The sequence below is a fragment of the Streptomyces sp. genome, assembly GCF_036524955.1.
Lineage (GTDB): Bacteria > Actinomycetota > Actinomycetes > Streptomycetales > Streptomycetaceae > Actinacidiphila.
Window position 1 is genome coordinate 1 of sequence record NZ_DATDBG010000071.1, and the last position, 57671, is coordinate 57671.

The following is a 57671-nucleotide window of genomic DNA, read 5'->3' on the forward strand; positions in this document are numbered from 1 at the left end:
AGACCTGGTGCTGCTGGGGGTACGGCACCACGGCCCCGGTTCGGCCCGCGCCGTGCGGGCGGCGCTGGACGCGTACCGGCCGCAGGCCGTGCTCATCGAGGGGCCGCCGGAGGCCGACGCGCTCACCGCGCTGGCCGCCGACCCCGCCATGCGCCCGCCGGTCGCGCTGCTCGCGCACGTCGTGGACGATCCGGCACGGGCCGGGTTCTGGCCGTTCGCCGAGTTCTCCCCGGAGTGGGTGGCGATGCGGTGGGCGGCGAAGGCCGGGGCGGAGATCCGGTTCATCGACCTGCCGGCCGCCCACACGCTGGCCCTGCGGGCGGCCGGGGAGGAGCAGGCCGTCCTCGCGGGGCCGCCCGGCCCCGACGGGGTGACGGTCCCGGAGGGGGTGCCTGGCACTGGGGGAGTGCCTGAGCCCGGAGGGTCGCCCGGTGGCGGTGGCGGTGGCGGTGGCGGTGGCGGTGGTGTGCCCGGTCCAGGCGGGTGGGCGGTTCCCGGAGAAGGGCCCGGCCCGGCCTCGGAGCCCGGCACCGACCGGATCGATGTCGCGGCCGTACGGATCGACCCGCTCGCGGTCCTCGCCGAGACCGCGGGGTTCGACGACCCGGAACGGTGGTGGGAGGACGCCGTGGAACACCTCGGCGGGGCGGAGGGCGAGGACGCGCTCACCCCGTTCGAGGCGCTCGCCGAGGCGATGGCCGTGCTCCGGGAGACGTACGGCGACGGCGGTTACGACCAGGACCCCCTGCGGGAAGCCCATATGAGGCTGCGGGTCCGTGAGGCGCGGCGCGTGCACGAACGGACGGCCGTGGTGTGCGGGGCCTGGCACGTCCCCGCGCTGACGGTACGGACGACGGCCGCCGCCGACCGGGCGCTGCTGAAGGGCCTGCCCAAGGCCAAGGTGGAGACCACGTGGGTGCCGTGGACGCACCGCCGGCTGGCCCGGGAGAGCGGATACGGCGCCGGCATCGACTCGCCCGGCTGGTACCGGCACCTCTTCACCTCGCCCGACCGTCCGGTCACGCGGTGGATGACCAAGGTCGCCGGCCTGCTCCGGGACGAGGACCTGCCGGTGTCGTCGGCCCACGTCATCGAGGCGGTACGGCTCGCCGACACGCTCGCCGCGATGCGCGGACGCCCGCTCCCGGGGCTCGGCGAGAGCACCGACGCGATCAGGGCGGTGATGTGCGACGGCTCCGACGTGCCGCTGGCGCTCATCAGGGACCGGCTGGTGGTCGGGGACGTGCTCGGCGAGGTACCGCCGGACGCGCCCGCGGTGCCGCTCGCCCGCGACCTGGTCCGCGAGCAGCGCAGGCTGCGCCTCAAGCCGGAGGCGCTGGAACGGGAGCTGGAGCTGGACCTGCGCAAGGACATGGACGCGGCCCGCAGCCAACTCCTGCACCGGCTGCGGCTGCTCGGCATCGACTGGGGCGAACCGGCCCCGGTCCGCAACGGAAGGGGGACGTTCCGGGAGACCTGGCGGCTGCGGTGGGAGCCGGAAGCAGCCATACGGGTCGCCGAGGCCGGCATCTGGGGTACGACCGTGCAAGCGGCGGCGACGGCCCGCGCGGAGGACGCGGCGGTGCACGCCTCGGCCCTGGCGGAGGTCACGTCGGTGGCCGAGCGGTGCCTGCTGGCCGGGCTTGCCGACGCCCTGCCCACGGTGATGCGGGTGCTCGCCGACCGCGCCGCCCTGGACGCGGACGTCGCGCACCTCGCCGCGGCGCTGCCCGCCCTGGTCCGCGCGGTCCGTTACGGCGACGTCCGCGGCACCGACTCCGCCGCCCTCGCCCGGGTCGCGGAGGGCCTCGCCCAGCGGATATGCGTCGGCTTCCCCCCGGCCTGCGTCGGCCTGGACGCGGACGGCGCCGCCGCACTGCGCACCCACCTGGACGAGGTCCACCGCGCGATCGGCCTGATCCCGGAACCCCGCCGGCCGCACCCACCCGCCGCGGAGCCGGCTCCGCCGCCGGTCGTGGGACCCGACCCGGATTCCGGGTTCCGGTCCACACACGACGCCGCCGCTCCGGGTGCCCCGGCTGCGGTGGGTGGCAGCGACCTCCGGAACCGGTGGGCCGGGATGCTGCGGGCGCTCGCCGAGCGGGACGGAGCGATACCCGGGTTGCTGAGGGGGGCCGCCGCGCGGTTGCTGATGGACGACGGGCGGTTGGGCGCGGAGGAGGCCGCGCGGTTGATGGGGCTCGCGCTGTCGCCCGGGACCGGGCCGGCCGAGGCGGCGGCGTGGGTGGAGGGGTTCCTGGCGGGAGGCGGGATGCTGCTCGTTCACGACGAGCGGCTGCTCGGGCTGGTGGACGGGTGGCTGGCGGGGGTGAGCGAGGAGGCGTTCACGGACGTACTGCCGTTGCTGCGGCGGACGTTCGCGGAGTTCGAACCCGGAGTGCGGCGGACCGTGGGCGAGTTGGTGCGCCGCGGCCCGACCGGCCCACGGCCTCGGGCCACCTCCACGGAGTCCGGGCTCCCCGGTTTCGGCCCCGGCCTGGACCGGACCCGCGCGGACGCCGCCATCCAGACCGTACGACTGCTGCTCGGCACGATCACCACGACAGACCTCGCCATGGCGACCGACCCGTCCGCGCCGAGCGACCCGCTGTGACCGGCGAACCTCGCGAACCGACCTCGCCCCACCGTCGACCCCCCGACCCGCCCCCAACCCGCCCCCCGACCCACCCCCCGACCCACACGGAGGACCCCGAACATGACTGACACGGATGAGCGGCTGCGGCGCTGGCGGCTGGTGCTCGGCGGTGGTGCGGCCGAGGGGACCGGGCATGAGCTGTCGGGGCGGGACGCGGCGATGGACCGGACGCTGACGGCGCTGTACGGGGCGGGGCGGAGCGGGACGGGCTCCAACGGCCGCAGCGGGGAGCGGACGGCCGGGCTCGGGGGATCCGCGCCCCAGGTGGCGCGGTGGCTCGGGGACATCCGGACGTACTTCCCGAGTTCCGTCGTCCAGGTGATGCAGCGGGACGCCATCGACCGGCTGGGGCTGTCCGCCCTGCTGCTGGAACCGGAGATGCTCGAAGCGGTGGAGGCGGACGTGCACCTGGTGGGCACCCTGCTCTCGCTGAACAAGGCGATGCCCGAGACGACCAAGGAGACGGCTCGGGCCGTGGTGCGGAAGGTCGTGGACGACCTGGAGAAGCGGCTCGCCACCAGGACGCGGGCCACCTTGACGGGCGCACTCGACCGTTCCGCGCGGGTCAGCCGGCCCCGGCACCGGGACATCGACTGGGACCGTACGATCCGGGCCAACCTCAAGCACTACCTGCCCGAGCACGGCACGATCGTGCCCGAGCGCCTGATCGGGTACGGCCGCGCCGACCAGGCCGTGCGGAAGGACGTCATCCTGTGCATCGACCAGTCGGGGTCGATGGCCGCGTCCGTCGTCTACGCCTCCGTCTTCGGCGCCGTACTCGCCTCGATGCGGACCATCGACACCAAGCTCGTCGTCTTCGACACCGCCGTGGTCGACCTCACCGAGCAGCTCGACGATCCGGTGGACGTCCTGTTCGGCACCCAGCTCGGCGGCGGCACCGACATCAACCGCGCGCTGGCGTACTGCCAGTCCCTGGTCACCCGTCCGGCGGAAACCGTGGTCGTACTGATCAGCGATCTGTACGAGGGCGGGATTCGTGACGAGATGCTGAAGCGGGTGGCGGCGATGAAGGCGTCCGGAGTGCAGTTCGTGGCGCTGCTGGCGCTGTCGGACGAGGGCGCGCCCGCGTACGACCGGGAGCACGCGGCGGCGCTCGCCGCGCTCGGGGCGCCCGCGTTCGCCTGTACGCCCGACCTGTTTCCCGAGGTCATGGCCGCCGCCATCGAGAAGCGACCGTTGCCGATACCCGAGGCGTGAGCGGGTACCGGACGGCGATCTGTGACCGTTCTCACCGCTCACATGCGATCCGCGATTTAGGCCCCCACGGCATGCGGCGATAACCTGCAAGACGGACATGCCGCGTACTCGGTCACCGTGTGCGCTTCCCTTGTGACAGTGCAGTCGCCCTGCCCGTAGCGGCACGCCCAGGCAGATCAGGCAGATACGCCAGAGACGGCGGACCAGGCAGCGTTGCACTTCGGGCGACAGCCGCCCTGCGAACGCCGAATCCACGAAAACCAGGGAAAAGGGAGACGGACGCGCGTGGACCTGTTCGAGTACCAGGCGAGGGACCTCTTCGCCAAGCACGGGGTACCGGTGCTGGCCGGTGAAGTCATCGACACGCCTGCGGCGGCGCGCGAGGTGGCGGAGCGACTCGGCGGCCGGGCGGTCGTCAAGGCGCAGGTCAAGGTGGGTGGCCGGGGCAAGGCCGGCGGCGTGAAGCTGGCCGCCGACCCGGCCGACGCGGTCGCCAAGGCCGAGGCGATCCTGGGCATGGACATCAAGGGCCACACGGTCCACAAGGTGATGCTCGCCCAGACCGCGGACATCAAGGAGGAGTACTACGTCTCCTTCCTGCTGGACCGCACCAACCGCACCTTCCTCGCCATGGCCTCCGTCGAGGGCGGCGTGGAGATCGAGGTCGTCGCCGAGGAGAACCCCGACGCCCTGGCCAGGATCCCGGTGGACGCGCTGGAGGGCGTGACCGCGGCGAAGGCCGCGGAGATCGTCGCCGCCGCGAAGTTCCCGTCCGACGTCGCCGACCAGGTCGCCGATGTGCTGCAGCAGCTGTGGACCGTCTTCATCAACGAAGACGCCCTGCTCGTCGAGGTCAACCCGCTGGTCAAGACGGGTGACGGGCTGATCGTCGCGCTGGACGGCAAGGTCTCGCTGGACGAGAACGCCGCCTTCCGGCAGCCCGACCACGCGGCGCTCGAGGACAAGGCCGCCGCCAACCCGCTGGAGGCGCAGGCCAAGGCCAAGGGCCTCAACTACGTCAAGCTCGACGGCCAGGTCGGCATCATCGGCAACGGCGCGGGCCTGGTCATGAGCACCCTGGACGTCGTCGCCTACGCCGGCGAGGCGCACGGCGGCGTCAAGCCCGCCAACTTCCTGGACATCGGCGGCGGCGCCTCCGCCGAGGTGATGGCCAACGGCCTGGAGATCATCCTCGGCGACCCGGATGTGAAGTCGGTCTTCGTCAACGTGTTCGGCGGCATCACCGCCTGCGACGAGGTCGCCAACGGCATCGTCCAGGCGCTGGAACTGCTCAAGTCCAAGGGCGAGGACGTCACCAAGCCGCTGGTGGTCCGCCTGGACGGCAACAACGCGGAGCTGGGTCGCAAGATCCTCTCCGACGCCAACCACCCGCTCGTGCAGCGCGTGGACACCATGGACGGCGCGGCCGACAAGGCCGCCGAGCTGGCCGCGACTGCGAAGTAAAGGACGAGGACACCGACAACCATGGCTATCTTCCTGACCAAGGACAGCAAGGTCATCGTCCAGGGCATGACCGGCGCCACCGGCATGAAGCACACCACGCTGATGCTCGCCGACGGCACCGACATCGTCGGCGGCGTCAACCCGCGCAAGGCAGGCACCACCGTCTCCTTCGACCAGGGCGATGTCCCGGTCTTCGGCACCGTCAAGGAGGCCATGGAGGCCACCGGCGCGGACGTCACCGTGATCTTCGTCCCGGAGAAGTTCACCAAGGACGCGGTGGTCGAGGCCATCGAGGCCGAGATCCCGCTCGCGGTCGTCATCACCGAGGGCGTCGCGGTGCACGACACCGCCGCGTTCTGGGCACTCGCCCAGGCCAAGGGCGGCAAGACCCGCATCATCGGCCCCAACTGCCCCGGCCTGATCACCCCCGGCCAGTCCAACGCGGGCATCATCCCCGGCGACATCACCAAGCCCGGCCGCATCGGCCTGGTGTCGAAGTCCGGCACGCTGACCTACCAGATGATGTACGAGCTGCGCGACATCGGCTTCTCGTCCGCGGTCGGCATCGGCGGTGACCCGATCATCGGCACCACGCACATCGACGCGCTCGCCGCCTTCGAGGCCGACCCCGACACCGACCTGATCGTGATGATCGGCGAGATCGGCGGCGACGCGGAGGAGCGGGCCGCGGCCTACATCGACAAGAACGTGACGAAGCCGGTCGTCGGCTACGTGGCGGGCTTCACCGCGCCCGAGGGCAAGACCATGGGCCACGCCGGCGCCATCGTCTCCGGCTCCTCCGGCACCGCCCAGGCCAAGAAGGAGGCCCTGGAGGCGGCGGGTGTCAAGGTCGGCAAGACGCCGTCCGAGACGGCGCGGCTCGCGCGGGCGCTCCTCGCGGGCTGACCTGCCACGACCGGGCCGGGCTTCGGCATACGGCTCCGGACCACGGCGGCGGATCACGGCGTGACGGCGTGGGTCCGTTCCCCGGCCGGGGGCGGGCCCACGCCGTCGTGCTGCCCGGAACCGGAGGGAGCCGAGCCGGAACCGGAGGGAGCCGAGACCGCGCCGGGACCCGGGCCGGGAGCCGGAGAGGGCGCGGGGGCGGGAGCCGGCGAGGGCGCGGGGGCGGGGGCGGGTCCGACGAGTACGGTCACCATCGTCGCCACTGCGATCAGCGCGGTCAGCGCGAACACACCGACCGTACGGCGCCGCACCCCACGCTCGCTCGCGTCGCGTACGTCCGCCGCGCCCAGCGGCGGTTCGCGGTCCAGGCCGCGGCCCAGCAGTGCGACGAGTTCGATGGGCAGCCTCGCGTCGTCCATGTCCGGTACGGCCGCGGTCAGCGCCTCCCGGGCCCGCGCGATCCGTTCCGCCGTCGCCGCCGTGCTCGCCTCGGCCTCCGCTGCCGCCGCCCGCAGGCCCAGCCCGAGCCCGTCGTGGAGCAGGACGGCCCGGCGGTGGGCGGGCTGCAGGTCCAGCAGCGCAGCCCCCAGTTCGCCGTCGGGGGTACGGGGGTGCGGCCGGTGGCCCGGCACCCAGCGCCGCCAGGGCGCGAGCGCGTACTCGTACGCCGCCGCCCGTACCCAGCCCACCGGGTCGGCGTCCCGCGCCACCTCCGGCCACCGCTGCCACGCCAGGTCGAACCCGCGGGCCATCGCCTGACCGGCGAAGACGGGGTCTCCGGTGAGGAGTTCCAACTGACGCAACAGGGCGGTGGCCGTCCGCGCGTAGAGGGCGTCGAACGCGGCTTCCGGGGTGCGCGGGGGAGTGGGGCGAGGGGCGGTCGTGGCGACGGGGTGGTAGGTACGGGGCGGGGTGTGGCCGGTACGGGGCTTCGTGGCGTGCTTCGTACGGGGCCGGTGGGCGGTGGCGGTTCCGGCCGCGGCGGTCGCCGTCGGGGCCGCGTCGGTTGCCCCGGAGGCCGGTGCGGAGGTGCTGGTCGGCGCGGTGTCGTGCGGGGCGGACTCGCGCTGCGTGGTGGAGGGGCGGGGCCGGCGGGGTTTGCGCGGACGGTTGGACTTGCGGCGGGCCGAGGAGGAGGACTTCTTGCGGGGCGCGGTCACCGTGCCGCCTGCCTTCTGCCGTCGACGCGGGCCGGGCCGGGCCGGCCGGACAGTCCCGGCCCGTCGGCACGCACCGCACCCTTCCACGCGTGTGATGGTCCGAAAAAAAGACACATAACGCTCATCATGTGCGACACGACGATCTTTCGCCTGGTACCGGGGCAAATGGAGTGGTGTTGGCACGATGGGACACTGTGACCGATACGACCGACGGCACCGTCCCGGCCTTCCGCACCGAGGGCGCTTCCTTCCAGGACCAGGCCGCTCCCTTCCAGGGCGAGGGGGCCGGGCACGCCCGGTGGGGCGCGGCCCGCGTGTCCGGCCTCGCCGCGGGCGCGGTCGCCGCCGGGCTCGGGCTCGGGATGCCGGTGGCCGTGGTCCTGCTGCTGTGGATCGCTTCGCCCTTTCCCGACGGCGGGCTCGACGGGGCGTTGCACCTCGGGGCCGGGTTGTGGCTGCTCGCGCACGGCGCGGAACTCGTCCGTACCGGGACGCTCTCCGGCGACTCCGCGCCGATCGCGGTGACGCCGCTGCTGCTCAGCGCGCTGCCTGCGTGGCTGCTCCACCGGGGTACGGCGTCCGCGGTCGCCGCCGAGGAGGCGGCGGACGCGCGGGAGGCGGCGGTCGTGGCCGGACGGGTGCTCGCGGGGTATCTCGGGGTCGCCGCGATCGCGGTCGCCTACGCGATGACCGGACCCGCCCACGTACGGCCGCTGACCGCCCTGTACGTCCCGTTCTTCGCCGCGGCCGTCGTGGGGTGCGGGGCGTGGTCGGGGCGCGGACGTCCGCTCGTGGAGTCGTCCGGACACCGGGAGGAGGCCGCCGCGGCGCTCCGGTTCGCGGGCATCGGCACGGGGCTGCTCCTCGGGGGCGGGGCACTCCTCGGAGCGGTGTCGCTGGGGTGGCACGCGGGGGCCTCGGGGAGTACGTACGCGCAGCTCGGCGGCGGTGTGTCCGGGCGCCTCGCCGTCCTCCTGCTGGCCGTCGCCCTCGTGCCGAACCTCGCGGTGTGGGGTGCTTCCTACTCCCTCGGCGCGGGCTTCTCCGTCGGCGTCGGCACGTCGGTGGCCCCCGCGGGTGCCTCGGGTCATCCCCCGCTGCCCGACTTCCCGCTGCTCGCTGCCGTACCGGGGCCCGGCGGCGGAGTGGGGTGGGCGGCCCTCGCGGTGCCCGCGGTCGCGGGCGGAGCCCTCGCGTGGTGTGCGGGGCGAGCGGGGTGGGACGTCCGGCGCACCCTGCGGGTGACCTGTGCGTCGGCGCTCTGCTCCGGAGCGGGGTTCGCGGTTCTCGCCTCCTGGTCGGGCGGTCCGCTGGGTACGGGGCTCCTCGCGGAGTTCGGTCCCACGTGGTGGCGGGCGGGAGGGCTGGCGGCCGGCTGGGTCCTGGCCGTCGGCCTCCCGGGCGCCCTGATCCTCCGCCGTACCGCGCCGCCGCCTTCCGTCCCGTCCCCCTCGTGGCGCACCCTCGCCCGATCCCTCCGCCCGGCCCCGCCCCCGGAACCGTAGGGATTGCGGCGTGTTCGGCACCGCCGGTCCGCGTCGTCGGGGTCCTCGTCGTGGCTGCGGGAAGGCGGTTCGTACGCCGGAGAAGGGCTGGTACGGGCACACCCCCCGGCACCCTCCCCGGGTACTCCCTGTCCCGGGGCGAAGGGGCCGACCCTTGCGGCCGCCGCAGCGGCGGCCGCAAGGGTCGCGCGGTCCGGTGGTGCCGACCGGCACCACGACCCTTCCGCGGGCGGAGAAGGGTTGGTGCGGCAAGCCCTCTTGCGGCTGTAGCCCGGAGGCTTGCCGGCTGTCGCCCGGGGCTTACTCCTGGAACGCGGGGAGGTCGCGGAAGGGCTCGGGGAGGAGGCGTTCGCAGGCCTGGGACGCGGGAGTGGTGAGGGCGTCGGCCTTGCAGCTGTAGTAGTCGCGGTAGGCGAACTGGAAGGAGTAGGTGGCGGCGACCAGGGCGAGGGTGATCGCGGAGGTGATGATGCCGGTCCAGGCCGCGGTGAGGAAGGAGCGCTGCGCGTCGGGACCGGGGGCGGGCGGGGCCGGGCGGGGGGTCTGGGTGGCGTCCGCCAGGGCGGAGGCCGCCGAGGCGCGGGCCGAGGCACGGGCCTCCGGGGACATCCGGAGCGCGCTGATCCCCCAGTAGAGGGCGAGCGCGCCCAGCAGGAGGCCGACGCCGGTCCACCCGAGGAGGGCGAAGATCAGGCCCCAGCCGCCGCACACCAGGGCGTAGCGGGACCGCCGCTGCGCCGGATCGGTGGGATCGAACCGCGGCCCCGTACCCTGCGGGCCGGTGGGTCCGCCGTCCGGGCGGCGGGCGAACGGGTCCGACCGTCCCGACTGCGGCTGCCGGCTGCTCCACTGGCTGCCCCACGCCGGGGGCGGCGGCGGAGTGCCCCCGCTGCCCTCGCCGCCGTTCTCCGTGTCGGTCCCGGAGGAGCCGGAGGAGCCGGAAGCCCCGGACGACCCCGGAGCCCCCGACGGCCCGGAGGACCCCGAGGACCCGGAACCTCCCGATGCCTCCGGCGTCACCGGAACCCCCGTGACCTCCGGCTCCCGCGGCTGCCATGGGCGGTCCGGCGCCCCCGCCGGCGGCGGCGCGAACGGGTCGTCCCGCTGATCGCCCTCGGGCGCGCGCAGCGCGAGATGAATACGGCCGCTGCTCATGATGTGTTGCGCCATCCCCTTGGGCTCGACTCCTCGTGGCGGGTGCGTACTGGCAAGCGAGGGCGTCGTCGCCTCGCCCGGACCCACGCGCCGGGGCGCGCGCGTCGTACCGCTCTCCGGCAGACGCTACCGCTCGCGCGCTCCCCCGTCCCGTGGGGGCCGCCCGGAGTGCCGGTATCGTTGCTGACGGTCGGTGGTCTCGTAGGGTTCCCCGGAATCCGAGCGGCCTCCACCTCGTACGATCATCCGAAGAGTTCGTGCGACCAAGATCCACCCGAACCATAGATCACAGCACCGCACCCCGAGAATCCGAGAGAGACCCAGCCCGTGGCACCCCGCACTCCCGCCCGCCTTGTCGTCCTCGTCTCCGGTTCCGGCACGAACCTCCAGGCGTTGCTCGACGCCATCGCGACCGACCCCTCCTACGGCGCCCGGATCGTCGCCGTCGGCGCTGACCGCGACGGCATCCAGGGCCTCGAACGGGCCGAGCGCGCCGGCCTGCCCGTCTTCGTGGTGAAGGTCAAGGACTACGACAGCCGCGCCGCCTGGGACCTGGCCCTCGCCGAGGCGACCGCGGCGCACGATCCCGACCTGGTGATCTCCGCGGGTTTCATGAAGATCGTCGGCAAGGAGTTCCTGGCCAGGTTCGGCGGACGCCTCATCAACACGCACCCCGCGCTGCTGCCGAGCTTCCCCGGTACGCACGGCGTACGCGACGCCCTCGCGTACGGCGCCAAGGTGACCGGCTGCACCGTCCACTTCGTCGACGACGGCGTCGACACCGGCCCGGTCATCGCGCAGGGGGTGGTCGAAGTCCGGCCGGACGACACGGAGGAAGCGCTCCACGAGCGCATCAAGGACGTCGAGCGGCGACTGCTCGTCGACGTCGTAGGGCGGCTGTCACGCGACGGCTACCGCATCGAGGGACGAAAGGTTTGGATTCCGGCATGAGCGCCGACGTTACGAACGCGACGGGCACCCAGGAAACGCACGCACAGACCGGTACCGCCGCCGGCTCGCGCAAGGCCATCCGCCGCGCCCTGATCAGCGTCTACGACAAGACCGGTCTGGAGGAACTGGCCCGCGGCCTGCACGAGGCGGGCGTCGAGCTGGTGTCCACCGGCTCGACCGCCGCGCGCATCGCGTCGTCCGGCGTGCCGGTCACCAAGGTGGAGGAGCTGACCGGCTTCCCGGAGTGCCTGGACGGCCGGGTCAAGACGCTGCACCCGCGCGTGCACGCCGGGATCCTCGCCGACCTCCGCCTGCCCGACCACCAGCGGCAGCTCGCCGAGCTGGGCGTCGAGCCCTTCGAGCTGGTCGTGGTGAACCTCTACCCGTTCCGCGAGACCGTCGCGTCCGGCGCGAGCGACGACGAGTGCGTGGAGCAGATCGACATCGGCGGCCCCTCGATGGTGCGCGCCGCCGCCAAGAACCACCCCTCGGTCGCGGTCGTCACCAGCCCGCGCCGGTACGCGGACGTGCTCGCCGCGGTACGGGCGGACGGCGGCTTCGACCTGGCCGCGCGCAAGCGGCTGGCCGCGGAGGCGTTCCAGCACACCGCCGCGTACGACGTGGCCGTCGCCTCCTGGTTCGCCGAGAGCTACGCGGCCGACAGCGCCGCGGAGAACAGCGGCTCCGCCGCGGGCGCCTTCCCCGACTTCGCCGGCGCCACGTACACCCGGCTGAACACCCTGCGCTACGGCGAGAACCCGCACCAGGGCGCCGCGCTCTACGGCGACGGTTCGGGGGCCGGGCTGGCCGGCGCGGAGCAGTTGCACGGCAAGGAGATGTCGTACAACAACTATGTGGACACCGAGGCCGCGCGCCGGGCCGCGTACGACCACGACGAGACCTGCGTGGCGATCATCAAGCACGCCAACCCCTGCGGGATCGCGCTCGGTGCCGACGTCGCCGAGGCGCACCGCAAGGCGCACGCCTGCGACCCGCTCTCCGCGTTCGGCGGTGTGATCGCGGTGAACCGGCCGGTGTCGGTGGCGATGGCCGAGCAGGTCGCGGAGATCTTCACCGAGGTGATCGTCGCGCCGGCGTACGAGGACGGCGCGGTCGAGGTGCTCGCCCGCAAGAAGAACATCCGGGTGCTGCGGTGCGCGCAGGCGCCCGAGCAGACCACGGAGTACCGGCCGATCGAGGGCGGCGTCCTGGTCCAGGTCAGGGACCGGCTCCAGGCCGAGGGCGACGACCCGGCCACCTGGGCGCTGGCCACCGGCGACCCGCTGGGCGCCGACGAACTGGCCGAACTCGCCTTCGCCTGGCGCGCCTGCCGCGCCGTGAAGTCCAACGCGATCCTGCTCGCCAAGGACGGCGCCACGGTCGGCGTCGGCATGGGCCAGGTCAACCGGGTCGACTCCGCCAAGCTCGCCGTCCAGCGGGCCGGCGCCGACCGCGCGTCGGGTTCGTACGCGGCCTCGGACGCCTTCTTCCCGTTCCCCGACGGCTTCGAGGTGCTCGCCGCCGCGGGCGTCAAGGCGGTGGCCCAGCCCGGCGGTTCGGTCCGCGACGAGCAGGTGGTCGAGGCGGCGCGGAAGGCGGGCGTGACGATGTACCTCACCGGGACGCGCCACTTCTTCCACTGACATCCCCGGTATGCCGAAGGCCGGTCCCGTAACCGTGCGGGACCGGCCTTCGCGCGTCCGCGCTCTCGTCAGCTCTGGTCCTTGATCACGACCGTGCGCACCAGTTTGTCGGCGAACGTCTGCTTCTTGCCGTCCCACAGCGGCCACAGGTAACCCAGGCCGCAGGGGAGGGAGTCCAGGGCGTGCAGCAGGCGGCGGCCGAAGGCGCGGCCGAAGCCGAGGGTGGAGCCGTCGTGCTCGCGCAGCAGCCGGATACCGGCGATCCGCTTGCCGGGGGTCTGGCCGGTGGCGCCCTCCCGGTAGCACAGGAACAGGCCGATCACGAAGGAGAGCAGCAAGCCGATGGCTATCAGGGTGAACGCGCTGCCGGGGTAGTCGGGGGTCGGGCAGTCCGCGATGTCGATGCCGAGCCGGTCGCACTCGTCCTGCCGGTCCACCAGTTTCTTGGCCATCTGCGCGTATCCCGCGATGGTCAGGCCCGTCGGCACCAGCATGAAGATCAGCCAGTCGAGCAGGGTGGCGCCCACCCGGGCACCCCAGCTCGCCAGCGGCGGCATCCCCGGCGGCAGACCGCCCTGCGGGTAGCCGTACGGGTTCGGGTAGCCGGGCTGCTGCGGGTAGCCGGGGTACATCCCGGGCTGGGCGTACGGATTCTGGCCGTACGCGGGCGGCTGCTGCGGATATCCGTACGGAGCCTGCGGCGGTTGCGGTTGGTGCGGCGGTTGGTGCGGCTGCGGCGGACCATCGTAGGGACCGGGGCCGGGAGGCTGGCTCACGTGCGGATTCCTTAGCGGCGGACGGTTTTTCAGCGGACCCGGCACATCGTGGGGCCGCGCGTGGCCGGTGCGCAAGGGACAAAGTCGCGCGGCCCACTGTCCGCCGGATTCTCCGGTGTGCGGGCGGATTGGTCGGCCGCGGGCCCGATCCGCGAGTATGGGGACATGACCGCCCAGATTCTCGATGGCAAGGCCACCTCCGCAGCGATCAAGTCCGAACTGACCGAGCGCGTCCAGGCGCTCAGGGCCCGCGGGGTCGCCCCGGGCCTGGGCACCCTGCTGGTCGGCGACGACCCGGGCAGCCGGTGGTACGTGGCCGGCAAGCACCGCGACTGCGCGCAGGTGGGCATCGGCTCCATCCAGCGCGAACTGCCGGACACCGCGACGCAGGAGGAGATCGAGGCGGTGGTCCGCGAGCTCAACGAGAACCCGGAGTGCACCGGCTACATCGTGCAGCTGCCGCTGCCCAAGGGCATCGACACCAACCGGGTGCTGGAGCTGATGGACCCGGCCAAGGACGCGGACGGGCTGCACCCGACGAACCTCGGCCGCCTGGTGCTCAACGAGACCGGCCCGCTGCCCTGCACGCCCAACGGCATCGTGGAACTGCTGCGGCGGCACGGTGTGGAGATCAACGGCGCCCATGTGGTGGTGGTCGGGCGCGGCATCACGGTCGGCCGGTCGATCGGGCTGCTGCTGACCCGTAAGTCGGAGAACGCCACGGTGACCCTGTGCCACACCGGCACCCGGGACCTGTCGGCCCAGTTGCGGCGTGCGGACATCGTCGTGGCGGCGGCGGGCGTGCCGCACATCGTCAAGCCGGAGGACGTGAAGCCGGGCGCGGCCGTGCTGGACGTCGGCGTCAGCCGGGACGAGCACGGGAAGATCGTCGGCGACGTGCACCCCGGTGTGGCCGAGGTCGCCGGGTGGCTGTCGCCGAATCCGGGCGGCGTGGGGCCGATGACCCGCGCGCTGCTGCTGCAGAACGTGGTGGAGGCGGCCGAGCGGGCGGCGGGCCATGCCGGCTGACACGGCGGGGGGGCGTGAGCACGGCGGGCGGCCCGCCGTCACCCGGAGCACCGCGCGGCCCGAGGGCGGCGGCCGGGCGGCCGGCCCCGCCGCGCCCGCACCCGCCCGCCAGTGGCCGATCCTGCTGGTCGTCGCGGGTACGGCGATCGGTCTGATCGTCACCGCGGCCGGCGCGTTCCGGGCCGGGACGATCGTGGTGGGCGTCTCACTGCTGGGCGGCGCGGTGCTGCGCTGGGCGGTGCCGGCGGTCGGCATGCTCGCGGTCCGCAGCAGGTTCACCGACGTGATCACGTACGGCGTCCTCGGCCTCGCCATCGTGCTGCTTGCGCTGATGGCACAACCCGACCCGCTGATACGGATCCCCTTCCTGGAAGACGTGATCCACTTCGGGGTCCGCTGAGCTGCACTGCGCCGGCTGATCCGGTTGTGCCTCGTCGGGGGCGCCGGAGGTTGTGCGGTGCGGGTTGAGCCGGGTGTGCCCCGGCAGGGGCGCGGGGAACTGCGCGACCAACCCCCACCGGGCCGCGGCCGGGAACGACCGGAACCCCACTCGGCGGGGCTCGGCGCGCTGCCGGGCGCCGCATGCGTGGTGGCCGAGCACGCCTCATATCCCTGCGGGGCACCCCGCACCGGAACCGCCCGCGCAGCGCATAGCACCTCGAATGCGTCTTTACCCGCTCTGTCCGGAAAATCGTCCGCGCCGGACGCGGACGCTCTAGCGTGGCCTCGGCGCCGCAACCGACCAGGCGGCGCGGGTGGGAGGGGCAGCACGATGGGGCAGTGGGAGCCGCTGGCGGAAGGCATACCGGTGGATGTGCGCCGGCTCGCCACGCAGTTGCGCCGGATGAAGGACCGCAGCGGGCTGACCGTACCGGCCCTGGCCGCGCGCACCGCCGAGCCGGCGGAGACGTGGTCCCGCGCGCTGGCCGGCCGGCACCTGCCGCCGCTGGCCGCGGTGGAGGTACTGGCGCAGGCCAGCGGCGCGGACTACGACCGGGTCGCCGCGCTGTGGCACCTGGCGGAGGTGGCCGGGAAGGGCGCCACCGGGAGGGCGGAGCGCCGCGGCCGCAAGCCCCTGCCGTCTCCCGATCCGCTCGATCCGCTCGGGCCCGAGGAGGGCGTGCCGGCCGGGCGGCGGGGATTCCTGCTGCTGGCCGCGGTGGGGGTGGTGGCCGCGGCGGCGCTGGCCGGGGTGATGCTCACAGCGGGGGCGAGTACGGGGCGGGCACCGGTCCCGCCGGGTGCCGCGCCGACGTTCTCGGTGGCGGACACGCCGTCCGCGCCGGGGGGCGCCTCGCCGTCCTCCCCGGACGCCGGCACGTCCCGGGCGGCGGCGCCCGGCGGTCCCGCAGCCGGGCGGGCGACGCCGGACCGGGCGCCGTCGCGAGCTCGCCCGGTGCCGTCCTCCTCGCTGTCCCCGACCGCCTCCGTGGCGCCGGACGAGCGTGCCACCGTCACGCCGACCGGCACGGCGTCCGCGCCGCCGTCGTCGTCCCCGTCGCCCCGGCCTTCCCCGTCGTCGCCTTCGTCCCTCCCGCTGTCGCCGTCGTCGCCCGCGAGCCCGACGGCGGGACCCATCCGTCCCGGCCCGTGCGTGGACGTGATCATCATCGGCGTGTGCCTCGGGTGACCCGGCCCACACGACCGGGCCGCTATCGTGCGGCGCGCCGCGCGATAGCCTGACGGGTGGTTCTCTGCGGCGCCGATGAGAACCATGTGAAGGGCCGCTCGGGCCACTGCCGGGGCGACCAGCTACCCGCAGGAAAAGGCCAGGAGAAGGCAATGACTCGCACCCCCGTCACCGTCACCGTCACCGGAGCGGCCGGCCAGATCGGCTACGCCCTCCTCTTCCGTATCGCGGCGGGCCACCTGCTCGGCGCGGACGTGCCGCTCACGCTCCGGCTGCTGGAGATCCCGCAGGGGCTCAAGGCCGCCGAGGGCACCGCCATGGAGCTGGACGACGCCGCCTTCCCGCTGCTGCGCGGCATCGACATCACGGACGACCCGAACGTGGCGTTCGACGGCACGAACGTCGCGCTGCTGGTCGGCGCCCGGCCGCGCACGGCGGGCATGGAGCGCGGCGACCTGCTCTCCGCGAACGGCGGCATCTTCAAGCCGCAGGGCAAGGCGATCAACGACCACGCGGCGGACGACATCAAGGTGCTGGTGGTCGGCAACCCCGCGAACACCAATGCGCTCATCGCGCAGTCCGCGGCGCCCGACGTACCGGCCGAGCGGTTCACCGCGATGACCCGCCTGGACCACAACCGGGCCGTCGCGCAGCTGGCGAAGAGGACCGGCGCGCAGGTCTCGGAGATCCAGAAGGTCACCATCTGGGGCAACCACTCGGCGACCCAGTACCCGGACATCTTCCACGCGGAGGTCGCGGGCAAGAACGCGGCGGAGCTCGTCGACGACGAGACCTGGCTCGCCGAGACCTTCATTCCGACCGTCGCCAAGCGCGGCGCGGCGATCATCGAGGCCCGCGGCGCCTCCTCGGCCGCGTCCGCCGCCTCCGCCGCCCTGGACCACGTCCACACCTGGGTGAACGGCACCGCCGACGGCGACTGGACCTCCATGGGCATCGTCTCCGACGGCTCCTACGGCGTCCCGGCCGGGCTGATCTCCTCCTTCCCGGTGACCACGAAGGACGGCGCGTACGAGATCGTGCAGGGCCTGGACATCAACGAGTTCTCGCGGCCCCGGATCGACGCCTCGGCGCGGGAGCTGGAGGAGGAGCGCGCGGCGGTGCGGGAGCTGGGCCTGATCTGAGCCCTCGTACGGCCGTGGGCCGCGCTGTCCGGTAAGGGGCTCCGCCAATGAGAACGCGGCGCCCCTTACACGAGACGGGCCTCCTCCGTGAGCGGGACTACACGCCCAGCACCGTACGGAGCTGGTCCAGGCCCCAGTCGAGGTCTTCCTTGGAGATGACCAGCGGCGGGGCGAGGCGGATGGTCGAGCCGTGGGTGTCCTTGGCGAGGACACCGCGGGCCATCAGGCGTTCGGAGACCGCCCGACCGGTACCGAGGGCAGGGGCGATGTCCACGCCGGCCCACAGGCCGCGACCGCGGACCGCGGTGACCGTGCCCGTACCGGTCAGGGAGCCCAGCTCGTGGTGGAGGTGGTCACCGAGTTCCGCCGCCCGCCGCTGGTACTCGCCGGTGGCGAGCATCGCGATCACTTCGAGGCCGACCGCGCAGGCCAGCGGGTTGCCGCCGAAGGTGGAGCCGTGCTCGCCGGGACGGAAGACGCCGAGGACGTCGCGGGAGGAGACCACCGCGGAGACCGGGACGACACCGCCGCCGAGCGCCTTGCCGAGGACGTACACGTCCGGCACGACCCCCTCGTGCTCGCAGGCGAACGTGCGCCCGGTGCGGCCGAGCCCGGACTGGATCTCGTCGGCGATGAAGAGCACCCCGCGCTCGGCGGTGATGCGGCGGACCCCCGCGAGGTAACCGGGCGGCGGGACCAGCACGCCCGCCTCGCCCTGGATGGGCTCCAGGAGCACCGCCACCGTGTCGTCGTCGACCGCCGCCTCGATCGCGGCCAGGTCGCCGTAGGGGACCACGGTGAAGCCGGGGGTGTACGGGCCGTAGTCCGCCCGGGCCTCCGGGTCGGTGGAGAAGCTGATGATCGTCGTCGTGCGGCCGTGGAAGTTGTCCGCGGCGACCACGATGTTCGCCCGCCCGTCGGGCACGCCCTTGACCCGGTATCCCCACTTCCGCGCGGTCTTGATCGCCGTCTCGATCGCCTCCGCCCCGGTGTTCATCGGAAGCACCATCTCCATGCCGCACAGCTCCGCCAGCGCCGTGCAGAAGTCGGCGAACCGGTCGTGGTGGAACGCGCGGGAGGTGAGCGTGACCCGTTCCAGCTGGGCCTTGGCCGCCGCGATCAGCCGCGGGTGGCCATGGCCGAAGTTGAGCGCCGAGTACCCGGCGAGCATGTCGAGGTAGCGGTGCCCCTCGACGTCCGTCATCCACGCGCCCTCCGCGGCGGCGACGACGACCGGCAGCGGATGGTAGTTGTGCGCGCTGTGTGCCTCCGTCGCCGCGATCTGGCGTTCGGTCACACCGGCGGCAGCCGCGCCGGCGGTGGTGGTGGCGTCGGCGCTGTCCGCGGCGGTGCCGGGAATCGTGGTCACGTGCGTAACTCCGTTCGTCGTGCGTCGGGAGGTCCGGGCCTGGAGCGGGCCGGGGTACGGCCCTTTTCTATCGTCGTTTCTATCGTCGCTCGCCCACGTGGGCGCGAAACCCCCCGTGCGAGCGGCTGTACGGACCTGGCGCCGGCCTCGCCGAAGCGGCCGTACGGACCCCGGTGCCGACCTGAGAGAATGGTGGGCATGGCCTCGCTACGTCCTCGTGCGCTCTCCGGCATCCAGCCCACCGCCGGCTCCTTCCACCTCGGCAACTACCTCGGCGCGGTCCGCCAGTACGTGGCGCTGCAAGAGACGCACGACGCGTTCTACATGGTCGTCGACCTGCACGCGATCACCGTGCCGCAGGACCCCGCGGGGCTGCGGGCGAACACCCGGCTGGCCGCCGCGCAGTTGCTCGCCGCGGGCCTGGACCCGGACCGCTGCACGCTCTTCGTGCAGAGCCATGTGCCCGAGCACGCGCAGCTCGCCTGGGTGATGAACTGCCTGACCGGCTTCGGCGAGGCGTCCCGGATGACGCAGTTCAAGGACAAGTCCGCCAAGCAGGGCGCGGACCGGGCCACCGTGGGCCTGTTCACGTACCCGATCCTCCAGGTCGCGGACATCCTGCTGTACCAGGCGGACGCGGTGCCGGTCGGCGAGGACCAGCGGCAGCATGTCGAGCTGACCCGGGACCTCGCCGAGCGCTTCAACACGCGGTTCGGCCGGACCTTCACCGTCCCGGCGCCGCACATCGTGCGGGAAGTGGCCAAGATCTACGACCTCCAGGACCCGAGCGCGAAGATGAGCAAGTCCGCGCCGTCACCGAAGGGCCTGGTCAACCTGCTGGACGAGCCGACCGTCTCGGCGAAGAAGTTCCGCAGCGCGGTGACCGACACCGACACGGTCATCCGGTTCGACGAAGTCAGCAAGCCGGGAGTCAGCAACCTGCTCACCATTCACTCCGCTCTCACGGGTACCGGGATCCCGGAACTGGAGGAGCGGTACGCGGGCAAGGGCTACGGTGCGCTCAAGACCGATCTCGCGGAGATCTTCGTGACGTGGGTCACGCCGTTCCGCGAGCGGACGCAGGAGTATCTGGGAGACCCGGAGACGTTGGACTCTGTTCTGGCCAAGGGAGCCGAGAAGGCGCGGGCCGTCGCCGCGGAGACGCTGGCCGCCGCGTACGACCGGATCGGCTTCCTGGCCGCCAAGCACTGAGGTCCGGGCACGGAGGTGCCGCAACGGCGACCCGGGGTCGTGGGCCCCGGGCGACTGTGACGTACGCCGCTGTCCGGTTCGCCCGGATGCGCGCGACACTGATAAGGGCCCCGCGACCGGGGCCGCCTTCGTGTGACCGACCTGGGGAAAGGGGTGAACGCAGTGGGTGTCACGACGATCGGCGTGTCCCTCGCGGTCCCGGAGCCGTACGGACGGCTGCTCCAGGAGTGGAGAGCGGAGTTCGGGGACCCCGCGGCGCACGCCATTGCCACGCACGTCACCCTGCTGCCGCCGACCGAGGTCGGCCGCGGTGAACTGCCCGCCTTCCGGCGGCACCTCGCCCGGGTGGCCTCGCGTGGGCGGCCGTTCCTCATGCGGTTGCAGGGCACGGACACCTTCCGGCCGCTGTCGCCCGTGGTGTACGTGCGGGTCGCGGAAGGCGCTCCCGCGTGCGCGGAGTTGCAGGAGCGGGTGCGGTCGGGGCCGGTCGAGCGGGAGCTCCAGTTCCCGTACCACCCGCATGTGACGGTCGCCCACGGGATCGGCGAGGCCGCGATGGACCGGGCGCAGGCCGAGCTCACGGGGTTCGCTGCGCAGTGGACGGCCGCGGGGTTCGCGCTCTACGAACAGGGCGGGGACGGAGTGTGGCGGAAGCTGCGGGAGTATCCGTTCGGAGCGGAGGAGCATCCGCTGGTGCCGCAGCAGCCAGGGATACGGGCCGCCTCCCGTCTGTGAACCCGGGGGACCTGTCCCCCGGAGTGCCGCGTTCGGGGCAAGAATGCCCCGAGAGGCGGGGCCTGGAGTGCCTCCGGCGGGGCCGGGTAGCCGAGCCGCATGGACTGGCTGACGCGACTGCCCTGGATCGGCCCGCGGATCGCGGTGCTGCTGCGGACCCACGCCTGGCGGGCGTACGCCCATCTCCAGGCGGTGCACTGGACGCGGCTGGCGGCGGCGATGACGTTCACCAGCTTTCTCTCGCTCTTCCCGCTGATCGCGGTCGCCGCGGCGATCGGTGCCGCCCTGCTCTCGAAGGGGCGGCTCGACACGCTGGAACGGAAGATCTCCGACCAGATCCCCGGCATCTCCGACCAGCTCGACATCGGCGGCCTGGTCGCCAACGCCAGCACGGTCGGTGCGATCGCCGGCGCCGCGCTGCTGCTCACCGGTATCGGCTGGGTCAGCTCGCTGCGGGACTGCCTGCGCGCGGTGTGGGGCAAGGACGACGAGGAACGCAACCCCGTCGTCGGCAAGCTGATGGACGGCGGCGTCCTGCTGGGCCTCGGCGTGGCCGTGCTGATCTCGCTGGGTGCCTCCGGCTTCGCCACCGCCGCCGTCAACTGGACCGCCGACCGCGCCGGCCTCAGCGGCCACGGCCCGGGCCGCCTGCTGCTCACCCTCGTCGGCTTCTGCATCGCCGTGATCGCGAACTTCCTGATCCTCACCTACCTGCTGACGCTGCTGCCCGGTGTCGAGCCGCCGCGTCGCGCGGTCGTCCAGGCCGCCCTCATCGGCGCGGTCGGCTTCGAGCTGCTGAAGGTGCTGTTGAGCGGCTATCTGCAACAGGTGGCGGGCCGGAGCATGTACGGGGCCTTCGGTACGCCGGTCGCGCTGATGCTCTGGCTCAACTTCATGGCGAAGCTGCTGCTGTACTGCGCGGCGTGGACGGCGACGCCGCGGCACGCACCGGAACCGGAACCCGGGCCCGGGCCGGAGCCGGGTCGCGCGGAAGGCCCGCGACCGGAACCGGCAGAACCCGAAGCAGAACGCGAACCGGCCGGCTCGACACTGGCCGGCTCGACACCCGCCCGTCCGGAACTCGCGAAGGTCAGCGCCCCCGCAGACCCCGACCCCGACCCCGACTCCGCTCCCGCTCCCGACCCCGACCCCGCGCACGGGACCGGCCGCGCGACCGCCCCCGCCGGCTCCCACCGGTGGCTGCGGCCAGGCGGCCGGCGCCGGGACCGCCACCGCCAAGAGGACCGGCCCCGGACGGAAGCGGGCGGCGGCGCCGCACGACGAGGATGACCACGCCCAGCAGCAGCGCCGTCCCCGCGGCCAGCCCGACCGCCGTCCACAGCCCGCCCTTCGAGGACGCCGCCGTGGCCACCGCCGCCTCCGCCGGACGCCCCGCGGTCCCCGCCGTCCCCCCGGCCGTCCCGGTCGCCGAGGGCGCCGGACGCGGCAGCTTGCTCAGCGGCGGCACGAGCGTACCGACCGGTCGTACGACGGGCGCGGCCTTGAAACCCCAGTCCAGCAGCGAGGCCGCCTCGCGGTAGACCTGGTCGTGCCCGGGTTCCGGGTTCATCACCGTGACCAGCAACGTCCGCCCGTCGCGCTGCGCGACCCCGGTGAAGGTGGCGCCGGCGTTGGTGGTGTTGCCGTTCTTCACACCCGCTATCCCCGGGTAGCGGTCCAGGCCGTAGTCGCCGCTGAGCAGCCGGTTGGTGTTCTGGATCGCGAAGGACTCCCGTACCTTCGTCGGCCTGCCGTCCCCGTCCCGCTTCCAGTCGCCGGGGAACCGCGCGTCCACCGTGGAGCAGTACGCGCGGAAGTCGGCGTTCTGCAGGCCGTCGCGGGCGACGAGCGTGAGGTCGTACGCGCTGCTGACCTGGCCGGGCTTGTCGTAGCCGTCCGGTGTGACCACCCGGGTGTCGTTCGCCTGCAACTCGTGGGCCCGCGCGTTCATGTCCGCGACGGTCTTGGACACGCCGCCGTTCATGGCGGCGAGTACGTGGACGGCGTCGTTGCCCGAGCGCAGGAAGACGCCGAGCCACAGATCGTGCACCGAGTAGCTGAGGTTCTCCTTTATCCCGACGAGGCTGCTGCCCACGCCCAGGCCCTGCAGTTCGGAGACCGCCACCTTGTGCACGGCCGTCCGCGGGAACCTCGGCAGCACGGTGTCGGCGAACAGCATCTTCAGCGTGCTCGCCGGCGCCAGCCGCCAGTGCGCGTTGTGCGCGGCCAGGACCGCGCCGGTCTCCGCGTCCGCGACGATCCACGACCGCGCGGTCAGCCCGCCCGGCGGCGTCGGCACGCCCGGTGCCACCTCCACCTGCGTGCCGGGCATCCCCAGCCGCTCCCCGCCCACCGTCGACATGCGCGCGGGCGGTCTCGGCGTCCTGGGGTCGCCGGGAGCCGCCGCGGTCGCGGCGCTTCCGGCGAGCACGCTGCCGCCGAGCAGCGCGGTGGTCATGGACACGGCCAGGGCGGAACGGGCGGTGACAGTCATGGGCACCCGCAGAACGTACAGGGCGGACGCCTCCCCGTAAGCACCAGGGGCCCCGGGTGTCCGGGTGGCCCTCGCCCGTAACCCCCCGTCCCGGCCCACGCGCCCCCAGCCCATACTGGACATATGAAGCTCAGCCGCCCCGTCTCCTGGTTCCTCGTCGCCTTCGGCGCGTGGTCCTGGATCGTCTGGACCACCTTCGTCAAGAACCTCTGGAAGGACAGCAGCGGTCTCGCCTTCCACCACGGCGACCACTCCTCCCCGACCGCCTACTTCTGGATCCACCTCACGCTCGCGGTCGTGTCCTTCCTCCTCGGCACCGTGATCGGCCTGCTCGGCGTCCGCAGCCTCCGGACCCTCCGCCGCGAACGCACCCCCGAGAACCCGCCCCGGACCCCCGCCGAGCCCCCCGTGCGCTCCTCGGCGAACTGACGCCCTCTCAGGACGCGCCGCATCGGGGCGGTGCGGCGCGTCTGCGGGGAGGACGGAGCCCTGGGTCAGGGACTTGGCGGCCCCGGCCCCCGGCCCCCCGGCCGGTAGGCGCGGTGGCGCGAGAGGGCGATCACGCGGGGGCCGAAAAAAGGAGCCCGGCTCCGCGGGGGTCGGAGCCGGGCCCGGTCCGGGGCAGGGGAGCGCGGGTCAGCCCGCGCGGCTCCCCGTGCCGGTGAGCCGCAGGTCGTCGTCGCCCGGGGTGCCGCCCGCCGGCGAGTCGTCGGCGGCGGGTTCCACCGCGAGGTGCGGCAGCCGCTTGTCCAGCCAGGACGGCAGCCACCAGTTGGCGGAGCCGACCATGTGCATCAGGGACGGCACCAGGACGGTCCGCAGGACGAACGCGTCCAGCGCGACCGCGCCCGCCAGCCCGATGCCGAACATCGCCAGTACCCGCACACCGCTGAGCACGAAGGCGAAGAAGACGCAGATCATGATCACGGCCGCAGAGTTGATCACCCGGCTGGTCTCGGCGAGCCCGACCCGTACCGCCCGCGCGTTGTCCTTGCTGTGCACCCACTCCTCGTGCATGCGGCTGACCAGGAAGACCTGGTAGTCCATGGAGAGGCCGAAGAGCAGCGACAGCATGATCACCGGCAGGAACGCGTCGATCGGCCCGGCCCGCCCGGCCAGCGAACCGCCCCAGCCCCACTGGAAGATCGCCACCAGCATGCCGAACGAGGCCGCCGCCGCGATCAGGTTCATCACGGCCGCGGTGAGCGGTACGACCAGGCTGCGGAAGGCGATCAGCAGCAGGACGAACCCGAGCACGATGATCACCCCGATGAACAGCGGCAGCTTGCTGAACAGGACGGTCGAGAAGTCCTCCACGATCGCCGTCTGACCGCCGACGTACGCCTGCATCGAGCTGCCCTTCTCGGCCGTCGGCACGACCTCGTCGCGCAGGTGGACGATCAGGTCCGAGGTCGCCTTGTCCTGCGGGGACGTGGTCGGTACGGCGTTGACGAACACGATTCCGTCGGGGTTCTTGATCGGCACCCGGGCCGCGTACGCGATCCCGTCCGTCGACTTCAGATCCGTCACCAGCCGGTCCACGGCGGCCTGGTCGGCGGCGGACGGCGCCTCGGCGAGGATGGTCAGCGGGCCGTTGAAGCCGGGCCCGAAACCGTCCGCGAGCATGTCGAACGACTTGCGTGTCGAGGTCGACGTCGGGTTGTTGCCCTGGTCGGAGGCGCCCAGCCGCAGCGAGAGCGCCGGGATCGACAGGACGGCCATCACGACCACCGCCACTGCGGCGAGCGAGCGCGTGTGCCGCTCCAGGAAGGACGACCAGCGCGCCGCCGCACCGGTCACGGCGGCCTTCCGCGGGCCGTCCGCGGCCATCGCGCGCCGCTGCCGACGGCTGAGGATCCGCATGCCGACCGCGCCCAGCAGAGCGGGCAGCAGCGTGATGGCCGCGGCGACGGTGATCACGACGGTCAGCGCGGAGGCGACCGCGACACCGTTGAGGAAGTTCAGCCGCAGCGTGAACATGCCCAGCAGTGCGATGCACACCGTGCCGCCCGCGAACAGCACCGCGCGCCCGGAGGTGTCGAGCGCGGCGACCGCCGCCTCCTGCGGGGTCTTGCCGCCCACAATGCCCTTACGGTGCCGGGTCACGATGAACAGCGCGTAGTCGATGCCCACGCCGATACCGACCAGGCTCGCCAACTGCGGGGCGAAGTCGGCCACGTTCATCGCGTGGCTGAGCAGGATGATGGCGGACGACGAGATGAAGACCGCGAACAGTGCGGTCACGATCGGCATCAGCATGCCGAACAGCGAGCCGAGCGCCAGGAAGAGCACCACGGCCGCCGCGGCGATCCCGACGGCCTCGGCCAGGCCCGGCAGCGGCTGCTCGGACGCGCTGGGCCGGTTGCCGCCGACCTCGACCGCCAGGCCCTCGGTCTTCGCGGTGTGCGCGGTGTCGATCAGCAGCCTGCCCTGAGCGTCGCTCAGGTCGTTGCCGAGCTTGGTGTACGTCACCGTGGCGTACGCCGTGCGCCCGTCGTCGCTGATCTGCGCGGCGCCGGCCGGCTCGTACGGGCTGACGACCGTACCGACGTCCTTCTGCTGGGCGACCTTCGCCAGCATCGGGTCGATCCGCTGCCGCACCGAGTCGTCCCGCACCGAGCCGGAGTCGACGTGCCACACCACCGTGTCGACCTCACCGGAGCGCTCGGGCACCACCTGTTCCATCAGTTCGAGCACCTTGCTCGACTCGGTGCCCTTGAGCGAGAACGCGTTGGAGTACGCGTCTCCCAGCGTGTTGCCCGCGGCTCCGACGCCCAGCAGCGCCGCCACCCACACCACGATCACCAGCCACTTGTGCTGGAAGCACCATCGCGCCACTGAGGCCACGATCACATCCCCCATCGTTCTTGCGTCGTACGAGACTTCGGCCGCCGTGCTCGGGCGGCCCGGGAGCAGTCCTGACTCCATCAGCCTCCGTGGCCACACCGCCCGGCACCAAGCCGATCGCGTTTCTCTCAAGGAACTCCAAGGTTCGGCCGGGTCAACGCCGGTCGGGGGATGCGGATACTGGTGGGCATGGACGCCGCGAAGGACGCCGCAGCTGTGAACCCCGTCGGGACGGGGCCGGGGAACACCCCCGTGGCCACCGTGCTGATCGTCGAGGACGAACCCGGCATCGCCGACATCCTGCGGATCACCCTGAAGTACAACGGCTTCGCGGTGCACAGCGCGGCGACCGGGCGGGAGGCGGTCGCCGCGGCCCGCGAGCACCGGCCCGACCTCGTACTGCTCGACGTGATGCTGCCGGACGGCAACGGCTGGGAGGTGTGCCGGACGCTGCGCGCGGAGCGCGCGGCGGCCACCCCGCAGGAGGACGACCTGGCGATCATCTTCGTCACCGCGCGGGACGCGCCACGGGACGTGGTGGCCGGTCTCGCACTGGGCGGCGACGACTACATCACCAAGCCGTTCGGCGTGGACGAGGTGGTGGCCCGGGTGCACGCGGTGCTGCGCCGCACCCGCCGCCCGGGCGCCCGGCCGGCGGACCGAATACTGCGCCACGGCGACCTGGAGATGGACGAGGCCACGTACACCGTGCGCCGCGCCGGGCAGCCGGTCGAACTGACACCCACCGAGTACAACCTGCTGCGCCACCTGATGCGGCACGCGGGCCGCGTCCTCACCAAGGAGCAGCTTCTGCAGTACGTGTGGCAGTACGACACCGCCGTGTCGTCCACGGTGGTGGAGACGTACATCTCCTATCTGCGGCGCAAGCTGGACCGGCTCGGACCACCGCTCATCGAGACGCGGCGCGGTATCGGGTACGGGCTGCGCGCGCCGCGGCCGGGCGACCGGCAGGGCCTCGGGCCCGGACCCGAGCCCGGTGCGCAGGCGGCCCGGTGAAGCGGCGGTGCGGGCTGTGGTCGCAACCGCGGTCGCTGCGCGGGCGTTTCACCATCGCCAGCCTGGCCTTTCTCGCCGCCGGCCTGGTGCTCGCCGCCGCGGCCAGCATCGCCGCCACGTACATGGTGCTGATCGGGCAGATGGACGACTCGCTGAAGGCCTCGCAGAAACACCTCGCGCACACTACGCTCTCCGCGGACGGCCTGCGGCAACTGTGCACACTCGCCGACCTGTTGGAGAGCGGCAGGACCGGTACGGGGGACTCGGCGGTCTCCGAGGCATTCCAGCAGGAACTGTTCATCGTGCTGGACCAGCGGGGCCGGCCGGCCGGGGTCTGCCAGGACGAGAGCGCGCCGGTCAGCGCGGAACAGCGGCGGCTGGCCGAGGCGCTGCCCGACCCCGCGCGGCTGGCCCGCACCGGGGACGCGGCCACCGTGAAGTCCGGCTCCAAGGAGTACCGGGTGGTGGCGATCCGGCTCCCGGACGGCTCCTTCGTGGTCAAGGGCATGCGGCTGTCCGGCGTGCAGCACGCCATCGGCAAGCTGCTGATCGTGGAGGCGGCGGTGGGCGTGGTGCTGCTGGCACTGCTCGCCACCGGGTCGCTGACCGCCGCCCGCCGCCGGCTCAGTCCGCTGGAGGACATGGTGGAGACCGCCTCGGCGATCTCCGAGGGCGACCTGTCCCGGCGGATCGGCGCCGCCCGGCACGGCTCCACCGAGGTCGAGCAGCTCAGCACCGCGCTCAACGCGATGCTCCAGCAGATCGAGACCGCGCTGACCGAGAGCGGACGCGCCACTGCCCAGATGCGGCAGTTCCTCGCCGACGCCTCCCACGAACTGCGCACCCCGCTGGCGTCCGTCCGCGGCTACCTCCAGCTCTACGAGAAGGGCATGCTGGACGCCGACGAGCAGGACCGGGCGCTGAGCCGGGTCTCCGCGGAGGCGCTGCGGATGAGCCGCCTGGTGGACGAACTCCTCGCCCTCGCCCGCCTCGACGACCGCCCGGCCCTCACCTTCCGGCCGGTGGACCTGCGCGGCCCGGTACGGGACGCCGCCGCCGACCTGGCCGCGCAGCAGCCGGAACGACCGCTCATCCTGCTGCTGCCGGAGGCCGCCGCCCCCTTCCCGGACGCGCTCGGCGACGAGGCGGGGCTGCGGCAGGTCGTCGGCAATCTGCTCGGCAACGTACGGGTCCACACACCCGCCGGTTCGCCGGTCACCGTGGAGGTCACGGCCGACGGCCCCCACGTGCTGCTGCGGATCGCCGACACCGGGCCCGGGCTCGCTCCGGAGGACGCCGCCCGGGCCTTCGACCGCTTCTTCCGCGCCGCCCCGGACCGGGCCAGGGACACCGGCGGAGCGGGCCTGGGCATGTCCATCGTCCAGGCGGTGGTCCAGGCCCACCACGGGACGGTGACGCTGGACACCTCCCCCGGGACGGGCCTGACCGTCCGCGTGCGGCTCCCGGCCGCGAAAGCCGCTGCGGCTGTGGTGGAGGCGGCTCCCTCCGCCCCCGGAGTGCCGGTGGCCTCAAGAAGCGGGTGATCCGGGTGCGCCCCGACCGGGACGCGGGGAGCCGCGCGACCGGCCATGACGTGTCTGCACCCGGCGGCGGCGCCGGACCGCCGGTCCGGACTCCGCCGTTTCCCGAACCGGGCCGGGCGCGCCGTTCCCCGCACCCCCGCGGGGTGCCCCTCACCGGAGAGAAGTGTCAGAACCGGCGGGTGATGAGGGCCCGCTTCACTTCCTGGATCGCCTTCGTCACCTCGATGCCGCGCGGGCACGCGTCCGTGCAGTTGAAGGTGGTGCGGCAGCGCCAGACGCCGTCCTTGTCGTTGAGGATCTCCAGGCGCTGCTCACCGCCCTCGTCGCGGGAGTCGAAGATGAAGCGGTGGGCGTTGACGATGGCGGCCGGGCCGAAGTACTGGCCGTCGTTCCAGAACACCGGGCAGGACGACGTGCACGCCGCGCACAGGATGCACTTGGTGGTGTCGTCGAAGCGCTCGCGGTCGGCCGCGGACTGGAGCCGTTCCCGGGTGGGCTCGTTGCCCTTGGTGATCAGGAAGGGCATGACGTCGCGGTAGGCCTGGAAGAACGGGTCCATGTCGACCACGAGGTCCTTCAGCACGGTGAGGCCCTTGATGGGCTCGACCGTGATGGGCTTGTCGGGGTTGAGGTCCTTGATCAGGGTCTTGCAGGCCAGGCGGTTGCGGCCGTTGATGCGCATCGCGTCGGAACCGCAGACGCCGTGGGCGCACGACCGGCGGAAGGTCAGCGAACCGTCGATGTCCCACTTGACCTTGTGGAGGGCGTCCAGGACGCGTTCCTTGGGGTCGATCGCAATCCGGTAGTCGACCCACTCCGCCTCGGCCGCGACCTCCGGGTTGAAGCGGCGGACCCGCAACGTGATCGTGATCAGGTGCGACAGGCCGCTCTCGGCGGCGTCCGGCGCGGCCGGGCCGGCCGGCGTGTCCTTGTCGAGCGTCGGGGTGCTCATCAGTACTTACGCTCCATCGGCTGGTAGCGGGTCTGCACGACGGGCTTGTAGTCGAGGCGGATCGACTCGACGCCGTCCGCCCCCACCTCCCGGTAGGCCATCGTGTGCCGCATGAAGTTGACGTCGTCGCGGTGCGGGTAGTCCTCGCGGTAGTGGCCGCCGCGGGACTCCTTGCGGGCGAGGGCGGAGACCGCCATCACCTCGGCCAGGTCGAGCAGGTTGCCCAGCTCGATGGCCTCCAGCAGGTCGGTGTTGAACCGCTTGCCCTTGTCCTGGATGGCGACCCGCCGGTAACGCTCGCGCAGCTCGCCGATCTTCTCCACCGCGGTCTTGATGGTCTGCTCGGTACGGAACACCATCACGTTGGCGTCCATCGTCTCCTGGAGCTCCTTGCGGATGTCCGCCACCCGCTCGTCGCCGTCGGAGTTCCGCAGCCGCTCCACCTGCTCCACGACGGACGCGGCCGGGTCCGCCGGCAGTTCCACGTAGTCGCCGGCGTGCGCGTACTCGGCGGCGGCGATACCGGCCCGGCGGCCGAAGACGTTGATGTCCAGCAGCGAGTTGGTGCCCAGGCGGTTCGCGCCGTGCACGGACACGCAGGCGACCTCGCCGGCCGCGTACAGGCCCGGCACGACCGTGGTGTTGTCCAGCAGCACCTCGCCCTGCACGTTGGTGGGGATGCCGCCCATCGCGTAGTGCGCGGTCGGCTGGATCGGGATCGGGTCGGTGTACGGCTCGATGCCCAGGTAGGTGCGGGCGAACTCGGTGATGTCCGGCAGCTTCGCGTCGAGCTGCTCCGGCGGCAGGTGGGTCAGGTCCAGGTAGACGTGGTCGCCGTCCGGGCCGCAGCCGCGGCCCTCGCGGATCTCGGTGTAGATCGCCCGGGAGACCACGTCACGGGAGGCGAGGTCCTTCATGACCGGCGCGTACTTCTCCATGAAGCGCTCACCGTCCTTGTTGCGGAGGATGCCGCCCTCACCGCGGGCGCCCTCCGTCAGCAGGATGCCCATCCGCCAGATGCCGGTCGGGTGGAACTGGAAGAACTCCATGTCCTCCAGCGGCAGCCCGCGCCGGTACACCGCGGCCTGCCCGTCACCGGTCAGGGTGTGCGCGTTGGAGGTCACCTTGAAGAACTTGCCGGTGCCGCCGGACGCGTAGATCACCGCCTTCGCCTGGAAGACGTGGATCTCGCCGGTCGCCAGTTCGTACGCGACCACGCCCGCCGACCGCTTCACACCGTCGACCTCGGTGAGGAGCTGGTCCAGGACGTAGAACTCGTTGAAGAACTCCACACCCTCCTTGACGCAGTTCTGGTAGAGCGTCTGGAGGATCATGTGACCGGTGCGGTCGGCGGCGTAGCAGGCGCGCCGTACCGCGGCCTCGCCGTGGTTGCGGGTGTGGCCGCCGAACCGGCGCTGGTCGATCCGGCCCTCGGGCGTCCGGTTGAACGGCAGGCCCATCTTCTCCAGGTCCAGGACCGCGTCGATGGCCTCCTTCGCCAGGATCTCCGCGGCGTCCTGGTCGACCAGGTAGTCACCGCCCTTGATCGTGTCGAAGGTGTGCCACTCCCAGTTGTCCTCCTCGACGTTGGCCAGGGCAGCGGCCATACCGCCCTGGGCGGCGCCGGTGTGGGAGCGGGTCGGGTACAGCTTGGTCAGGACGGCGGTGCGGCTGCGCTTGGTGGCCTCGATGGCGGCGCGCATGCCGGCGCCGCCCGCGCCGACGATGACGGTGTCGTACTTGTGGATCTGCATGGGGGGTCGCTTCCCTGTCCAGCCCTGGCTCAGCGCGTGGCTGATCAGCCGATGAGCGGTGCTTAGCGGATGTTCGGGTCGAAGGTGAAGATCACCAGCGAGCCGAGCACGATGGTGAAGGCCACCGCTGTGAACAGCAGCGTCTTGAGCCAGAGGCGGGTGTTCGGCTGCTCGGCGTAGTCGTTGATCACGGTCCGCAGGCCGTTGCCGCCGTGCAGCATCGCCAGCCACAGCATGACCAGGTCCCAGCCCTGCCAGAGCGGCGAGGCCCAGCGGCCCGCGACGAACGCGAAGCCGACCTTGGTGACGCCGCCGTCCAGCACGAGCTGGATCAGCAGGTGGCCCAGGACAAGCACGACCAGCAAGACGCCGGACAGCCGCATGAACAGCCAGCCGTACAGCTCGAAGTTGGTGCGGGTGGACCTCTGAGAACCGGGAGAGCGCTTGGTGCGGGCGCGCGGCGGCTCGATGACCGGGGCCGGGTCGGCCGGGCTGTAGGCGGCGCTGGAGCCGGTCAGCTCCACCGCGTCGACGGGGGTGACGTCAGCGTCAGTTGCCATATGTGGCTCAGCTCCCGAACAGGACTCGTGCGGCGTGGCCGAGGACCGGGTAGACCGCGCCTGCCATCAGCACGATCCACAGGCCCATCACCCACCAGAACATCTGCTTCTGGTAGCGGGGGCCCTGGGTCCAGTAGTCGACCGCGATGATGCGCAGGCCGTTCAGCGCGTGGAAGAGGATCGCGGCGACGAGGCCGTACTCCAGCAGGCTGACGAGGGGTGTTTTGTAGGTTGCGACGACCTTGTCGTAGTCCTCGGGGGAGACCCGTACCAGGGCGGTGTCGAGGACATGGACGAACAGGAAGAAGAAGATGAGGACACCGGTGACTCGGTGAGCCACCCAGGACCACATGCCTTCCCGGCCACGGTAGAGCGTTCCAGCCGGCACGGAAAAAACCCTCCGGGAGCGGTACGAGGGGTGCCGGCTTCGGTGGTCGGTCACGCCCGGCCGGGTACGGTCCACCGGCCCTGTCCATCGTAGCGACGCGATGTCGGCTCCGTACCACCGGGTAGGCGAGGTGTGATCGATCCCGCACGGTCGGGTGCACTGTCCATGACGGAAGCGGACCCGTCGGGCGCCGGCCCGCAGGCCGGGCCGGGTCCCGAACCGCCGGTCAGGCGCAGCAGCCGGGTGCGGCAGATGCGGCGCAAGTGGTCCGCGGTGACCACTGTTTCCTCGTCCTCGTCGTGGCCGAGCCGCTCGCGCAGGCTCGCCAGGGTCACGTCGAGGGCTTCCGCCGGGTCGCGGACGTCCAGCGAGATCACGAAGGCGTGGCCGAATTTCGCCTCGTACGCGGCGTGCGCGGCCCGCAGCGCGGTGTGCACGCGCAGCCCGCCCCGGTCCGGCAGCGCGGTGGTGTCCTCGCCGGCCAGCGCCTCGGCGAGATCGCCCGAGGTCAGGTCGTACGCCGCCTCGTCCGCCGCGGCGAGCAGCGCGTCCACCGTCGGGTACGGCCGGTGCGCCGCCACCCGCCGCGCCCAGCGGTGGCTGCCGCAGCAGGCGCGCAGCGACTCCTCGGCGAGCACGGACGGGGCCCGGTTGAGCAGGCGCAGCCCCTCGGGGGCGGTGTCGCTGGACAGCGGCGGGCTCCTGGGTCAGGGTGCGGCGACCGTACGGGGACTCGTACGGCGCATACGGCGGGGGAGGCCTCAACTGTACGGGCGCGGTGGCGCGGCATGCGTGCGGGTCGCGCGACTTCACTCGAACGGGAATCAAGCCGTTCATACGACCACGCCGCTCGTCCCATCAAGCAGCCAGTGTCGCGTCAGCCGGGGTTCGCCCGTCGGGGAGCGGCGTCCGGCACGGTGCGTCGCACGGCGGAGGGCCGTCCCCACAGTGGGCGCAATGGGCGCAGTGGGCGTAGTGGGCCTGCTCCGACGGTCCCGACAACGCGGCGAGCGTGCGTGCCGGGCACCGCGGGGCAGGCGGGATGTGTCAGACAGGCCCTAGTCCCACCAGAAGGACCAGAGCCGTTCGCCGCGCAGCGCCTCCGCGTAGTCGGGGAACGGGAATGTCCCGTCGTTGAGGTTCGAGGCGCCGGTCAGGACGTGTTCCAGTGCGACGTGCGCCGCGTGCTGCGAGGTGAGCGGCGGCGAGGCGACCGATACGAAGACCGACGAGCCCTCGAAGCCGATGACGCGGGCGCCGAACCGGTCCTCCCAGGTCCGCAGCAGCGCGGAGAGCTCCAGCGCGGGCGCGTCGGCCTCCCAGCCGGCGAGCGCCGGCAGATCTGCCGTGCGGTCGGCCCGTACCAGCGCGACGTGGGCGATGAAACGGGTCGTGAAGTAGTGCAGCATCTGGCCTACCGCGGCCCGCGCCACCGCCTCCGGCGAGGGCCCCGGGTGCGGGTCCGCGGGCGCGGCGAGTCCAGGCCAGGCGCTGAACGGCGGCCCGGGATCGACCAGCAGCGGCGCCATGTCCTCGGGGTCCTCGGGCCAGATCCCGTCGACCGTCGGATGCGGCGGGCACAGCGAGCGGGCCTCGTGGTACGACGACCACGACTCGTGCAGCGAGGCCTCGACGTCCACGTCCTCGATCTCCGCCGGGTCGTGGCCGAGGCCGTTGGCGCACGGCCACGCCATGAGCAGCGGCAACCAGCCGGTCTCGTGCTGCTGCGCCTGGCAGCGGGCCCAGAGCCGGCCCGGCGCCACCACCGGTTCGTCGCTCATCCACAGCCCCGGCGAGGAGCCGGCCACCAGCCGCCCGGGAGGCAGGCCGTCCGGCAGGCGGCGGGGGAGGCCGTCGGGGAGACGATCCACGTGCATGCGGGGTCTCCTCAGCGAACGTATCAGTGCCTTCAGGGTGTTTTCCGGCGTCCGGGTGTGATGACGGCCGGGGGTCGCCTCCCCCCACAGGAGCGTCCCCGGCCGCCGACTTGTACGGCGTATCCCAGACCAAAAGTGTCACCGTCCACGATGAGGCAGGATGGGCGCAGAACGCGAGGGGGTGGGGCCGGACGTGGATCTGGACAGCGCGGTGATCGCGGCGCAGCGCGGCGACGAGACGGCGTTCCGTGTCGTCTACCGAGCCGTGCAGCCGCAGCTCCTGAATTACGTCCGCAGCCTGGTCGGGGCCGCCGACGCGGAGGACGTCGCCTCCGAGGCGTGGCTCCAGATCGCCCGCGACCTGCCCGGCTTCCGCGGCGACGGCGACTCCGTCCGCGGCTGGGCGGCCCGGATCGCCCGCAACCGCGCGCTCGACCACATCCGCGCGCGCAGCCGCCGCCCGGTCTCCGGCGCCGGCGTCGACGAACTCCTCCACCTCCCGGGCCGCGCCGACACGGCCGACGAGGCGCTGGACGCGGTCGCCACCGATCGCGCGCTCGCCGCGATCGCCGCCCTGCCCCGCGAACAGGCCGAGGCCGTCCTGCTCCGCGTCGTCATGGGCCTGGACTCCACCAGCGCGGCCCGCGTCCTCGGCAAACGCGCCGGCTCCGTCCGGATGGCCACGCACCGCGGCCTGCGCCGCCTCGCCGAACTCCTCGAACTCGACGGCCACCACGCGGATGTGACGTTTTCCACGTCGAAGGCGCTGTGAGGAATGGAGAGGAGCGGGTCTCGAGGTGGAGACGGCGAAGAAGCGCCACGGGCAGCCCCGGCCGGGGCGCCGGGCGGTCCTGACGCTTCGGGTGGCGGCGGGCGGGGTCCTCGGACGGGCAGGGCGGAGGGGCCGGACGTGATCGCCGGGTACCCGCCGCGCGGGGGTGCGGGGGAGTGGCTGACCGAGGGGGTGGCGGAGTCGTTGGCGGACGCGGTGGCGGAAGGCCGCGAGGGCGGCGACGTGTCCGCGCGACTGGACTTCGCGGACGAGGACGCCGCACGCTCCGCGGCCCGGCTGGCCGCGCTGCTGGCCGCCGCGCGCGATGCCCGGGAGCCGCTCGACCCGGCCCGTGAGGAAGCCGCCCTGACCGCTTTCCGTGCCGCCCGGTGGGCGCCGCCCCCGCGCCGCCGCTGGTTCCGCCTGCCGGACCGGTCGGGCGGTCGTCGCGGCGGCCCGGCGGTCCTGCCCGTTCCTCGCACGGCGGCGGCCACGCGGATCGGGCGCGACACCGTGGAGCTCGACGGGCTTCGTACGGTGAGAGCACGCCGGGACGGCGATACGGCCGCGGGGGCGGGTGCGGGGGCGCGGCAGGTCGTGGTGGCGGCGCTCGCCTCGGTGCTGACGTTGGGCGTGGTGACCGTGGGGGTGGCCGCGGCCGGGCGGTTGCTGGTACCCGACGGCGAGTCGGGGGCGGGGCCGGCGAGCAGCGTGACGACGGCGGTGTCGCCGGTCCGCCATCCGGCCAGTCACACCGTGGGGCCGCCGGCGTCCAGGGGCACGCCCACCTCCCCGGCGGCGCGGCCCGGCCCCACCCGCACGCCCGAGGTGTCCCGGCCCACGCCCACGCGCACGCCCGACGACCCGCCGACGACGCGCGCGCCCTCGTACAGCCGGGCGTGGTGCCGCGACTACCTGCGCGGCCTCGACGCGCGGACCGCAGCGGGTCCGACGGCCGTGACCACCTACTGCCGGCACCTTCTCTCGTCCGGCACGTCGCAGAGGAAGCGCGGCGATTCCACCGCGAACGGCGATTCCACCGCGAACGAGGACGACGACCGTGGGCAGGAGTCCCAGTGGAGCGACCCTCGCGACTGAGCGCCGGGCGCCCACCGCCGCCCGACGCGGTGACGGCGGCCATCCGGCGGAAGCAGTCCGGGCCGCAGGGGCGCAGGCGGTCCGCCGGAGGGCGGCGGCCCTCGCGGTGCCCGTGAAGCGGGGCATCGCGGGCCGGGAACGGCCACCCGCGGGGGGCGGTGACACTTCCGGGGAGTTGTGCGCTGTAGGTAGTGGGTCGACTGGTCATCGGCCCGGTGGACCCCGGTTCTCCCCGTACCGGGGTCCGCACACAGAGCGCGGCCGGGCGCATTCCCCCTGCCCGGCCGCGCTCATCCCCCCGTGGGGCGGAAGCCGGCGCCCCGCGCAGCGCCTCGGCGGCCCCCGCGCTCATCCCCCCGTGAGCCGGAAGGTCTCACCAGTGGACGACGACCTTGTCGCCGACGTGGACCTGGTCGAAGAGCGAGGCGATCGCCGCCCTGTCGCGGACGTTGACGCAGCCGTGGGAGGCGCCGGCGTAGCCGCGGGCGGCGAAGTCGGCGGAGTAGTGGACGGCCTCCCCGCCGCTGAAGAACATCGCGTACGGCATGGGCGTGTCGTACAGCGTCGAGACGTGGTCACGGCTCTTGAAGGTGACGTGGAACAGGCCCTCGCGGGTCGGCGTGTACTGGGAGCCGAACCGGACGTCCATGCTGGCCAGGACCTTGCCGTCGACCACCCATGACAGCGTCCTGGTGGTCTTGCTGACGCACATGGCGTGCCCGGTCAGGCAGCGCGGGTCGAGTGTGTCGGCCGCCTTGGCGGGCGGCGCCGGGTACATCTCCTGGTGCGTGGGCTGCCGCGTCAGGGACTTCAGCCTGGCCCAGGTGGTCGGGCTGACGCTGCCGGTCCCGGCAGCGTCAGCCAGGCCATGCCGTTCCTGGAAGTCGCGCACCGCGTGCTGGGTGACCGTGCCGTAGTAGCCGGTCGGGGTGCGGCTGAAGAAGCCGAGCTGGCCGAGGCGGGCCTGGAGCTCCCGTACCCGCGCGCTGCTGGACCCCACGGACATCAGCGCGGGCGCCACGGGCGGCGTGCTCGGGGCAGTCGTCGTCGGTACGGGAGTCGGAACGGGAGTCCGGACCGGAGTCGTGGGTACGGGAGTCGTCGGTGGCGCCGTCGTCGGCAGCGGGCTGGGTGTGGCGGTCGGCGTGGGCCCGGCGGACGTCGTCGGCGGCGTGCCCGGCGCCTTGGGGTCGGCTCCTGTGTCCTGCGGCCCGCACGCCGTGAGGACGGCCAGCGCCGCCGCCACCACCGCCACGGTCATCGCTGCCGGAGATCTTCCGCGCACCGCCATCACCCTCCCCGTCGATCGGTCTTTGTCACCCTGTAGACACCCGCGGGGCCCACGGCGGTTGCGCCGACACGTGAGCTCGCGGGCTCCTGGACCAGCATGGGCCAAGAACCATGGGCGACACTGTGAGGAAGGTCCCAGCTCGACCCACTGCACGGCATGCATGCCGACCGCTACATTCCGTGTCGGCACCCCCACAGATTACCGTCCAGTAGCAGTCACTCAGCGGAGGCGTGACCCATGACGCGCGAGTCGGAATCCGGTCTGCCGATCGAACCTGTCTACGGTCCCGACGCCCTGACCGACTGGGATCCCGACGTCAAACTGGGCGTGCCCGGGGGGTACCCCTTCACCCGCGGCGTCTACCCGTCGATGTACACCGGCCGGCCCTGGACGATGCGCCAGTACGCGGGCTTCGGCACCGCCTCGGAGTCCAACGCCCGCTACCAGCAGCTCATCGCCCACGGCACGACGGGCCTGTCCGTCGCCTTCGACCTGCCCACCCAGATGGGGCACGACTCGGACGCGGCCATCGCACACGGCGAGGTCGGCAAGGTCGGCGTGGCGATCGACTCCATCGAGGACATGAAGGTGCTGTTCGACGGCATCCCGCTGGACAAGGTGTCCACGTCGATGACGATCAACGCACCCGCCGCGCTCCTGATGCTCCTCTACCAACTCGTCGGCGAGGAGCAGGGCGTCCCCGCGGACAAGCTCACCGGCACCGTCCAGAACGACGTGCTCAAGGAGTACATCGCCCGCGGCACGTACATCTTCCCGCCCAAGCCGAGCCTGCGGCTGATCGCGGACATCTTCGCGTACTGCAGGACCGAGATCCCCAGGTGGAACATGATCTCGATCTCCGGCTACCACATGGCGGAGGCCGGCGCCTCGCCCGCGCAGGAGATCGCCTTCACGCTCGCGGACGGCATCGAGTACGTGCGGACGGCCGTCGCCGCCGGGATGGACGTGGACGACTTCGCGCCGCGGCTGTCGTTCTTCTTCGTCTCCCGGACCACGATCCTGGAGGAGGTCGCCAAGTTCCGGGCGGCCCGGCGGATCTGGGCGCGGGTGATGCGCGAGGAGTTCGGCGCGAAGAACCCCAAGTCGCAGATGCTGCGGTTCCACACCCAGACCGCGGGCGTGCAGCTCACCGCCCAGCAGCCCGAGGTGAATCTGGTACGGGTCGCCGTACAGGGACTGGCTGCGGTGCTCGGCGGCACCCAGTCACTGCACACCAACTCCTTCGACGAGGCGATCGCGCTCCCCACGGACAAGTCGGCCCGGCTCGCGCTGCGTACGCAGCAGGTGCTCGCCTACGAGACGGACGTCACGGCCACGGTGGACCCGTTCGCGGGTTCGTACGTGGTCGAGAGGATGACCGACGAGGTGGAGGCGGCGGCCCTCGAACTGATGGCCAAGGTGGAGGAGTTGGGCGGCGCGGTCGCGGCGATCGAGCACGGCTTCCAGAAGTCCGAGATCGAACGGAACGCGTACCGGATCGCGCTGGCGACGGACGCGGGCGAGCGGGTCGTCGTCGGCGTCAACCGCTTCAAGCTGGACGAGGAAGAGCCGTACGAGCCGCTGCGGGTGGACCCGGCGATCGAGGCCCAGCAGGCGGAGCGCCTGGCCGCACTGCGCGCCGAGCGCGACCAGGCGGCGGTGGACGCGGCGCTCACCGCGATGCAGAAGGCGGCGCAGGGGACGGACAACGTGCTCCACCCGATGAAGGCCGCGCTGCGGGCCCGGGCGACGGTGGGCGAGGTGTGCAACGCGCTCCGCGAGGTGTGGGGGACGTACGTGCCCACTGACGCGTTCTGACCTGCGGTCGGCTCGCCGGACAGCGTTCCGGCCCGCGGTCGGCCCGACGGCCCGGGGGTGCGGTTGACAGCACCGCCGGGCCGTTCGCATCTGGTTGCCCGCCGTCGCGGCGGGCAGTCCCTGCCCTACCCCGCGGACGGGGGGCGCGACAGCACCCGCTTCAGGCGGGGCCCGAACGGCTTCTCCACCAGGCGGTTCAGCAGCCAGGCGAGGACCAGCATGACCAGCACGGTGACCGCGAAGACCACGGCGTCCGGGAGGCTGGTCCGGTGGTGGAGCTTGTCGATGGCGACCCAGCCCAGGTGCTCGTGGACCAGGTAGAAGGGGTACGTGAGGGCGCCCGCGGTGGTCAGCCAGCCCCAGTTGACGCGGGAGATCCACGGCACCAGCGTCACCGCGGCGACCGCGAGGAAGCCCAGGGCGACCACCGCGATCACACCGAACTGCGACCGGTGGTGGAAGACGTGCATGTGGGCGGGGGCCACCAGGTCCTGGACCGCGTAGCGCTGGCCGAGCAGGAAGCCGACCGCGACCACGCCCCACGACAGCGCGTCGTGACCGAAGCGGTAGATCAGGTAGAGGCCCATGCCGCCGATGAAGAAGGGCGCGTAGCTCGGCATCAGGGCGAGCTGGAGGAAAGGCTCGTCGGAGGAGTCGGCGTACAGCGCGCCGGCCGTCCACAGCGCGCAGAAGACCAGCACCCGCTGCCGGGTGGCACCCGGCAGCACCACGCACAGCGCGAACAGCAGGTAGAACCGCATCTCGGCCCAGAGCGTCCAGTCCACCCCGAGTACCCGCTCGGCGCCGGCCGGCATGTGCAGCATGGTGAAGTTGGCGAGCAGGTCGGTGTTGGAGACCCGCTGGTAGCCGGCGACCGCGAAGACCGCGGTGACCAGGACCAGCGCGGCCCAGTACGCGGGGTACAGGCGGGTGACCCGGGAGATCGTGAAGTCCTTCAGGCCGCGGCCCCAGCCGCTCATGCAGATCACGAAGCCGCTGATGACGAAGAAGATCTGCACGCCGAGCGGGCCGTAGGAGAACGCGCCCGACAGGCTCGGGAACACCTCCTTCGGCGACTGGCCCCACGAGTGGGCGACGGCGCCGTCACGACCGGCGTAGTGGTACGCGCAGACCATCAGGGCGGCGACCAGCCGCAGCCCGTCCAGGGCGCGAAGCCGTCCCCGCGTCCGGCCTTCGGCCTTGGGCGCGGGCGGCGGGGCGGTGGCGGCCTCCGGCAGTGGCTGCGCGGCGGCGGAAACGTCCCGCCCGGCCGACTCACCTGCGGGCGCGGGGACGTGCAGACTCATCCCAGTGCGGCTTTCTTGAAGGCGCGGGCGCGGCGGGCCACCCGGCGGACGGTTCGGTTGCGGGGCACGAACGCCAGCCGCGCCGGAACCGCGCCCGGCAGGCCGAGCGAGGTGAGACGGCGCCGCTTGAAGTACGGCCAGGAGTCCGCGGTGAGGTTCGCCGCCAGCCACGCCACCGCCTCGTCCCGGAGCTGCGGGTAGGCCCTGGCCTGCATGCAGTAGCCCACCGTCCGCACCAGCGGCGTCAGTTCGGCGGCCACCCGCTCCGGCGTCGGCGGCGCCCAGGCCCGTACGGCGGCGGCGTCGGACAGCTCCGGCAGCAGGGCGTGCACGATGGTGACCGGTATCCGGTTGCTGTTCTGATACGGCGACAGGCGCTCCAGCAGCAGCTTGGTACCGGCGCGGGCGACCGGGACGCCGTACAGCGCGGACGCGGTGAGCAGCGCCGTGGAGAAGCACCCGGCCACCAGCGCCGGGCGGGCCCTCTGGTAGACGACCTCGGCCAGTACCGGGGTGTTGAGGACGGTCAGCCGGGCGCCGAGGCGTTCGGCCTCGGCCTTGAGCGGCTTCGTCCAGTGCGCGGGCGCGGTCGGGTGCGGCTTGAAGACGATCTCCTTGTGCCCGAGAGCGGCGGCGCCGCGCACCAGCGACAGGTGCAGCTCCTCCTCCTCGGCGGCGGTGATCAGCCCGAGCGCGGACAGATACTGGCCGAGCAGCAGCGCGCCGCCCTCGGGCACGCCGGCCAGGTCCTCGTCGGCGTCCGCGGACGCCTCGGCGACCTCGGCGAGCACCTTGGCGAACGCCTCGGTCGGCACCACCTCGGACGGCACACCGTGCTCGCTGAGCAGCAGAGGGCGCAGCCCTGGCACCAGGTCGAGGTGGAGCAGCCGGTCGATGCGGGTGTCCACCAGCGCGCCCAGCTTGTTGCGGGTCGGGCCGTACGACATCAGGCCGTCGGCGTAGACCGTCAGCGGCGCGCCCTGGAAGACCCTCGCCACCGCGAGGGCCGGCTCGACCTGGATGGACTCCACGATCAGTTCGATCTGGTCGTCGCCGAGGTTCCACAGCATGCGCACGTAGCGTTCCCACATGGGCACGTCGTCGGCGCGCGGGGACCAGCCGCCCGGGTGCAGCGGGTGGATCGCCTCGTTCCACGACACCAGGCCGTCGAAGCGGGAGCGCAGCGCCGCGAAGCCGGGGGCCTCGTCCAGCGGCGGGGTGATCTCCGGGATCGCGGCGTTGTTGCTGACCACCAGCAGGCGGCGGTCGGCGGCGGTGAAGGAGCCGGCGTCCACGGCGGCCGCGAGGGTGGCCGCGCCGTAGAGCGTGGAGGCGAGGAAGAGCTGGGTGCGGGCCATCACGCGACCGCCCCTTCGTTGTCGCGGGCTTCGAGGTCGTCGTCGGTGCCCGCCTCGGCGACCGCGCGCTTGGACGCCGGTACGGGCGGGGGCGGCGCGGTGCTCGCGGAGCCCGGATCGTCGTCGCGGGCAGGCAGCCGCCAGCGCAGCCGCCGTATCCGGGAGCTGCGCTCCACGTCCATCGCGTCCAGCGCGTCGGCGAGCACGTCCTGCGGCAGTTGGCGCAGCGCGGTGGCGCACATCGACTTCAGCTTGCGGGCCACGGCCGGCTCGAACCGTTCGATCTGGCCGAGGTGGTGGGCGATGATCGCGCAGTACGTGCGGACCGCCTTGGGCAGGAACCGGTCGGCTTCCGGGTCCGTGGCGACCTCGGCGATGACCTGGTCGAAGCTGCGGATGAAGTCCAGTTGGCGGACATCGCCGATCTGGGTGAGCGAGGTGGCCACCCCGCGTCGGTAGAAGATGCCCATCAGCCCCGAGGCCACCGCGAAGGTCGACGCCTCGCGGTGCAGCCGCCAGATCCACGGGCGGTCCTCGGCGGTGCGCAGCCCGTCGGGGAAGTGCAGCAGCCCGGCGTCGACCAGCCGGCGGTGGTAGATCCCGGCCCACGCGTACGGGTAGTCCACGGAGGTGGAGCGCTCGGCGGGGAGAATCGCCTCACGGGCTTTCAGCGGCACGCCCCGGCGGCCGTGCGGAACCCGAATGACATTGCGCACCTTGCCGGTGCACTGCACGTGGTCCACCCTGACGAAGTCGGTGTCGACCTCCTCGATGGCCGCCACCAGCTGGGAGAGATAACCGGGGGCGTACCAGTCGTCGCCGTCCAGGAACGTCAGGTACTCGCCGCGGGCGGCGTCGATGCCGGTGTTGCGCGCCGTGGCCAGGCCGCCGTTGGCCTCGTGCCGCACCAGACGGGCGCCGTCCAGCCCGTCCAGCCCTTGTTCCAGGAGCCGTGGAGTCTGGTCGGTGGAAGCGTCGTCCACCAGGACGAACTCGAAGTCGGCACGGACGTTGGCTTGGAGGCTGCGCAGTGTGTCGGGTACGAACTGCTGCACATTGAAAAAGGGCACGATGACGGAGAGCTTGACCACCCGCCGTACATTAAGGTGCCGCTCGTCTTTTGACTATCCGCCCAGCTTACAAGTGGGTAACCGCGAGATCACGAGGCCGCGCCCCCAGTTCATGAGACCATCGTTCGACCGGCCGGACGCCGACACGGACGCAGCCGGTGGTGAAGCTGGCAGCGGACCCTGAAGTGGATCATGAATGAAGCCTGAGAATCGTGCCGTTCGGGCAACTGGCGGTTGTTTGTTTACCTCCAGTTGCACAGAAGTTAGTGCGCAGCATGCAACTACTTCCTATCGTCGGCGTCGTGCGCACTCGTGAGGCCGGCCCGTTGCGGGTCACCGTCATAGCCGACTCGGACACCCGGTGGAAGTGGGGCGCGCTGACCGCGCGTCGGCTCGACCCCGATGCCCGTCTCGATGCGCGCCTGCTGCGGGGCAGGGCCACGCCCACCCCCCGCCAACTGGCCGAACTGGGCATTCCCGCCGATTCCATGACCGAGCAGACCGCGGCGGAGATCCTCGCCGGGACCGACGAGACCTCCTGCGACGTGGTGATCATCTCCTGTGTCGGCGGCACCGTGCAGGCGCTGCTGCACGGCTTCGCCCGCGCCTGGGAGGGCCGTCCCGTGCGCCCGGTCGTGGTGACCGGCTACGTCGGCGTCGTATACGAAAAACTCGCCGACGGGCTGCTGCTGCGCGCCGGAGCCGATGTCGTACTCGCCAACAGCGCGGACGACGCCCAGCGGTTCCGCGATGTGTACGACGGTGTGGGATATCCCACAGGGAGCATCGCCGAGACCGCGCTGCCCTTCCTCGGCGGGGACCGCTACCGGCCCGACACCGAGCGGCCGTTCACCGTCACCTTCGCCGTGCAGCCGTCGGTGCCCGAAGGCCGCGCGGATCGGACGCACTTGTTGCGGCGGACCGTGGAGCACGCCCGCCGGCACCCCGACCGCGAGGTGCTGGTCAAGCTGCGCAGCAAGCCGGGCGAGCACACCACGCACATCGAGGAGAACCCGTACCAGAAGCTGGTGGCCGCCCTCGACCCGCCGGACAACCTGTCGCTGGTCTACGGCAACATGGGAGAGGTGCTCGACCGAACCGACCTGCTGGTGACCGTCAGCTCCACCGCCGCGCTGGAGTCGCTGCACCGCCGGATACCCACCGCGATCCTCACCGATCTGGGTATCCGCGAAGCCCTCGGCAACCACCACTTCCTCGGTTCCGGCTGCTACGCCTCGTGGGACGAACTCGACGACGGACACCTGCCGCACGCCGACCCGTTGTGGACCGCCGCGCACGGCGTGGCGAGCGCCGAGCCGTACGCTGCGCTGCGCTCCCGGGTCACCGCGCTGCTGGCCGAGCCCGAACTGCCGCGGCTGAGCCCGTACTACACATCGCGCACCGCTCCGGGGTATCTTCCCGGCGTCCTCGCCCGGCACGGCCTCGACCCCAAGGGCGAACCGGCCGCCGGGCTCGCACCGCGTGAGGCGGGCCCGGTACGCAAGGCGGTACGCGAACTCGTACGCAACTCCGCCCGCACCGCCTACCGCCAGGGTGTGCAGCGCGTCGCCCCCGCCATCCGACGCTGGGGGCAGCTGTGAGGGGGGCCGCGCCGCTGCTCACGAACCGACCCGCGCCAGGCGCGGCACGGCCGTCCGTGCCGGACGCGGGCCGCACGCCCGCGGCGTCCGCGCCCGCAACGACAGGAGTCACCCGATGAACGACCCGGCCCCGCAAGCGCCGGCTTCGCCGCCGGCCACAGCCGGCATCGCCGCTTCCGTGGCGGCGGCCCCCGCGAGCCAGGAGCGGGGTGCCGCCAGGCCCTCGGTGCTCGCCGTCATACCCGCCCGCGGCGGGTCCAAGGGCGTGCCCGGCAAGAACCTGGCGCCGGTCGGCGGAATCCCGCTGGTCGCCCGGGCGGTACGGGCCTGCGTCGGCGCGCGCCGCGTCACCGCCGTGGTGGTGTCCACCGACGACCCGTCCATCGCCGAGGTCGCGCGCTCGGCCGGCGCCGAGGTCGTGCTGCGCCCGGTCGCCATCGCCGGTGACACCGCCACCAGCGAGGCCGCCGTGCTGCACGCGATGGACGCGCACGAGGCGATGAGCGGCACGGCCGCCGAGGTGGTGCTGCTCGTCCAGTGCACCAGCCCGTTCATCACCAGCAAGGAGATCGACGGCGTGGTCGCCGCGGTCACCGAGGAGGGCGCGGACACGGCGCACACCGTGGCGCCCTTCCACGGCTTCATCTGGCGGGACGCGGCGGAGGCCGGCGCGCCCGCGTCGGCCGGCGGTGCGGGCGTCAACCACGACAAGTCCACCCGGCCGCGCCGCCAGGACCGCCCGCAGGACCTGCTGGAGACCGGCGCCGCGTACGCGATGCGCGCCGACGGCTTCCGCACCGCGGGGCACCGGTTCTTCGGCCGTACCGCACTGGTGCGCACCGACCCCGCACGGGTCCTGGAGATCGACGAACCCGCCGATCTGGAACGGGCCCGCGCGCTGGCCCCGCTGCTCGACGCGGCGGCGGCCACCCCGACCCGCGACGACATCGACGCGGTCGTACTGGATTTCGACGGCACCCAGACCGATGACCGCGTGCTGATCGATTCCGACGGACACGAGACCGTCACCGTGCACCGCGGTGACGGTCTCGGGATCGCGGCACTGCGCCGCGCGGGACTGCCCGTCCTCATCCTGTCCACCGAGACCAACCCGGTCGTCGCCGCACGGGCCCGTAAGCTTCAGGTTCCCGTGCTGCACGGCATCGACCGCAAGGACCTCGCGCTCAAGCAGTGGTGCGAGGAGAACGGCATCGCGCCGGAGCGGGTGCTCTACGCCGGCAACGACGTCAACGACCTGGGCTGCTTCGCCCTGGTCGGCTGGCCCGTCGCCGTCGCCGGAGCCCATGACGTGGTACGTGCCTCGGCACGCGCCATCACCACGGCCCACGGCGGCCACGGGGCGATCCGTGAGATCGCCGCCTGGCTGCTCGGACCCACGCTGGCCCGCTGACCACTCCCCATCAGTCCCGAATCATTAAGGAACACCACCCCGTGACGACCTTCCCGGCATCTCTCCCCGCCAACCTCCGCGCCGTCGGCTCCCGCCACATCGGCAACGGCCAGCCCGTGTACATCACCGGTGAGATAGGCATCAACCACAACGGCGACCTGGAGAACGCGTTCGCCCTGATCGACGCGGCCGTCGCCGCGGGCTGCGACGCGGTCAAGTTCCAGAAGCGGACCCCGGAGATCTGCACCCCGCGCGACCAGTGGGACATCGAGCGCGACACCCCGTGGGGCCGGATGACGTACATCGACTACCGCCATCGCGTGGAGTTCGACGAGGACGGCTACCGGGCGATCGACGAGTACTGCCGCAAGCGCGGCATCGACTGGTTCGCCTCCCCGTGGGACGTGCCGTCCGTCGAGTTCCTGGAGAAGTTCGACGTGCCGTGCCACAAGGTGGCCTCCGCGTCGCTCACCGACGACGACCTGCTGCGCGCGCTGCGTGCCACGGGCCGTACCGTCATCCTCTCCACCGGTATGTCCACGCCCAAGCAGATCCGCCACGCGGTGGAGGTGCTCGGCAGCGACAACATCGTGCTGTGCCACGCCACGTCGACGTACCCGGCCAAGCACGAGGAGCTCAACCTGCGCATGATCAACACGCTGCAGTCCGAGTACCCGAACGTGCCGGTCGGCTACTCCGGCCACGAGGTCGGCCTGCAGACCACGCTGGCCGCCGTCGCCCTCGGCGCGGTCTTCGTGGAGCGCCACATCACCCTGGACCGCGCCATGTGGGGCTCGGACCAGGCCGCTTCGGTCGAGTCCCAGGGCCTGGAGCGCCTGGTCCGCGACATCCGCATCATCGAGACCTCCCTCGGTGACGGCGTGAAGCGGGTCTACGAGGGCGAGCTGGGCCCGATGGCGAAGCTGCGCCGCGTGCCCGGCGTCGTCGCCGAGGCGGAGGCGGCCGCGGCCGGCTCCAAGACCGCGTCGGTCTGACCACGCGGTGGGCGCCGGAGATCAGCAGGCCCTACGCATGAGCGGGGAACCGTGGCCGAGGACTCGCGCGTGAGCGAGAACACAGGCGAGGGCGCGGGTGCGGCCGGTGCCGTCGTCGGCAGCGGTGCCGGGAACCCGCGCGTGACCGGGGACAGGGACGACAAGGACGAAGCGATGACCGACAGGCCCGCGCCCGCGACGGGCGGGACGTCCGTACCGGGCACGGGGGCGGTCGCTCTGGTGGAGTCACCCGTCCAGCTCCTCAACGTCCTGGAGTGGGCGCATGCGCACCCGCCCGCCGTACCCCGGCTCCCCGCCGCCCGCGACGGCCGTGACGGCCGCGCGGCGGAGGGGGCCGGGGGCGCCTCGGGTGCTCCGGCCCCCGAGGCCCCGGCTGCGCGACCGTTGACCGTCGTGGTGCTGTCGCCCGCCGACCCCACCAGCCGCGACCAGGTGCGCCGGATGGCCGAACTCGCCCGGGACGAGGGCGTGGTGGTCCGCTGGTTCGAGGCGCGCGGCGGCCGCGGCGGCCTGCTGCGTACCGCCTTGGCGCTCGCGCCGCTGCTCGTGCGGGTCAAGCGGTTGGTGATCGGCGATCCGTTCTCCCGCCTGGTCCAGGTGCTGCTGCCGCTGTGCCGGGCCAAGGAGCTCGTCGTGGTGGACGACGGCACGGCCACCATGGAGTTCACCGAGATACTGACCAACGGCGGCCGGCTGGTGCGCTGGCACCGCAGCGGGCGCCGCAGGTCCCCGGTGGACGCCGCCTTCGGGCTCTTCGCGTCCTCGGCCCGCCGCCGGCTGACCCCCGGAAAACGGCGCCGTATCGAGCTGTTCAGCGCGATGCCCGCCACCCCGCCGGCCGGCATGGCGCTGCGGACCAACCGGTTCGCCTGGACCCGCAGCCGTTTCGGACCGCCGGACATCCTGCCCGGTACCGACCTGATCGGCACCTCCCTGGTGGAGACCGGTGTGGTCGACCCCGAGCGCTACTTCACGGTCGTCCGTTCGCTGGCCGAACAGCACGGCGCCACGCGCTATTTCGCGCACCGCCGGGAGGCCGCGGAGAAGCTGCACCGCCTCGCCGAGGAGACCGGTCTGGAGATCGTGCGGCCCGAACTGCCCCTGGAACTGGTCGCCCGCCGCGGGCCGGTCGGCCGGACCGTACTGTCCTTCCCGTCCACCGTCGTGCACACCCTGCCGCTGGCCCTGGCCGACACGCAGGTGCACATCGTGGTGTGCGACATCGACCAGGAGTGGCTGACCTCGGCCGCCTCGCCGCGCGCCCACACCTTCCTGTCCGGCATCACGCACACCGCCCGCGACCTGCACGGGCTGCCGGCCGCGGACGAACCGAGCCCGGCGTAGGGGCGTGACCCCGCAGTCCGGCCGTGCGCCGGCGGCGTCCCCGAGCGGTGGTGCCCTGTTCGCCCGGCGGCAAGGCGGGCGGGGGGCGGCCCGGGCGCGGTCCGAGGCGTCGCCGCCCCCCGCGCGGTCCGCGGCGCACCGCCCCTGTCCGGGGCACCCGGCCGGCCCCGCGGGGTGCGGGCCCGATCGCCTCAGTCCCGCAGCGACGCGGTGTCGATCACGAGCCGGCACCGTCCATCGCGGCCGGCACCCGCTCGTACGCCTGGCGGCGCCCGTGCGGTGACCGCGTCCGGGCCCGCCCGCCGCTTCCGCTCCCGGCGCTTCAGGGGCGGGGGAGCCGGCCGAGGGCTGTCAGCAGAGGACCGGTTTTCCCCGCGGCGCAGATGCGTATCCATCCCTCGCCCGCCGCGCCGAACGCCACGCCCGGAGCCACCGCGACGCGCTGCTCGACGAGGAACTTCTCCGCCCAGGCCGAGACGTTTCCCTCGTCGGCGTGGGACACGTCGATCCAGAGGTAGAACGCGCCTCCTGGCCGCTGGTAGCGGATGCCCAGCTCGTCGAGCAGCGCGCACGCCGCCTCGATGTTCCGCCGGTAGCGTTCGCGGGCGGCGGTCACATGGCTCTGGTCACCTTCGAGGGCGGCGACCGCAGCCATCTGTGCGGGTGCGTTCACGCAGCTCACGATGGACTCCTGCGCGGCACGGAAGGTGTTCGCGATGCCGGTCGGAGTCACGAGGTAGCCGACACGCGCGCCGGTGAGGGCGTATGTCTTGGACAGCGAGTAGACGCCGAAGACCCGGTCGTCGGCGTCCAGGCTCGCCAGGCTCACGTGCCGAGCGCCGAAGGTGAAGTACTCGTACACCTCGTCACTGATGACCCACAGGTCGTGGCGGGCGGCGAAGGCCAGCAGCCCGCGCAGGAGATCCGGCCCGTAGACGACGCCGAGCGGGTTCGAAGGGCTGTTGACGAGCAGCACCCTGGTGCGGGGGGTGACGAGTCGGTCCAGCTGCTCGACGTCGGGTTCGAATCCGCCGTCCGGCGTGAGCGGGTAGGGCACGGGGACCGCGCCGAGGAGGCGTGGCGCCATGGTGAACGTGGCGTAGCCCGGGTCGGGGATCAGGATCTCGTCGCCCGGGGCGAGTGTCAGCGACATGGCCATGTGGAGCGCTTGGGCGCCGCCGGCGGTTACGTGCACCTGGTCGCCGGAGACCAGGTAGTGGTTGTCGCGCCGCAGTTTGGCGGCGATCGCTGTGCGCAGGAGCGCGATGCCGTCGTTGGGGGTGTAGTGCGTGACGTCGTCGTTCCACGCCTGCGCGCCGGCGTCGAGGATGTGGCGGGCGACGGGCAGTTCGGGCTCACCGACGCTGAGCGCGATGATGTCGTCGAGTTCAGCGGCCATCTCGAAAATGCGGCGGATGCCGGACGGTGGAACGGACAGCGCATTTTCGGACAGTCTGGGCACTGCGGCCTCCTGATCTGCGGGGTTCTGGGGTCGGGCCACCGGGCGGCGAGGTGGAAGCTGGGGTGGGCGTGCGGCAAGGGGCCGTACGTGTCTGCGTCACCGGCATCGACGGCCTCAGGCGATGCCACGTGTTCCCGGGCCGCCCGGTCGATCGGCGGGATTCTCCCAGACCCGGGACATGCCGGCGGCTCTCTCCGTCGCCGGAAGTCCCGCTGAAGCGTTTCGCGGCACGCGCCATGCGGGCCGGTCACCCCGGCCGCGACGTCCGCCGGAGCCCACCCGCCACCCGGCGGGTCGAGCGGGCGCTCACCCGACTCGTCGTCCGGGGCCGGTCGCCTGTCCCGCAGTCGTCGGCCGGGGTGACCGTCAGCGACCATCCGCGAAAGGCAGGCTCCGGCCGGACCGCGCGGTCACCGCCGAGCACGCCGCACCCCTGTTCGCCGGGACCGACCCCGCGCGCCGGGAAAGCGTACGGACCCCGCCGGGGCGGCACCGCATAACCGGGGCGCGAATGGTGAGGCGAATCACAGGGGCACCCCGCGGGAGACGATCGCACACACGGGCGCAACATGAGGGCCCTAAGCTATGGGGTCTCGCGGGTGCGGCCGGATGGGCGGCGCTGGCTCGCGACGCGGCGCTCGTTGAGCGACTATGGGTGGCAACAGGCCCGGAACCCCAAAAGGGTGGGCATACCCTCGAGGATGATCCGGTATGTGCCGATCGGGCGACTACTTCTCCTCCCGCAGCGCCTAAATTTTCCAGATCAGGTAAGAGGAGCAGCTCGTGGGGCATACCCTGACTGAGGTGAACGACTCACCCGCCGCGCCGTCCGGCGCGTTGTCCGAGAACGCGCAGGCCGCGCCGTCCGCCACCAGGGACGCCAAGAGCGCCAAGAACGCCAAGGACAGTGACGCCGCGTCGTCCGAGGGCGAGGACGCGGACCGACGTGTCGCCGTGGTCACCCCCGAGCTCCACGCCGAGCTCATCGCCTTCCGCCGTGATCTGCACCGCCACCCCGAGCTGGGACGGCAGGAGTTCCGAACCACGGAGAAGGTGCGGGTCAGGCTCGAACAGGCCGGGCTCAGCCCCAGGGTACTGCCCGCCGGGACCGGACTGCTCTGCGACATCGGTCCCGACGACCCGGAGCGCGGACGGCTCGCGCTGCGGGCGGACCTGGACGCGCTGCCGGTGCCGGACCCCAAGACGGTGGAGTACCGCTCGACGGTCGAGGGTCGCGCCCACGCCTGCGGACACGACGTGCACACCAGCATCGTGCTCGGCGCCGGGCTGGTGCTCGCCGACCTGGCCCGTGCGGGCAAGCTGCGCAGGCCGGTGCGGCTGGTCTTCCAGCCGGCCGAGGAGATCATGCCGGGCGGCGCGCTGGACCTGGTGAAGGCCGGTGCGCTGAACGGGGTGGAACGTATCCTCGCCGTGCACTGCGACCCCAAGGTCGAGGTCGGGAAGATCGGGGTGCGGCAGGGCGCGATCACCTCCGCGGCCGACAAACTCAAGCTCGTCCTGGACGGTCCCGGCGGCCACAGCGCCCGCCCGCACCTGACCACCGACCTCGTGATGGCCGCCGCCAAGCTCGCCACCGAACTTCCGGCCGCGCTGACCCGGCGGGTCGATCCGCGGTCCGGGCTGAGCATCGTATGGGGCCGTTTCCAGGCCGGGCACGCGGCGAACGTCATCCCCCAGCACGCCGAGCTCGAAGGCACTGTCCGCTGCCTGGACCTGGCCGCCTGGCACGACGCGCCCGACCTCGTCCACGAGATCATCGACCAGGTGGCCACGATCTACCGGGCCAAGTGCGAGATCACCTACCAGCGCGGCGTGCCGCCGGTGGTGAACGAGGCGTTGTCCGTGGAACTGCTGCGGGACGCGATGACCGCGCGTTACGGTGCCCACGCGGTGGAGGACACCGAGCAGAGCCTGGGCGGCGAGGACTTCTCCTGGTATCTGGAGCATGTACCGGGTGCGCTGGCGCGGCTGGGCGTACGCTCACCGGGCGACACGACCAAGAAGGACCTGCACCAGGGCGACTTCGACGTGGACGAGAACGCCATCGCGGTCGGGGTGGAACTGTTCACGGCGGCTGCACTGCTGTCCTGACACGGGGTGAGCCGATCGCTACGGTCGATTCACCTGGCCGAAATGCGTCGATCCGGTAACGGGTCTTCATTCGGTCTTTACGTGACATCTACGCGCGTTAAGCTCCCGCGTAGCCAGCGCCGGAACGGGGCGCTTCCGACCTGAAGGGGACCCTCTTGCGCCGGGTATCCAAGATCGCTGCCGTGGGTGTGGTGTCCGCGGCTCTCGCGTTGACCGCGACCGCGTGCGGCAGCAGTTCCTCGGGCAGTGACAAGGCCAAGGGCGCCGCTCTGGCATACGACGTCGGCGGGCGCGGCGACCACTCCTTCAACGACTCCGCGGCCCGCGGCCTGGACAAGGCGGTCAAGGAGTTCGGCCTGGAGGCCAAGGAGCAGACCGCGACCAACGGTGAGACCCAGTCCGACCGCGAGCAGCGCCTGGACCTGCTGGCCGGGGCCGGCTACAACCCGGTCATCGCGGTCGGCTTCACCTACGGCGAGGCCGTCGCCAAGATAGCCAAGAAGTACCCCGACACCACGTTCGGCCTGGTCGACTCCGTGGTGGACTCGCCCAACGTCGACAGCATGGTGTTCGCCACCGAGCAGAGCTCGTACCTCGCCGGTGTGGCCGCCGCGCTGAAGACCAAGACCGGCAAGGTCGGCTTCATCGGCGGTGTGCACAACACCCTGATCGGCACCTTCGACGCCGGCTTCGCGCAGGGTGTCCGCGACACCAAGCCGTCGGTGAAGGTCACCTCCCAGTACCTGTACGAGACCGACACCAAGGGCTTCAACGACCCGACGTCGGCCACCGGCAAGGCCAACGGCATGCTCGACAGCGGCATCGACGTGATCTACACCGCGGCGGGCCTGTCCGGCGACGGTTCGATCCAGGCGGTGGCCGCCAAGGAGGGTGCCTGGGCCATCGGCGTCGACTCCGACCAGTACGAGGACCCGGCGCTGGTGAAGTACAAGGACCACATCCTCACCTCCGCGATCAAGAACGTGGACGTGGCCACGTACGACCTGATCAAGTCCGTGCAGGACAAGAAGCCGAAGACCGGTACCAACGCGTACGACCTGAGCACCGGCGGTGTGTCGCTCTCCACCACGGGCGGCTTCATCGACGACATCAAGGCGCAGATAGACGCGGCCAAGCAGAAGATCGCGTCGGGTGAGATCAAGGTCAGCACGACCCCGTGACATCCGCTGCGTAAGGCTTCGAACAGCACGCTGCCCGCCCGGTCCGGGTTCCGGGGAGCGAGCACGGAATACGGTCAACGAGGCTCGGCGGGGGTGCTGACGCGCACCCGCGCCGAGCCTCGGCCCTAATCGAGACTCGCGGCCCGGACGATCCCGGCCCCCGCGCCCCGACGTCAGCGGCGGCCCGCACTCCGGCCCTCCGGACGGCTCGGGAGACCGGCCGGTGACCGGTGCCCGTCCCGGCCGACGTCGACCCGGTATCCGTCCCGGACCGTCGCCCGACCCACGGGTTCGCACCCAGCGGCGGCAACGCCAAGGAATCCGAGCGCAACGAATGGCTGAACCTACGCGCGTAGATTGGCTGTTCCGCGATACGTTCACCCCCACCGCCCGACCGCCCGAGCCTTTCCGACGAGGAGAGTGCGCCATCAACGCGTCCACGAGTCCACCCGCCGTCCAACTGCGCGGCATCACCAAACGGTTCCCCGGCGTCGTCGCCAACCACGACATCGACATCACCGTGCGCGGCGGCACCGTGCACGCCCTCGTGGGCGAGAACGGCGCCGGCAAGTCCACCCTGATGAAGATCCTCTACGGCATGCAGAAGCCGGACGAGGGCACCATCGCCGTCGGTGGCGAGACCGTCACCTTCCACGACCCCGGCGACGCCATCGCCCGCGGCATCGGCATGGTGCACCAGCACTTCATGCTCGCCGACAACCTGACCGTGCTGGAGAACGTCGTCCTCGGCAGCGAGAAGCTGTACGGGATCGGCGGCCGGGCCCGCGCCAAAATCATGGAGATCTCCGACGCGTACGGCCTCGGTGTCCGGCCGGACGCCCTGGTGGAGGACCTGGGCGTCGCCGACCGCCAGCGGGTGGAGATCCTCAAGGTCCTCTACCGCGGCGCCCGAATCCTCATCCTCGACGAGCCGACCGCCGTCCTGGTCCCCCAGGAGGTCGACGCGCTCTTCGACAACCTGCGGGGGCTGAAGGCCGAGGGTCTGACCGTCATCTTCATCTCGCACAAGCTCGGTGAGGTGCTGTCGGTCGCCGACGTGATCACCGTCATACGACGCGGCACCACCGTCGGTGACGCCGATCCCCGCACCACCACCACCAAGCAGCTCGCCGAGCTGATGGTCGGCAGCGAACTCCCGTCCCCGGAGACCCGCGAATCCACCGTCACCACCGAGCCGATGCTCACCGTCGAAGGGCTGCGGCTGGCCGCGACCGACCCGGACGGCGTCGAGCGCACCGTGCTGGACGACATCGGCTTCACCATCCACAAGGGCGAAGTGCTGGGCATCGCCGGCGTCGAGGGCAACGGCCAGGCCGAACTGGTCGAGGCGATCATGGGCATGCGCATACCGGACGCCGGCTCGCTCGTCCTGGACGGCCGGGACATCTCGCACACACCGACCCGGCGCCGCCGCGAGGGAGGCATCGGCTACATTCCCGAGGACCGGCACCGGCACGGCCTGCTGCTGGAAGCGCCGCTGTGGGAGAACCGTATCCTCGGCCACGTCACCGAACGCCCCAACAGCCGCGGCTTCCTGATCGACCCGGCCGCGGCCCGCCGCGACACCGAGCGGATCGTCCGCGAGTACGACGTCCGTACACCCGGTATCGAGGTCACCGCGGCCTCGCTGTCCGGCGGCAACCAGCAGAAGCTGATCGTCGGCCGCGAGATGAGCCACCTGCCGAAGCTGCTGATCGCCGCGCACCCCACCCGGGGCGTGGACGTCGGCGCCCAGGCCCAGATCTGGGACCAGATCCGCGAGGCCCGACGCGAGGGCCTGGCGGTGCTGCTGATCTCCGCCGACCTGGACGAGCTGATCGGTCTGTCCGACACGCTGCGGGTCATGTACCGCGGCCGGCTGGTCGCCGACGCCGATCCGGCCACCATCACCCCGGAGGAGTTGGGCTCGGCGATGACCGGCGCTGCCTCCGGGCACCTGGAGCACGAGGCCGGGACAGCCGGTCAGTCCGCGGGACCCGGGGGAGAGGACCGATGAAGAAGTTCGACAAGGACCGGCTGGTCCTGGGGATCGCCGCGCCCGTACTCGCCGTGCTCGGCGCGCTGGCCGTCACCGCCCTGGTACTGCTGGCCACCGGCAAGGAGCCGTTCCACGCGTTCGGCGTGATGGTGGAGTACGGCAGCAAGACCGACAGCCAGGTCTACATCCTCAACAAGGCCACCACGTACTACCTGGCCGGCCTGGCCGTCGCGATCGGCTTCCGGATGAACCTGTTCAACATCGGGGTCGACGGCCAGTACCGGCTCGCCGCGTTCTTCGCCGCCGCGGCCGGCGGCGCCATGTCGATCCCCGGCGTCATCCAGATCCCGGTCATCATCCTCACCGCGATGGCGGTCGGCGCGGCCTGGGCGGCCATCGCCGGCGTCCTCAAGGTGACCCGGGGCGTCAGCGAGGTCATCTCCACGATCATGCTGAACGCCATCGCGGGCATCGTGATCGGCTACTTCCTGCAAGGCGGCCGGCTCGGCGTGGTCGACAAGAGCGCCAACATGGTCTCCACCAAGCCGCTGCCGCCCTCCAGCCATCTCTTCAACTTCTCCACCTCCACCGATCCGGTGGTCGGCTTCATCGTCTTCGCGGTGCTGGCCGGCGTCCTGTACTGGTTCGGCCTGTCCCGCACCCGCTTCGGCTTCGACCTGCGGGCGGTCGGCCGCTCGGAGTCCGCCGCCGAGGCGAGCGGCGTCAGCGTCAAGCGGATGGTGGTCACCAGCATGCTGATCTCCGGCGCCATGGCCGGCCTGGTCGGCATGCCCACCCTGCTCAACCAGTCGTACGAGTACGGCACCGACTTCCCCACCGGCATCGGCTTCACCGGCATCGCTGTCGCCCTGCTCGGCCGCAACAACCCGGTCGGCATCGCGGTCGGCGCCCTGCTGTGGGCGTTCCTCGAACGGTCCTCCAACGGCCTGGAGTTCGAGGGCTACGACAAGGAGATCGTCGGCGTCATCCAGGGCGTCATCGTCCTCGCCGTGGTGATCGCGTACGAACTCGTACGCCGCTACGGCCTCACCCGGCAGCAGCGCCAGGTCGGCGCGGAACTCGCGGCGGCCGGTGCAGGTTCCGGCCACGAAGCCGGCCCCGGCTCCGAAGACAAGCAGGAGGTGACGGCGTGACTGCCACCGCTACCCAGACCCCGCCGCCGGCCGCGCCCCGCGTGGCCGAAGGCAACCGCGGCCGGATCAGGTTCACCCTCCCGGTGATCCTGCTGATGATCTCCGCGGCCCTGATCGTGATCGCCGCGGTACGGGCCATCACCGGTGCCGACGACATCACCTCCTCCGGACAGATCGCCGGCGCCCTGTCCGGAGCCGTCCCCATCGGCCTGGCGGGCCTGGCCGGCCTGTGGTCGGAACGCGCCGGTGTGGTCAACATCGGCCTTGAGGGCATGATGATCCTCGGCACGTTCTTCGGCGCGTGGGCCGGCTGGCAGACCAGTCCGTGGCTCGGCGTGCTGGTCGGCGTCCTCGGCGGCGCGGCCGGCGGCCTGGTGCACGCCATCGTCACCGTCACCTTCGGCGTCGACCACATCATCGCCGGTGTCGCGATGAACATCCTGGCCGCAGGCGTCACCGCGTACCTCGCCAAGCGCTGGTTCAACGTCGGTGAGGCGGCACAGAAGGGCGGCAGCCCCAAGCAGTCCCCGCCGATGGGCGACATCCAGGACTTCACGGTGCCGGGCCTGTCCGACTGGCTCAACTCGCTGGAGGAGCACCACTGGTTCCTCGTCTCCGACCTGGCCGGCATCGTCGGCGGCCTGGTCACCGACGTCTCCGCGCTCACCCTGCTCGCGCTGGCGCTCTTCGTCGTCACGTTCTTCGTGCTGTGGCGCACGCCGTTCGGCCTGCGGCTGCGGTCCTGCGGTGAGAACCCGGTCGCGGCGGAGTCCCTGGGCGTGAACGTGTACACGTACAAGTACCTGGCCGTGATCATCTCCGGTGGGCTCGCCGGGCTCGGCGGGGTCTTCCTCGCCATCGGCACGCACTTCTATCTCGCCGGGCAGACCGGCGGACGCGGCTACATCGGCCTGGCCGCGATGATCTTCGGCAACTGGCGGCCGGGCGGACTCGCCGTGGGCGCGGGGCTCTTCGGTTACGCGGACAGCCTCCAGCTCCGCAACGGCAGCCCCTCGGTCCACGCGCTGCTGCTCCTGCTGGCACTGCTGCTGCTCGCCATGGCCGCCTGGAAGTTCTACCGCGGCTCGCGCGTCGCGGCGGCCGTCGCCCTCGGCTTCGCGGTCCTGCTGTCCCTCTGGTACGCGATCACCGACACGGTGCCGCAGCAGGTCGTCCAGGCGACGCCGTACGTCGCGACGCTGCTCGTCATGGGCCTGTCCGCACAGCGGCTGCGCATGCCCAGGGCGAACGGAATCCCGTACCGGAAGGGAGAGGGGGCGTGACCCCGCCGGCCGCCCCGGTGGACTGGGAGGCCCTGCGCCGCGCCGCCCGGGATGTGATGGAGCGGGCGTACGCGCCCTACTCCCGCTTCCCGGTCGGCGCCGCCGCGCTCGTCGACGACGGGCGGGTCGTGGTCGGCTGCAACGTCGAGAACGCGGCGTACGGGGTCGCCCTGTGCGCGGAGTGCGGCCTCGTCTCGGCCCTGCACGCCTCCGGAGGCGGTCGGCTGACCCACTTCACCTGCGTGGACCTGCGGGGCGACCTGCTGATGCCGTGCGGACGGTGCCGACAGCTGCTCTGGGAGCACGGCGGCCCGGAGCTGCTGGTCGAGACGGCCCGTGGCGTGCGGCCGATGCGGGAGATGCTGCCGGACGCGTTCGGGGTGGAGGACCTGGACCGCTGAGTGTTGGGT

At 72.3% G+C, this 57671-nt stretch carries 46 protein-coding genes and 1 pseudogene; 30 read left to right on the forward strand and 17 right to left on the reverse strand.

The annotated features are described in order from the left end of the window. The first annotated feature begins 4 nt into the window (after nt 1–4). The 4 genes from VIW71_RS05975 (at nt 5) to sucD (ending at nt 6244) form a co-directional block, all read left to right on the forward strand. Nucleotides 5–2614 (forward strand): DUF5682 family protein, encoded by a 2610-nt coding sequence (locus VIW71_RS05975; RefSeq protein WP_331620964.1) that lies wholly within the window; start codon nt 5–7, stop codon nt 2612–2614. Nucleotides 2615–2716: 102 nt separating this feature from the next. Further along, a complete protein-coding gene (locus tag VIW71_RS05980) occupies nt 2717–3874 on the forward strand; it encodes a VWA domain-containing protein (RefSeq protein WP_331620923.1) in 1158 nt (385 codons plus the stop codon). Nucleotides 3875–4159: 285 nt separating this feature from the next. After that, nucleotides 4160–5338: an ADP-forming succinate--CoA ligase subunit beta gene (gene sucC / locus VIW71_RS05985; protein ID WP_331620924.1), complete on the forward strand. Its 1179-nt coding sequence runs from the start codon at nt 4160–4162 to the stop codon at nt 5336–5338. A gap of 21 nt (nt 5339–5359) precedes the next feature. Beyond that, entirely contained in the window at nt 5360–6244 is an 885-nt protein-coding gene (sucD, locus tag VIW71_RS05990) for a succinate--CoA ligase subunit alpha (protein WP_331620926.1), read from the forward strand. Between the two features lie 53 nt (nt 6245–6297). Here sucD and VIW71_RS05995 read toward each other — a convergent pair whose 3' ends face one another. After that, nucleotides 6298–7404 (reverse strand): hypothetical protein, encoded by a 1107-nt coding sequence (locus VIW71_RS05995; RefSeq protein WP_331620927.1) that lies wholly within the window; start codon nt 7402–7404, stop codon nt 6298–6300. 194 nt (nt 7405–7598) lie between these two features. Between VIW71_RS05995 and VIW71_RS06000 the strand changes: the two genes are divergently transcribed. After that, on the forward strand, nt 7599–8909 hold the full coding sequence (locus VIW71_RS06000; RefSeq protein ID WP_331620928.1) for a DUF6350 family protein: 1311 nt from the start codon (nt 7599–7601) through the stop codon (nt 8907–8909). Nucleotides 8910–9209: 300 nt separating this feature from the next. On the opposite strand, the gene VIW71_RS06005 is transcribed toward VIW71_RS06000, so the two are convergent. Further along, the gene (locus tag VIW71_RS06005; protein ID WP_331620929.1) at nt 9210–10079 is read right to left on the reverse strand and encodes a hypothetical protein; all 870 of its coding nucleotides are present in this window, start codon (nt 10077–10079) and stop codon (nt 9210–9212) included. A 312-nt stretch (nt 10080–10391) separates the two neighbouring features. Here VIW71_RS06005 and purN point away from each other — a divergent pair, with 312 nt between their 5' ends. Continuing rightward, nucleotides 10392–11015: a phosphoribosylglycinamide formyltransferase gene (gene purN, locus VIW71_RS06010; RefSeq protein WP_331620930.1), complete on the forward strand. Its 624-nt coding sequence runs from the start codon at nt 10392–10394 to the stop codon at nt 11013–11015. After that, nucleotides 11012–12658 (forward strand): bifunctional phosphoribosylaminoimidazolecarboxamide formyltransferase/IMP cyclohydrolase, encoded by a 1647-nt coding sequence (purH, locus tag VIW71_RS06015; protein WP_331620931.1) that lies wholly within the window; start codon nt 11012–11014, stop codon nt 12656–12658. The genes purN and purH overlap by 4 nt, the downstream gene beginning before the upstream one ends. 68 nt (nt 12659–12726) lie before the next feature. On the opposite strand, the gene VIW71_RS06020 is transcribed toward purH, so the two are convergent. Next, on the reverse strand, nt 12727–13434 hold the full coding sequence (locus tag VIW71_RS06020; RefSeq protein WP_331620932.1) for an RDD family protein: 708 nt from the start codon (nt 13432–13434) through the stop codon (nt 12727–12729). A 165-nt stretch (nt 13435–13599) separates the two neighbouring features. Between VIW71_RS06020 and VIW71_RS06025 the strand changes: the two genes are divergently transcribed. From VIW71_RS06025 to VIW71_RS06040, 4 genes are all read left to right on the forward strand, one after another. After that, complete coding sequence (locus VIW71_RS06025; protein ID WP_331620934.1) at nt 13600–14463, forward strand: bifunctional methylenetetrahydrofolate dehydrogenase/methenyltetrahydrofolate cyclohydrolase; 864 nt, start codon at nt 13600–13602, stop codon at nt 14461–14463. Then, nucleotides 14453–14863 (forward strand): DUF3017 domain-containing protein, encoded by a 411-nt coding sequence (locus VIW71_RS06030; protein ID WP_331620935.1) that lies wholly within the window; start codon nt 14453–14455, stop codon nt 14861–14863. The genes VIW71_RS06025 and VIW71_RS06030 overlap by 11 nt, the downstream gene beginning before the upstream one ends. A 372-nt stretch (nt 14864–15235) precedes the next feature. Continuing rightward, on the forward strand, nt 15236–16093 hold the full coding sequence (locus tag VIW71_RS06035; protein ID WP_331620936.1) for a helix-turn-helix domain-containing protein: 858 nt from the start codon (nt 15236–15238) through the stop codon (nt 16091–16093). A gap of 152 nt (nt 16094–16245) precedes the next feature. Then, nucleotides 16246–17235, forward strand: coding sequence for a malate dehydrogenase (locus VIW71_RS06040; RefSeq protein WP_331620937.1), 990 nt, complete (start codon nt 16246–16248; stop codon nt 17233–17235). 97 nt (nt 17236–17332) lie between these two features. Here the strand turns inward: VIW71_RS06040 and rocD are convergent, their stop codons facing one another. After that, complete coding sequence (gene rocD / locus VIW71_RS06045) at nt 17333–18532, reverse strand: ornithine--oxo-acid transaminase (RefSeq protein ID WP_331620965.1); 1200 nt, start codon at nt 18530–18532, stop codon at nt 17333–17335. Between the two features lie 270 nt (nt 18533–18802). Between rocD and trpS the strand changes: the two genes are divergently transcribed. From trpS to VIW71_RS06060, 3 genes and pseudogenes are all read left to right on the forward strand, one after another. Then, complete coding sequence (gene trpS / locus VIW71_RS06050; protein ID WP_331620938.1) at nt 18803–19816, forward strand: tryptophan--tRNA ligase; 1014 nt, start codon at nt 18803–18805, stop codon at nt 19814–19816. A 162-nt stretch (nt 19817–19978) separates the two neighbouring features. Beyond that, a complete protein-coding gene (locus VIW71_RS06055; protein ID WP_331620939.1) occupies nt 19979–20551 on the forward strand; it encodes a 2'-5' RNA ligase family protein in 573 nt (190 codons plus the stop codon). A gap of 99 nt (nt 20552–20650) precedes the next feature. Then, nucleotides 20651–21586 (forward strand): annotated as a pseudogene (locus VIW71_RS06060) (YihY/virulence factor BrkB family protein); the annotation flags it as partial. Nucleotides 21587–21641: 55 nt separating this feature from the next. Here VIW71_RS06060 and VIW71_RS06065 read toward each other — a convergent pair. Next, a complete protein-coding gene (locus VIW71_RS06065) occupies nt 21642–23045 on the reverse strand; it encodes a D-alanyl-D-alanine carboxypeptidase family protein (RefSeq protein ID WP_331620966.1) in 1404 nt (467 codons plus the stop codon). A gap of 123 nt (nt 23046–23168) precedes the next feature. On the opposite strand from VIW71_RS06065, the gene VIW71_RS06070 reads away from it, so the two are divergent. After that, nucleotides 23169–23474, forward strand: a complete 306-nt coding sequence (locus VIW71_RS06070) for an SCO4848 family membrane protein (RefSeq protein WP_331620940.1) — start codon at nt 23169–23171, stop codon at nt 23472–23474. Between the two features lie 207 nt (nt 23475–23681). Here VIW71_RS06070 and VIW71_RS06075 read toward each other — a convergent pair whose 3' ends face one another. Next, entirely contained in the window at nt 23682–25907 is a 2226-nt protein-coding gene (locus VIW71_RS06075; protein WP_331620967.1) for an MMPL family transporter, read from the reverse strand. Nucleotides 25908–26081: 174 nt separating this feature from the next. On the opposite strand from VIW71_RS06075, the gene VIW71_RS06080 reads away from it, so the two are divergent. Both VIW71_RS06080 and VIW71_RS06085 read left to right on the forward strand, forming a co-directional pair. Next, nucleotides 26082–26909 carry a response regulator transcription factor gene (locus VIW71_RS06080; protein WP_414720673.1) on the forward strand — a complete coding sequence of 276 codons (828 nt, stop codon included), beginning with the start codon at nt 26082–26084 and terminating at the stop codon, nt 26907–26909. Then, nucleotides 26906–28453 (forward strand): sensor histidine kinase, encoded by a 1548-nt coding sequence (locus VIW71_RS06085; RefSeq protein ID WP_331620941.1) that lies wholly within the window; start codon nt 26906–26908, stop codon nt 28451–28453. The genes VIW71_RS06080 and VIW71_RS06085 overlap by 4 nt, the downstream gene beginning before the upstream one ends. Before the next feature lie 166 nt (nt 28454–28619). On the opposite strand, the gene VIW71_RS06090 is transcribed toward VIW71_RS06085, so the two are convergent. From VIW71_RS06090 to VIW71_RS06115, 6 genes are all read right to left on the reverse strand, one after another. Beyond that, nucleotides 28620–29405: a succinate dehydrogenase iron-sulfur subunit gene (locus VIW71_RS06090; protein WP_331620942.1), complete on the reverse strand. Its 786-nt coding sequence runs from the start codon at nt 29403–29405 to the stop codon at nt 28620–28622. Further along, nucleotides 29405–31159 (reverse strand): succinate dehydrogenase flavoprotein subunit, encoded by a 1755-nt coding sequence (gene sdhA, locus VIW71_RS06095; RefSeq protein WP_331620943.1) that lies wholly within the window; start codon nt 31157–31159, stop codon nt 29405–29407. Before sdhA ends, VIW71_RS06090 begins: the two co-directional genes overlap by 1 nt. A 62-nt stretch (nt 31160–31221) precedes the next feature. Further along, nucleotides 31222–31719, reverse strand: a complete 498-nt coding sequence (locus VIW71_RS06100) for a succinate dehydrogenase hydrophobic membrane anchor subunit (protein WP_331620944.1) — start codon at nt 31717–31719, stop codon at nt 31222–31224. 7 nt (nt 31720–31726) lie between these two features. Beyond that, a complete protein-coding gene (sdhC, locus tag VIW71_RS06105) occupies nt 31727–32107 on the reverse strand; it encodes a succinate dehydrogenase, cytochrome b556 subunit (protein WP_331620945.1) in 381 nt (126 codons plus the stop codon). 50 nt (nt 32108–32157) lie between these two features. Continuing rightward, nucleotides 32158–32745: a 2-oxo-4-hydroxy-4-carboxy-5-ureidoimidazoline decarboxylase gene (locus VIW71_RS06110; RefSeq protein ID WP_414720674.1), complete on the reverse strand. Its 588-nt coding sequence runs from the start codon at nt 32743–32745 to the stop codon at nt 32158–32160. Nucleotides 32746–33165: 420 nt separating this feature from the next. After that, nucleotides 33166–33984, reverse strand: a complete 819-nt coding sequence (locus tag VIW71_RS06115) for a DUF4253 domain-containing protein (protein WP_331620946.1) — start codon at nt 33982–33984, stop codon at nt 33166–33168. 160 nt (nt 33985–34144) lie between these two features. Between VIW71_RS06115 and VIW71_RS06120 the strand changes: the two genes are divergently transcribed. Together VIW71_RS06120 and VIW71_RS06125 are read left to right on the forward strand one after the other, a co-directional pair. Continuing rightward, entirely contained in the window at nt 34145–34756 is a 612-nt protein-coding gene (locus VIW71_RS06120; protein ID WP_331620947.1) for an RNA polymerase sigma factor, read from the forward strand. Between the two features lie 138 nt (nt 34757–34894). Then, a complete protein-coding gene (locus VIW71_RS06125; protein WP_331620948.1) occupies nt 34895–35854 on the forward strand; it encodes a hypothetical protein in 960 nt (319 codons plus the stop codon). Nucleotides 35855–36227: 373 nt separating this feature from the next. Here the strand turns inward: VIW71_RS06125 and VIW71_RS06130 are convergent, their stop codons facing one another. Further along, nucleotides 36228–37115 carry a L,D-transpeptidase family protein gene (locus VIW71_RS06130; protein ID WP_331620949.1) on the reverse strand — a complete coding sequence of 296 codons (888 nt, stop codon included), beginning with the start codon at nt 37113–37115 and terminating at the stop codon, nt 36228–36230. Between the two features lie 267 nt (nt 37116–37382). Here VIW71_RS06130 and VIW71_RS06135 point away from each other — a divergent pair, with 267 nt between their 5' ends. Next, complete coding sequence (locus VIW71_RS06135; protein WP_331620950.1) at nt 37383–38963, forward strand: acyl-CoA mutase large subunit family protein; 1581 nt, start codon at nt 37383–37385, stop codon at nt 38961–38963. A gap of 125 nt (nt 38964–39088) precedes the next feature. Here the strand turns inward: VIW71_RS06135 and VIW71_RS06140 are convergent, their stop codons facing one another. From VIW71_RS06140 to VIW71_RS06150, 3 genes are read right to left on the reverse strand one after another with little or no spacing between them, the layout of a single operon-like run. Continuing rightward, nucleotides 39089–40270 (reverse strand): acyltransferase family protein, encoded by a 1182-nt coding sequence (locus VIW71_RS06140; RefSeq protein WP_331620951.1) that lies wholly within the window; start codon nt 40268–40270, stop codon nt 39089–39091. Continuing rightward, nucleotides 40267–41628: a polysialyltransferase family glycosyltransferase gene (locus tag VIW71_RS06145; RefSeq protein WP_331620952.1), complete on the reverse strand. Its 1362-nt coding sequence runs from the start codon at nt 41626–41628 to the stop codon at nt 40267–40269. The genes VIW71_RS06140 and VIW71_RS06145 overlap by 4 nt, the downstream gene beginning before the upstream one ends. Then, on the reverse strand, nt 41628–42719 hold the full coding sequence (locus tag VIW71_RS06150) for a glycosyltransferase family 2 protein (RefSeq protein WP_331620953.1): 1092 nt from the start codon (nt 42717–42719) through the stop codon (nt 41628–41630). The genes VIW71_RS06145 and VIW71_RS06150 overlap by 1 nt, the downstream gene beginning before the upstream one ends. Nucleotides 42720–43000: 281 nt before the next feature. Here VIW71_RS06150 and VIW71_RS06155 point away from each other — a divergent pair, with 281 nt between their 5' ends. The 4 genes from VIW71_RS06155 (at nt 43001) to VIW71_RS06170 (ending at nt 48070) form a co-directional block, all read left to right on the forward strand. Then, nucleotides 43001–44299: a DUF6716 putative glycosyltransferase gene (locus VIW71_RS06155; RefSeq protein ID WP_331620954.1), complete on the forward strand. Its 1299-nt coding sequence runs from the start codon at nt 43001–43003 to the stop codon at nt 44297–44299. Nucleotides 44300–44414: 115 nt separating this feature from the next. Continuing rightward, the gene (locus VIW71_RS06160; RefSeq protein ID WP_331620955.1) at nt 44415–45710 is read left to right on the forward strand and encodes an acylneuraminate cytidylyltransferase; all 1296 of its coding nucleotides are present in this window, start codon (nt 44415–44417) and stop codon (nt 45708–45710) included. A 41-nt stretch (nt 45711–45751) separates the two neighbouring features. Then, nucleotides 45752–46705: an N-acetylneuraminate synthase family protein gene (locus VIW71_RS06165; RefSeq protein ID WP_331620956.1), complete on the forward strand. Its 954-nt coding sequence runs from the start codon at nt 45752–45754 to the stop codon at nt 46703–46705. A gap of 174 nt (nt 46706–46879) precedes the next feature. Further along, the gene (locus tag VIW71_RS06170; RefSeq protein WP_331620970.1) at nt 46880–48070 is read left to right on the forward strand and encodes a hypothetical protein; all 1191 of its coding nucleotides are present in this window, start codon (nt 46880–46882) and stop codon (nt 48068–48070) included. 322 nt (nt 48071–48392) lie between these two features. Here VIW71_RS06170 and VIW71_RS06175 read toward each other — a convergent pair whose 3' ends face one another. Continuing rightward, complete coding sequence (locus tag VIW71_RS06175; RefSeq protein WP_331620957.1) at nt 48393–49532, reverse strand: pyridoxal phosphate-dependent aminotransferase; 1140 nt, start codon at nt 49530–49532, stop codon at nt 48393–48395. Between the two features lie 954 nt (nt 49533–50486). Here VIW71_RS06175 and VIW71_RS06180 point away from each other — a divergent pair. The 6 genes from VIW71_RS06180 to VIW71_RS06205 all read left to right on the forward strand — a co-directional run bounded on the left by VIW71_RS06180 (nt 50487) and on the right by VIW71_RS06205 (nt 57662). After that, on the forward strand, nt 50487–51644 hold the full coding sequence (locus tag VIW71_RS06180) for a M20 family metallopeptidase (protein ID WP_331620971.1): 1158 nt from the start codon (nt 50487–50489) through the stop codon (nt 51642–51644). A 155-nt stretch (nt 51645–51799) separates the two neighbouring features. Beyond that, nucleotides 51800–52825, forward strand: a complete 1026-nt coding sequence (locus VIW71_RS06185; RefSeq protein WP_331620958.1) for a BMP family lipoprotein — start codon at nt 51800–51802, stop codon at nt 52823–52825. 334 nt (nt 52826–53159) lie between these two features. Next, the gene (locus tag VIW71_RS06190; protein ID WP_331620959.1) at nt 53160–54842 is read left to right on the forward strand and encodes an ABC transporter ATP-binding protein; all 1683 of its coding nucleotides are present in this window, start codon (nt 53160–53162) and stop codon (nt 54840–54842) included. After that, the gene (locus VIW71_RS06195) at nt 54839–55978 is read left to right on the forward strand and encodes an ABC transporter permease (RefSeq protein WP_331620960.1); all 1140 of its coding nucleotides are present in this window, start codon (nt 54839–54841) and stop codon (nt 55976–55978) included. Before VIW71_RS06190 ends, VIW71_RS06195 begins: the two co-directional genes overlap by 4 nt. Next, entirely contained in the window at nt 55975–57261 is a 1287-nt protein-coding gene (locus tag VIW71_RS06200) for an ABC transporter permease (protein ID WP_331620961.1), read from the forward strand. The genes VIW71_RS06195 and VIW71_RS06200 overlap by 4 nt, the downstream gene beginning before the upstream one ends. Beyond that, entirely contained in the window at nt 57258–57662 is a 405-nt protein-coding gene (locus VIW71_RS06205; RefSeq protein WP_331620962.1) for a cytidine deaminase, read from the forward strand. Before VIW71_RS06200 ends, VIW71_RS06205 begins: the two co-directional genes overlap by 4 nt. Nucleotides 57663–57671 lie beyond the last annotated feature (9 nt).

Bases quoted from the DNA above. Each gene is read 5' to 3' on its own strand.
- VIW71_RS05980 (WP_331620923.1), top strand. From the start codon at position 2,717: ATGACTGACACGGATGAGCGGCTGCGGCGCTGGCGGCTGGTGCTCGGC.
- sucD (WP_331620926.1), top strand. From the start codon at position 5,360: ATGGCTATCTTCCTGACCAAGGACAGCAAGGTCATCGTCCAGGGCATG.
- VIW71_RS06005 (WP_331620929.1), bottom strand. From the start codon at position 10,079: ATGGCGCAACACATCATGAGCAGCGGCCGTATTCATCTCGCGCTGCGC.
- purH (WP_331620931.1), top strand. From the start codon at position 11,012: ATGAGCGCCGACGTTACGAACGCGACGGGCACCCAGGAAACGCACGCA.
- VIW71_RS06025 (WP_331620934.1), top strand. From the start codon at position 13,600: ATGACCGCCCAGATTCTCGATGGCAAGGCCACCTCCGCAGCGATCAAG.
- VIW71_RS06030 (WP_331620935.1), top strand. From the start codon at position 14,453: ATGCCGGCTGACACGGCGGGGGGGCGTGAGCACGGCGGGCGGCCCGCC.
- VIW71_RS06035 (WP_331620936.1), top strand. From the start codon at position 15,236: ATGGGGCAGTGGGAGCCGCTGGCGGAAGGCATACCGGTGGATGTGCGC.
- VIW71_RS06040 (WP_331620937.1), top strand. From the start codon at position 16,246: ATGACTCGCACCCCCGTCACCGTCACCGTCACCGGAGCGGCCGGCCAG.
- trpS (WP_331620938.1), top strand. From the start codon at position 18,803: ATGGCCTCGCTACGTCCTCGTGCGCTCTCCGGCATCCAGCCCACCGCC.
- VIW71_RS06065 (WP_331620966.1), bottom strand. From the start codon at position 23,045: ATGACTGTCACCGCCCGTTCCGCCCTGGCCGTGTCCATGACCACCGCG.
- VIW71_RS06070 (WP_331620940.1), top strand. From the start codon at position 23,169: ATGAAGCTCAGCCGCCCCGTCTCCTGGTTCCTCGTCGCCTTCGGCGCG.
- VIW71_RS06075 (WP_331620967.1), bottom strand. From the start codon at position 25,907: ATGGGGGATGTGATCGTGGCCTCAGTGGCGCGATGGTGCTTCCAGCAC.
- VIW71_RS06080 (WP_414720673.1), top strand. From the start codon at position 26,082: ATGGACGCCGCGAAGGACGCCGCAGCTGTGAACCCCGTCGGGACGGGG.
- VIW71_RS06090 (WP_331620942.1), bottom strand. From the start codon at position 29,405: ATGAGCACCCCGACGCTCGACAAGGACACGCCGGCCGGCCCGGCCGCG.
- sdhA (WP_331620943.1), bottom strand. From the start codon at position 31,159: ATGCAGATCCACAAGTACGACACCGTCATCGTCGGCGCGGGCGGCGCC.
- VIW71_RS06100 (WP_331620944.1), bottom strand. From the start codon at position 31,719: ATGGCAACTGACGCTGACGTCACCCCCGTCGACGCGGTGGAGCTGACC.
- VIW71_RS06115 (WP_331620946.1), bottom strand. From the start codon at position 33,984: ATGCACGTGGATCGTCTCCCCGACGGCCTCCCCCGCCGCCTGCCGGAC.
- VIW71_RS06120 (WP_331620947.1), top strand. From the start codon at position 34,145: ATGGGCGCAGAACGCGAGGGGGTGGGGCCGGACGTGGATCTGGACAGC.
- VIW71_RS06130 (WP_331620949.1), bottom strand. From the start codon at position 37,115: ATGACCGTGGCGGTGGTGGCGGCGGCGCTGGCCGTCCTCACGGCGTGC.
- VIW71_RS06135 (WP_331620950.1), top strand. From the start codon at position 37,383: ATGACGCGCGAGTCGGAATCCGGTCTGCCGATCGAACCTGTCTACGGT.
- VIW71_RS06140 (WP_331620951.1), bottom strand. From the start codon at position 40,270: ATGAGTCTGCACGTCCCCGCGCCCGCAGGTGAGTCGGCCGGGCGGGAC.
- VIW71_RS06145 (WP_331620952.1), bottom strand. From the start codon at position 41,628: ATGGCCCGCACCCAGCTCTTCCTCGCCTCCACGCTCTACGGCGCGGCC.
- VIW71_RS06160 (WP_331620955.1), top strand. From the start codon at position 44,415: ATGAACGACCCGGCCCCGCAAGCGCCGGCTTCGCCGCCGGCCACAGCC.
- VIW71_RS06170 (WP_331620970.1), top strand. From the start codon at position 46,880: ATGACCGACAGGCCCGCGCCCGCGACGGGCGGGACGTCCGTACCGGGC.
- VIW71_RS06190 (WP_331620959.1), top strand. From the start codon at position 53,160: ATGGCTGAACCTACGCGCGTAGATTGGCTGTTCCGCGATACGTTCACC.
- VIW71_RS06195 (WP_331620960.1), top strand. From the start codon at position 54,839: ATGAAGAAGTTCGACAAGGACCGGCTGGTCCTGGGGATCGCCGCGCCC.